General features: G+C 35.0%; 53 protein-coding genes, 7 tRNA genes, 5 rRNA genes and 1 pseudogene (2 of these 66 only partly in view). 28 read left to right on the plus strand and 38 right to left on the minus strand.

Going from position 1 to position 57,671, the window contains the following annotated elements:
• From ACXX80_RS09845 to ACXX80_RS09865, 5 genes are all read left to right on the plus strand, one after another.
• Nucleotides 1-424, plus strand: the 3' portion of a protein-coding gene (locus tag ACXX80_RS09845) for a GFO_1088 family ECF-type sigma factor (protein ID WP_458553049.1). 86 nt of this gene lie to the left of the window's left edge; only the last 424 of its 510 coding nucleotides appear in the window; its start codon lies off the left edge, out of view; the stop codon is at nt 422-424.
• Nucleotides 411-896 carry a PG0215 family putative anti-sigma factor gene (locus tag ACXX80_RS09850; RefSeq protein ID WP_458553050.1) on the plus strand — a complete coding sequence of 162 codons (486 nt, stop codon included), beginning with the start codon at nt 411-413 and terminating at the stop codon, nt 894-896. Before ACXX80_RS09845 ends, ACXX80_RS09850 begins: the two co-directional genes overlap by 14 nt.
• A 55-nt stretch (nt 897-951) precedes the next feature.
• A complete protein-coding gene (locus ACXX80_RS09855) occupies nt 952-1,527 on the plus strand; it encodes a GFO_1090 family protein (protein WP_458553051.1) in 576 nt (191 codons plus the stop codon).
• Between the two features lies 1 nt (nt 1,528).
• Nucleotides 1,529-2,062 carry a GFO_1091 family lipoprotein gene (locus ACXX80_RS09860; protein ID WP_458553052.1) on the plus strand — a complete coding sequence of 178 codons (534 nt, stop codon included), beginning with the start codon at nt 1,529-1,531 and terminating at the stop codon, nt 2,060-2,062.
• A gap of 183 nt (nt 2,063-2,245) precedes the next feature.
• A complete protein-coding gene (locus ACXX80_RS09865) occupies nt 2,246-2,455 on the plus strand; it encodes a hypothetical protein (RefSeq protein WP_458553053.1) in 210 nt (69 codons plus the stop codon).
• 207 nt (nt 2,456-2,662) lie between these two features.
• Here ACXX80_RS09865 and ACXX80_RS09870 read toward each other — a convergent pair.
• The 3 genes from ACXX80_RS09870 to ACXX80_RS09880 form a co-directional block, all read right to left on the minus strand.
• Nucleotides 2,663-2,745 (minus strand) — tRNA-Leu (locus ACXX80_RS09870).
• 42 nt (nt 2,746-2,787) lie between these two features.
• Nucleotides 2,788-2,860, minus strand: a tRNA-Lys gene (locus ACXX80_RS09875).
• 39 nt (nt 2,861-2,899) lie between these two features.
• Nucleotides 2,900-2,972, minus strand: a tRNA-Lys gene (locus ACXX80_RS09880).
• Nucleotides 2,973-3,098: 126 nt separating this feature from the next.
• Between ACXX80_RS09880 and ACXX80_RS09885 the strand changes: the two genes are divergently transcribed.
• Nucleotides 3,099-3,617, plus strand: coding sequence for a shikimate kinase (locus ACXX80_RS09885; RefSeq protein WP_458553054.1), 519 nt, complete (start codon nt 3,099-3,101; stop codon nt 3,615-3,617).
• Here ACXX80_RS09885 and ACXX80_RS09890 read toward each other — a convergent pair.
• Together ACXX80_RS09890 and ACXX80_RS09895 are read right to left on the minus strand one after the other, a co-directional pair.
• Nucleotides 3,609-4,109, minus strand: a complete 501-nt coding sequence (locus ACXX80_RS09890) for a phosphoribosyltransferase family protein (protein WP_315211662.1) — start codon at nt 4,107-4,109, stop codon at nt 3,609-3,611. The genes ACXX80_RS09885 and ACXX80_RS09890 overlap by 9 nt on opposite strands.
• Before the next feature lie 81 nt (nt 4,110-4,190).
• Nucleotides 4,191-4,580 carry an RNA-binding S4 domain-containing protein gene (locus ACXX80_RS09895; RefSeq protein WP_458553055.1) on the minus strand — a complete coding sequence of 130 codons (390 nt, stop codon included), beginning with the start codon at nt 4,578-4,580 and terminating at the stop codon, nt 4,191-4,193.
• 79 nt (nt 4,581-4,659) lie between these two features.
• Here ACXX80_RS09895 and bamM point away from each other — a divergent pair, with 79 nt between their 5' ends.
• Nucleotides 4,660-5,637: a BamM family beta-barrel-assembly machinery protein gene (bamM, locus tag ACXX80_RS09900; RefSeq protein ID WP_458553056.1), complete on the plus strand. Its 978-nt coding sequence runs from the start codon at nt 4,660-4,662 to the stop codon at nt 5,635-5,637.
• A 65-nt stretch (nt 5,638-5,702) separates the two neighbouring features.
• On the opposite strand, the gene ACXX80_RS09905 is transcribed toward bamM, so the two are convergent.
• From ACXX80_RS09905 to ACXX80_RS09990, 18 genes are all read right to left on the minus strand, one after another.
• The gene (locus ACXX80_RS09905) at nt 5,703-6,656 is read right to left on the minus strand and encodes a transketolase family protein (protein WP_458553057.1); all 954 of its coding nucleotides are present in this window, start codon (nt 6,654-6,656) and stop codon (nt 5,703-5,705) included.
• Between the two features lie 4 nt (nt 6,657-6,660).
• Nucleotides 6,661-7,302 carry a hypothetical protein gene (locus tag ACXX80_RS09910; RefSeq protein ID WP_458553058.1) on the minus strand — a complete coding sequence of 214 codons (642 nt, stop codon included), beginning with the start codon at nt 7,300-7,302 and terminating at the stop codon, nt 6,661-6,663.
• A gap of 62 nt (nt 7,303-7,364) precedes the next feature.
• Nucleotides 7,365-8,216 (minus strand): transketolase, encoded by an 852-nt coding sequence (locus ACXX80_RS09915; RefSeq protein ID WP_282733502.1) that lies wholly within the window; start codon nt 8,214-8,216, stop codon nt 7,365-7,367.
• A gap of 216 nt (nt 8,217-8,432) precedes the next feature.
• Complete coding sequence (locus ACXX80_RS09920; RefSeq protein WP_458553059.1) at nt 8,433-8,996, minus strand: YciE/YciF ferroxidase family protein; 564 nt, start codon at nt 8,994-8,996, stop codon at nt 8,433-8,435.
• Between the two features lie 202 nt (nt 8,997-9,198).
• Nucleotides 9,199-9,483, minus strand: coding sequence for a rhodanese-like domain-containing protein (locus tag ACXX80_RS09925; protein ID WP_458553060.1), 285 nt, complete (start codon nt 9,481-9,483; stop codon nt 9,199-9,201).
• 19 nt (nt 9,484-9,502) lie between these two features.
• On the minus strand, nt 9,503-10,009 hold the full coding sequence (locus tag ACXX80_RS09930) for a MepB family protein (protein WP_458553061.1): 507 nt from the start codon (nt 10,007-10,009) through the stop codon (nt 9,503-9,505).
• 37 nt (nt 10,010-10,046) lie between these two features.
• Nucleotides 10,047-10,757, minus strand: a complete 711-nt coding sequence (locus ACXX80_RS09935; protein WP_458553062.1) for a DUF4328 domain-containing protein — start codon at nt 10,755-10,757, stop codon at nt 10,047-10,049.
• Nucleotides 10,758-10,856: 99 nt separating this feature from the next.
• On the minus strand, nt 10,857-11,264 hold the full coding sequence (locus tag ACXX80_RS09940; RefSeq protein WP_458553063.1) for a hypothetical protein: 408 nt from the start codon (nt 11,262-11,264) through the stop codon (nt 10,857-10,859).
• A 223-nt stretch (nt 11,265-11,487) separates the two neighbouring features.
• Nucleotides 11,488-11,910: a DoxX family protein gene (locus ACXX80_RS09945; protein WP_417992015.1), complete on the minus strand. Its 423-nt coding sequence runs from the start codon at nt 11,908-11,910 to the stop codon at nt 11,488-11,490.
• Nucleotides 11,911-12,018: 108 nt separating this feature from the next.
• On the minus strand, nt 12,019-12,396 hold the full coding sequence (locus ACXX80_RS09950) for a ribosomal maturation YjgA family protein (protein ID WP_458553064.1): 378 nt from the start codon (nt 12,394-12,396) through the stop codon (nt 12,019-12,021).
• A gap of 32 nt (nt 12,397-12,428) precedes the next feature.
• Nucleotides 12,429-12,986, minus strand: coding sequence for a YdeI/OmpD-associated family protein (locus ACXX80_RS09955; RefSeq protein WP_458553065.1), 558 nt, complete (start codon nt 12,984-12,986; stop codon nt 12,429-12,431).
• Nucleotides 12,987-13,229: 243 nt separating this feature from the next.
• A complete protein-coding gene (gene uraH / locus ACXX80_RS09960; RefSeq protein WP_458553066.1) occupies nt 13,230-13,637 on the minus strand; it encodes a hydroxyisourate hydrolase in 408 nt (135 codons plus the stop codon).
• Nucleotides 13,638-13,655: 18 nt separating this feature from the next.
• Entirely contained in the window at nt 13,656-14,198 is a 543-nt protein-coding gene (locus tag ACXX80_RS09965; RefSeq protein WP_458553067.1) for a heme-binding protein, read from the minus strand.
• A 62-nt stretch (nt 14,199-14,260) separates the two neighbouring features.
• Nucleotides 14,261-14,830, minus strand: coding sequence for a Crp/Fnr family transcriptional regulator (locus ACXX80_RS09970; RefSeq protein ID WP_458553068.1), 570 nt, complete (start codon nt 14,828-14,830; stop codon nt 14,261-14,263).
• Nucleotides 14,831-15,012: 182 nt separating this feature from the next.
• The gene (locus ACXX80_RS09975; protein ID WP_458553069.1) at nt 15,013-16,152 is read right to left on the minus strand and encodes a pyridoxal phosphate-dependent aminotransferase; all 1,140 of its coding nucleotides are present in this window, start codon (nt 16,150-16,152) and stop codon (nt 15,013-15,015) included.
• A gap of 202 nt (nt 16,153-16,354) precedes the next feature.
• Complete coding sequence (locus ACXX80_RS09980) at nt 16,355-16,924, minus strand: hypothetical protein (RefSeq protein ID WP_458553070.1); 570 nt, start codon at nt 16,922-16,924, stop codon at nt 16,355-16,357.
• Between the two features lie 161 nt (nt 16,925-17,085).
• Nucleotides 17,086-18,210 carry a hypothetical protein gene (locus ACXX80_RS09985; RefSeq protein WP_458553071.1) on the minus strand — a complete coding sequence of 375 codons (1,125 nt, stop codon included), beginning with the start codon at nt 18,208-18,210 and terminating at the stop codon, nt 17,086-17,088.
• 361 nt (nt 18,211-18,571) lie between these two features.
• Nucleotides 18,572-19,090 carry a GNAT family N-acetyltransferase gene (locus tag ACXX80_RS09990; RefSeq protein WP_458553072.1) on the minus strand — a complete coding sequence of 173 codons (519 nt, stop codon included), beginning with the start codon at nt 19,088-19,090 and terminating at the stop codon, nt 18,572-18,574.
• Nucleotides 19,091-19,719: 629 nt separating this feature from the next.
• Between ACXX80_RS09990 and tgt the strand changes: the two genes are divergently transcribed.
• The 8 genes from tgt to ACXX80_RS10030 all read left to right on the plus strand — a co-directional run bounded on the left by tgt (nt 19,720) and on the right by ACXX80_RS10030 (nt 28,332).
• Nucleotides 19,720-20,850: a tRNA guanosine(34) transglycosylase Tgt gene (tgt, locus tag ACXX80_RS09995; RefSeq protein WP_458553073.1), complete on the plus strand. Its 1,131-nt coding sequence runs from the start codon at nt 19,720-19,722 to the stop codon at nt 20,848-20,850.
• Nucleotides 20,851-20,923: 73 nt separating this feature from the next.
• Nucleotides 20,924-22,012: an LptF/LptG family permease gene (locus tag ACXX80_RS10000; RefSeq protein WP_458553074.1), complete on the plus strand. Its 1,089-nt coding sequence runs from the start codon at nt 20,924-20,926 to the stop codon at nt 22,010-22,012.
• Nucleotides 21,999-22,886 carry a DMT family transporter gene (locus ACXX80_RS10005; RefSeq protein WP_458553075.1) on the plus strand — a complete coding sequence of 296 codons (888 nt, stop codon included), beginning with the start codon at nt 21,999-22,001 and terminating at the stop codon, nt 22,884-22,886. Before ACXX80_RS10000 ends, ACXX80_RS10005 begins: the two co-directional genes overlap by 14 nt.
• Nucleotides 22,887-23,001: 115 nt before the next feature.
• On the plus strand, nt 23,002-23,955 hold the full coding sequence (locus tag ACXX80_RS10010) for an acetyl-CoA carboxylase carboxyltransferase subunit alpha (RefSeq protein WP_315211696.1): 954 nt from the start codon (nt 23,002-23,004) through the stop codon (nt 23,953-23,955).
• A 152-nt stretch (nt 23,956-24,107) separates the two neighbouring features.
• Nucleotides 24,108-25,652 (plus strand): replicative DNA helicase, encoded by a 1,545-nt coding sequence (dnaB, locus tag ACXX80_RS10015; protein ID WP_114752849.1) that lies wholly within the window; start codon nt 24,108-24,110, stop codon nt 25,650-25,652.
• Nucleotides 25,653-25,832: 180 nt separating this feature from the next.
• A complete protein-coding gene (locus ACXX80_RS10020; protein ID WP_458553076.1) occupies nt 25,833-26,225 on the plus strand; it encodes a hypothetical protein in 393 nt (130 codons plus the stop codon).
• Between the two features lie 643 nt (nt 26,226-26,868).
• Nucleotides 26,869-27,660, plus strand: a complete 792-nt coding sequence (locus tag ACXX80_RS10025) for a sensor histidine kinase (RefSeq protein ID WP_458553077.1) — start codon at nt 26,869-26,871, stop codon at nt 27,658-27,660.
• Nucleotides 27,661-27,663: 3 nt separating this feature from the next.
• The gene (locus ACXX80_RS10030) at nt 27,664-28,332 is read left to right on the plus strand and encodes a response regulator transcription factor (RefSeq protein ID WP_458553078.1); all 669 of its coding nucleotides are present in this window, start codon (nt 27,664-27,666) and stop codon (nt 28,330-28,332) included.
• Nucleotides 28,333-28,372: 40 nt separating this feature from the next.
• Here ACXX80_RS10030 and ACXX80_RS10035 read toward each other — a convergent pair whose 3' ends face one another.
• The gene (locus ACXX80_RS10035; RefSeq protein WP_458553079.1) at nt 28,373-29,053 is read right to left on the minus strand and encodes a DUF547 domain-containing protein; all 681 of its coding nucleotides are present in this window, start codon (nt 29,051-29,053) and stop codon (nt 28,373-28,375) included.
• Nucleotides 29,054-29,401: 348 nt separating this feature from the next.
• Between ACXX80_RS10035 and ACXX80_RS10040 the strand changes: the two genes are divergently transcribed.
• On the plus strand, nt 29,402-30,661 hold the full coding sequence (locus tag ACXX80_RS10040; protein WP_417982734.1) for an asparagine synthetase B: 1,260 nt from the start codon (nt 29,402-29,404) through the stop codon (nt 30,659-30,661).
• 32 nt (nt 30,662-30,693) lie between these two features.
• Nucleotides 30,694-31,605, plus strand: coding sequence for a glutaminase (locus ACXX80_RS10045; RefSeq protein WP_458553080.1), 912 nt, complete (start codon nt 30,694-30,696; stop codon nt 31,603-31,605).
• A gap of 190 nt (nt 31,606-31,795) precedes the next feature.
• Here the strand turns inward: ACXX80_RS10045 and cphA are convergent, their stop codons facing one another.
• Nucleotides 31,796-34,420: a cyanophycin synthetase gene (gene cphA / locus ACXX80_RS10050; protein ID WP_458553081.1), complete on the minus strand. Its 2,625-nt coding sequence runs from the start codon at nt 34,418-34,420 to the stop codon at nt 31,796-31,798.
• A 260-nt stretch (nt 34,421-34,680) separates the two neighbouring features.
• On the opposite strand from cphA, the gene ACXX80_RS10055 reads away from it, so the two are divergent.
• Nucleotides 34,681-35,553 carry a cyanophycinase gene (locus ACXX80_RS10055; protein ID WP_458553082.1) on the plus strand — a complete coding sequence of 291 codons (873 nt, stop codon included), beginning with the start codon at nt 34,681-34,683 and terminating at the stop codon, nt 35,551-35,553.
• A gap of 61 nt (nt 35,554-35,614) precedes the next feature.
• On the plus strand, nt 35,615-36,457 hold the full coding sequence (locus ACXX80_RS10060) for an isoaspartyl peptidase/L-asparaginase (protein ID WP_458553083.1): 843 nt from the start codon (nt 35,615-35,617) through the stop codon (nt 36,455-36,457).
• A gap of 1 nt (nt 36,458) precedes the next feature.
• On the opposite strand, the gene ACXX80_RS10065 is transcribed toward ACXX80_RS10060, so the two are convergent.
• The 11 genes from ACXX80_RS10065 to thrS all read right to left on the minus strand — a co-directional run bounded on the left by ACXX80_RS10065 (nt 36,459) and on the right by thrS (nt 45,701).
• Nucleotides 36,459-37,262, minus strand: coding sequence for an endonuclease/exonuclease/phosphatase family protein (locus ACXX80_RS10065; protein WP_458553084.1), 804 nt, complete (start codon nt 37,260-37,262; stop codon nt 36,459-36,461).
• Nucleotides 37,263-37,453: 191 nt separating this feature from the next.
• The gene (locus ACXX80_RS10070) at nt 37,454-37,879 is read right to left on the minus strand and encodes a hypothetical protein (protein WP_458553085.1); all 426 of its coding nucleotides are present in this window, start codon (nt 37,877-37,879) and stop codon (nt 37,454-37,456) included.
• Between the two features lie 305 nt (nt 37,880-38,184).
• Nucleotides 38,185-38,463, minus strand: coding sequence for a hypothetical protein (locus ACXX80_RS10075; RefSeq protein WP_458553086.1), 279 nt, complete (start codon nt 38,461-38,463; stop codon nt 38,185-38,187).
• 18 nt (nt 38,464-38,481) lie between these two features.
• Nucleotides 38,482-38,787, minus strand: coding sequence for a hypothetical protein (locus ACXX80_RS10080; RefSeq protein WP_458553087.1), 306 nt, complete (start codon nt 38,785-38,787; stop codon nt 38,482-38,484).
• Nucleotides 38,788-38,972: 185 nt separating this feature from the next.
• Nucleotides 38,973-39,260 carry a hypothetical protein gene (locus ACXX80_RS10085; RefSeq protein ID WP_315211723.1) on the minus strand — a complete coding sequence of 96 codons (288 nt, stop codon included), beginning with the start codon at nt 39,258-39,260 and terminating at the stop codon, nt 38,973-38,975.
• Nucleotides 39,261-39,457: 197 nt separating this feature from the next.
• A complete protein-coding gene (locus ACXX80_RS10090; protein ID WP_458553088.1) occupies nt 39,458-40,126 on the minus strand; it encodes a DNA-binding transcriptional response regulator in 669 nt (222 codons plus the stop codon).
• An 11-nt stretch (nt 40,127-40,137) separates the two neighbouring features.
• Nucleotides 40,138-41,862, minus strand: a complete 1,725-nt coding sequence (locus ACXX80_RS10095; protein WP_458553089.1) for a tetratricopeptide repeat-containing sensor histidine kinase — start codon at nt 41,860-41,862, stop codon at nt 40,138-40,140.
• A gap of 489 nt (nt 41,863-42,351) precedes the next feature.
• Nucleotides 42,352-42,696: a 50S ribosomal protein L20 gene (rplT, locus tag ACXX80_RS10100; RefSeq protein WP_099716008.1), complete on the minus strand. Its 345-nt coding sequence runs from the start codon at nt 42,694-42,696 to the stop codon at nt 42,352-42,354.
• Nucleotides 42,697-42,865: 169 nt separating this feature from the next.
• A complete protein-coding gene (gene rpmI, locus ACXX80_RS10105; protein WP_022827375.1) occupies nt 42,866-43,063 on the minus strand; it encodes a 50S ribosomal protein L35 in 198 nt (65 codons plus the stop codon).
• A 117-nt stretch (nt 43,064-43,180) separates the two neighbouring features.
• Nucleotides 43,181-43,738 carry a translation initiation factor IF-3 gene (infC, locus tag ACXX80_RS10110; protein WP_369800971.1) on the minus strand — a complete coding sequence of 186 codons (558 nt, stop codon included), beginning with the start codon at nt 43,736-43,738 and terminating at the stop codon, nt 43,181-43,183.
• A 16-nt stretch (nt 43,739-43,754) separates the two neighbouring features.
• Nucleotides 43,755-45,701 carry a threonine--tRNA ligase gene (gene thrS, locus ACXX80_RS10115; RefSeq protein WP_458553090.1) on the minus strand — a complete coding sequence of 649 codons (1,947 nt, stop codon included), beginning with the start codon at nt 45,699-45,701 and terminating at the stop codon, nt 43,755-43,757.
• 945 nt (nt 45,702-46,646) lie between these two features.
• On the opposite strand from thrS, the gene ACXX80_RS10120 reads away from it, so the two are divergent.
• The 5 genes from ACXX80_RS10120 (at nt 46,647) to rrf (ending at nt 51,793) form a co-directional block, all read left to right on the plus strand.
• A 16S ribosomal RNA gene (locus ACXX80_RS10120) occupies nt 46,647-48,160 on the plus strand.
• A gap of 124 nt (nt 48,161-48,284) precedes the next feature.
• A tRNA-Ile gene (locus tag ACXX80_RS10125) sits at nt 48,285-48,358 on the plus strand.
• 92 nt (nt 48,359-48,450) lie between these two features.
• A tRNA-Ala gene (locus tag ACXX80_RS10130) sits at nt 48,451-48,524 on the plus strand.
• A 130-nt stretch (nt 48,525-48,654) separates the two neighbouring features.
• Nucleotides 48,655-51,538: ribosomal RNA gene (locus ACXX80_RS10135) — 23S ribosomal RNA — on the plus strand.
• Between the two features lie 145 nt (nt 51,539-51,683).
• Nucleotides 51,684-51,793, plus strand: a 5S ribosomal RNA gene (rrf, locus tag ACXX80_RS10140).
• Together the 16S, 23S and 5S rRNA genes with 2 tRNA genes alongside form the textbook arrangement of a ribosomal RNA operon.
• 171 nt (nt 51,794-51,964) lie before the next feature.
• Here the strand turns inward: rrf and ACXX80_RS10145 are convergent.
• Together ACXX80_RS10145 and ACXX80_RS10150 are read right to left on the minus strand one after the other, a co-directional pair.
• A pseudogene (locus tag ACXX80_RS10145) lies at nt 51,965-52,738 on the minus strand (ISAon1 family transposase).
• Nucleotides 52,739-52,928: 190 nt separating this feature from the next.
• Complete coding sequence (locus tag ACXX80_RS10150) at nt 52,929-53,114, minus strand: ISAon1 family transposase N-terminal region protein (RefSeq protein WP_458554091.1); 186 nt, start codon at nt 53,112-53,114, stop codon at nt 52,929-52,931.
• 1,799 nt (nt 53,115-54,913) lie between these two features.
• Here ACXX80_RS10150 and ACXX80_RS10155 point away from each other — a divergent pair.
• The 4 genes from ACXX80_RS10155 to ACXX80_RS10170 form a co-directional block, all read left to right on the plus strand.
• A 16S ribosomal RNA gene (locus tag ACXX80_RS10155) occupies nt 54,914-56,427 on the plus strand.
• 124 nt (nt 56,428-56,551) lie between these two features.
• Nucleotides 56,552-56,625, plus strand: a tRNA-Ile gene (locus ACXX80_RS10160).
• Between the two features lie 92 nt (nt 56,626-56,717).
• Nucleotides 56,718-56,791, plus strand: a tRNA-Ala gene (locus ACXX80_RS10165).
• 130 nt (nt 56,792-56,921) lie between these two features.
• Nucleotides 56,922-57,671, plus strand: a 23S ribosomal RNA gene (locus ACXX80_RS10170); it runs 2,134 nt beyond the window's last position.

Consider the following 57,671-nt stretch of genomic DNA (forward strand, 5'->3'; position numbering starts at 1 on the left):
GGAAGCAGAAGATGCTACTCAGGAAGTTTTGGTGAAATTATGGAGTAAAAACGGAAATTTAGTGGAGTACAGCAGCGTAGAAGCATTTGCAATGACAATGACTAAAAACTATTGTTTGGACCAGCTAAAATCGAAAAGAACAGGGAATCTCAAAATCGTTCATACAAATTATGTTGATAGAGAACCGGGTCTGGATAAGAAAATGGAAGACCAGGACAGTTTGAACTGGGTGGGAAAAATAATGGATAAATTACCCGTTCAACAAAGATTAATTATTCAAATGCGAGATATTGAACAATATGAATTTGAAGAAATCGCAAAAATATTGGACATGAATGAGAGCGCGATTCGGGTGGCGCTTTCAAGAGCAAGGAAAACGATACGGGATTATATGACAGAAACACACAATTATGGAATTAATTAAAATAGAAGATTTATTACAAAAATACTTTCAGGGAGAAACTAGTATTGCAGAAGAAAATGAAATACGTAATTATTTTTCTTCATCGAATGTTGCGCAGCATTTAGAACAATACAAACCTATATTTGGGTATTTCTCTCTTGCGGCAGCCCATCAGTTTTCGCCAGAAATTCCGCTACTCCCGAGGCCTCGGGATAAAAAACGTAATGTTGCGTGGATATCAATTGCGGCTTCGGTAGTTGTTTTGCTGGGAATAGGAACCTATGCTTATTACAGTGCTGATGTTGTAACTAAGAGTAAGGATTTAGGAACATATGACGATCCTGAAGAAGCTTTTAAAGCAACTCAAAAAGCATTATCATTATTATCAAATAATGTAAATGTTGGCATAGAAAGTGTACAGTATATTCAAGAGTATCAAACCACGAAGGACAAAATATTCATTAATTCAAAAAAACAGTCCGGTGGTTCTTAATTGCCTTGAGTAAACCGTAAAAAAAAATAATTTTAAACCATAACAATTTAAAAAAATGAAATCAACAATCAATAATAACAAAATGAACAATAATTTCAACAAGAGTAAAAAGATTATACTCACATTAGTATTTGCATTAGTTTCAAGTACATTTTTTGCGCAAGCGGCTTTTGATAAATTTGATGGGCAGGAAGGTGTAACATCAATCATTGTCAATAAAAAAATGTTTGATTTGATGAGCAAAGTAAAAATGGATGCTTCTGATAAAGAAACGCAACAATACTTGAGCTTGATAAAAAAACTGGATGATTTGAAAGTGTTTACCACTAAAAGTACCAGAATAGAAGGCGAAATGAAAGTTGTAGCTGATAAGTACATAAAAACAGCAGGATTAGAAGAACTGATGCGTGTGAATGAGAATGGCAGAAGTATTAAAATTTTAGTAAAATCAGGAGCAAGTGATTCTCAAATAAGAGAATTGTTTATGTTCATTGAAGGTGCTAAAAATGACGATACGGTTTTAATGTCTTTGAAAGGTAATTTCGATTTAGACGAACTGTCCGTTCTAACTAATAAGATGAAAATTCCTGGTGGGGAAGATTTGAAGAAAGCAACTAAAGGGAAAAAATAAGATGAAAACAGTTTATGGATTAGCGCTGCTATTGAGTTTGTTTCTCGTGAGCTGTAACTCGGAACCGACCTTGCAAAAGTATTTTGTGGAAAATACCCAAAACAAGAATTTTATCGCCCTTGATGTGTCACCTAATATTCTGAATGTTGATAAAACAAAATTATCAATTGCGCAGAGTGATGCTTTGAAGTCCTTTGACAAGATGAATGTTTTGGCTTTCAAATTGAATGATAAAAATAAAGCAGAATTTGAAACTGAACGTGCTAAGGTTAATTTGATTTTAAAAGACAAAAAATACCAACAGCTTATGAAGTTTGGCTCAGGTAAAGAAGGTGCTTCAGTGAGCTTCGTAGGTACAGATGAGCATATTGAAGAGTTTGTGTTCTTTGCCAATAAAAAGGAAAGCGGTTTTGCTGTTGTTCGAATTTTGGGCAAGGATATGAATCCCACTAATATTATGACTATGATGAGCGTTCTACAGCAGTCTAATATTGATTTAGAGCAGTTGAAGCCTTTGCAGCAGTTAATGAAATAAACGTATTCCTAAATAATAATGAAGCGTCTAGATATTTTGTCAAGACGCTTTTTTTATTGGTATAAAAACAGTCGCTTTTAGTAAGCTAATAATTAATTAAATGAAAATATCACTATAAGTTGGTATTGTGAAAGTAGTGTAATCCGTGTTTCTTTGTTATAAAAACAGACATCAATTATAGTTATGTCTAAAGAATTTAATAGAGCACTAAAAGTAATGGCTAGGATTGAACAAGTAGAGCAAAAGAATAAACGGATTAAAGTAGGGAATAATAATAGTAATAATAATAAAGTGTTTCTTTATGTAGGCACCTTCTTTATTATGGCGGCGAGTTTATCGATAGGGATTTTAATTGTAATGTATTTTTTAATTAAACTTGATGGTTCTTTTTAAAACTACAGTAAGTCAAAAATGAGCTGAGAGTTGTATTTCGTAACGGGGTTGACTAAATGTTGACTAAAAGAGTTTTAACTTAATGGGATAGCTTAAAATGACAGTGTTGACTTCGTTTTTCCAACTAAGCGCTGCTTTGAAAATAAAAATGCTTCAAAAATAATCAAGTTTACTTGAAATTATTTTTGAAGCATTTTTATTTATTCGTGACCACGGCGGGATTTGAACCCGCACGCCCTTGCGAGCACCAGCCCCTCAAGCTGGCAAGTCTACCGTTTCTCCACGTGGCCTAAAAAAAGAAAAGGTCAAGTAATAAATTACTCGACCTTTTGTGACCCGACTGGGGCTCGAACCCAGGACCCCATCATTAAAAGTGATGTGCTCTACCAACTGAGCTATCGAGTCAATGCTTTCAAGAAAATTATGTGTTGATCACTAAAATTGTGACCCGACTGGGGCTCGAACCCAGGACCCCATCATTAAAAGTGATGTGCTCTACCAACTGAGCTATCGAGTCATATTCTTTCCTTGAATGCGGGTGCAAATATAAGGACTTTATTTGGAGTTTTGCAAGCAATTTTATTATAAATTTGTCTTTTTTTAACAATAAATCTTAACGCCTTAATTTATAAGGTTTTATTCCATGAGAAAAATTATATTATTAGGCTATATGGGTTGTGGGAAGTCGACTATTGCCAAAACGCTATCAAGAATCATCAGAATGCCGTTTGTAGATTTGGATGAATATATAGAAGAAAAAGTAAATTTGTCCATAAATGCTATTTTTGAAAAGCACGGAGAAATTTATTTTAGAAAGTTAGAGCACGAAGTTTTTATCGAATTATTGAATTCGCCGGAGCAATTAATTATAGGTTTGGGCGGAGGTACTCCTTGTTATGCAAATAATCATGAGTTGTTAAAAGGCGATAATGTAGTATCTGTTTATCTTAAAGCTTCAATAGATACTTTATTCAACAGATTGAGTCATAATAAAAGTAAGCGCCCTCTTATTGCCGATAAAAGTGACGAAGAGATGAAAGAGTTTATTGCAAAACATCTCTTCGACAGAAGTTTTTATTACAATCAAGCACAATATAAGGTGATTGTTGATGATAAGTCAATCGATCAGACTGTACTTGATATCGTTGCTATTTTAGCTTAGATAAGCATAATTATCATCGTTTTCATCAAAAACCACTTGAACGTGTTCTAATAAAGATGTTGAAAGTGAGATGCCTTTAAAATCAGCTTTTACAGGGTATTTTTTGTGATTTCGGTCCACAAGTACTGCAGTTTTAAACTTTTTCAAAGGAACGTCTATAAAATGCCTTACTGCATAGATTAATGTGGTACCTGAATTTAGTACATCATCAACAAGAACTAATCCTTTATTTGCATACTGTTCTTTTGATAAGGAGGTATGGATTGGTAATTCGGGATTTTGCTTATTAATTTGTACTTCACAAAGTGAAACTTTAAGAGGAGAAATGGTTTCTAAGGTTACAGCTATTTTTTTTGCAAATGTAAAACCGTTAGTAGCAATTCCTGCAATTACAATTTCTTCTTCATCTACAAATGTTTCATAGATTTGGTATGCAATTCTTTTTATTTTATGCTCGATTTCTTGATTTGTTAAGATGATATTTTTGCTCATTGTTTTAGTTTGTTATTTAACGGTTTGATGTTTAAAATTGAAAGAATCATTTTGGTAACTTAAAAAAGTAAAACTGTAGTTTTACTCATCATCTTCATCGGTGATTATTTCATTCCCAAATTCATCGATATCTCTTCTATCTTTTTTGGTAGGCCTTCCTGTGCCATTTTTACGGTAATGTTCTTTGGATAATTTCAGTAGTTCTAAATGTTGGTAGGCTTCTGCCGGAGTATCATTTCGTCTATAGGTATCGACTAATTTAGCTCCAACACGGTTCTCCGGTACATCCAGAACGGTGATGATTTGGGTAATTTGGTCTTTCCGGAACGTAATTTTGTCAGTAGGAAAAACCTCTTTTGATGGCTTGGCAACAAGACCATTTACAGTCACATGATTCTTTTTACAGGCTTCAGTAACCATATTTCTGGTTTTGTAATACCGCATGCACCATAAATATTTATCTATTCTCATAAATTTTCTAAAATCGGAGTTAAATAGTTTACAAAAATCAATCAATATTGTATCTTGCGCACTTAAAAATTTAGCTATAATGAACAAATTTAAGTATTATTTTATTCTATTAATTACAACAGTCTCTTTATTTTCATGTTCAAAGGATGATGCTGCTGAAATTGAACCACCTAGAGATTATGCAGAACAATTAGCTACTGATTTAACTGATATTGAAGAATATTTAAAAACCTATTCTATAACTGTTCTTAATCATCCTGGTTTTGCAGATGATCAAGATGTTACTTTTACAAAAATTCCAACAGGTGGAACTACACCGTCTATTTATTCGTATTTGAATAGCACCACTTTTCCTAAACTTTTGATCAAAGAGGTGAAACTTCATGATATAACATATAAGTTGTATTATTTAGTGTTAAGAGAGGGAGTAGGAGAGCGACCGTCAAATGTAGATGGAGTTTTGTCTGCATATAAAGGCGATTATTTATCTCGTCAAAAAGTTGCTGAAGTAGAAACTTTTACAGCAACTCAATTTGAAGAAGTTAGGAATCCACAACAATTCTTAAGTTTATTTAGTACTGTAACTGGATGGGGTGAAACTTTCCCTGAGTTTAAATCAGGAACATATGTCTCTAATACTGACGGTACGGTTTCTTATAATGATTTTGGAGCAGGAGTGATGTTTCTTCCTTCAGGGTTAGGTTATTATACAGGAAGCGCCAGTATTCCAGCTTATGCACCTTTAGTTTTTAGTTTTAAATTATTCGCAATAAGCAGACTTGATTCTGATGGAGATGGAATTATGAATTTTCAAGAAGATATCAACGGTGATAATTACATGAGAGTTTTGGCTACAGGTGTTGTTAATCCTGATGATACAGATGGAGATGGTATACCTAACTTTTTAGACACTGATGATGATGCAGATGGAATTAGTACAAAAACAGAAATTACAGGTGCTAATGGAGTTTTAATTCCTTTTGCTGATATACCGAGTTGTGATGGAAATACTATTGATCCAGCCAGAATAAAAAGACATTTGGTAAAGTGTAATTAAAAAATACGATTCAAAAAAAATCCAGTTCAATTGAACTGGATTTTTTTTGGTGTAAAAGGAAAAGATTATTTTCTTTTCATTACTCTTTCTACAGCTTCAACAATCGCTTGATTGTTCAATTTGTATTTTTCCATTAATTGTTCTGGTGTTCCAGATTCTCCAAAGCTGTCATTAACCGCTACAAACTCTTGTGGAGCAGGACTGTTTAATGATAATACTCTGGAAACGCTTTCGCCAAGACCACCAAGAATATTATGCTCTTCAGCAGTAACGATACATTTTGTTTTTGCCAATGATTTCAAAATCGCTTCTTCATCTAATGGTTTTATGGTGTGAATATTGATTACTTCAGCAGAAATACCTTTAGCTTCTAATGCTTCAGCAGCAATTAGCGCTTCCCAAACTAAATGTCCAGTAGCAATAATTGTTACATCAGAACCTTCGCTTAAAACAATCGCTTTTCCTATTACGAAAGGCTCATCAGCTGGCATGAAATTAGGAACAACCGGACGGCCAAAACGCAAGTAAGCAGGACCATGGTGATCTGCTAATGCTAGAGTAGCCGCTTTAGTTTGATTGTAATCACAAGTATTGATTACAGTCATTCCCGGTAACATTTTCATTAATCCAATATCTTCCAATATTTGGTGTGTTGCACCATCTTCACCTAATGTTAATCCAGCGTGTGAAGCACAAATTTTTACGTTTTTCTCAGAATAAGCAACTGATTGACGAATTTGGTCATACACTCTTCCTGTAGAAAAGTTAGCGAAAGTTCCTGTAAAAGGAATTTTACCACCAACTGTTAAACCAGCTGCAATTCCAATCATATTTGCTTCAGCTATTCCAATTTGGAAAAAACGCTCCGGGTGATTTTTCTTGAAATCGTCAAATTTTAGAGAACCAATTAAATCCGCACAAAGTGCAACCACATTTTCATTATTTTGACCTAATTCAGTCATTCCCGCTCCAAAACCCGAACGAGTATCTTTACTTCCTGTATTTGTATATTTTTTCATTTTCTTAATTTCTTAATTTAATATCTTTCTTATTTAAAGATAAAAGAACATTAACTTCTTTATTTTGAATCAATTCGTTTTTGGTCTTAATCTTGTTGAAATAATCGATTTCAACAATAGCAGGCAAATAATTTTCAGGGAAATCTATTTTCTGACAATAAATAAAATGACCAAAAAAAGGTTTCATTATCAGTGAAAACACTGGAATTACAGATTTGATAGCTTTTATATTAGAACTTTGAATTATTTTTCTCTTTTTGCTATTCTTGAATTTTAAAACGGTAAAATTAGTGGTTAAACTATCTATTGGTGTTTTTGTTACTTCAATCACATTGTATTTGTCGTAACAAGGAACCTTATTTTCTGTTTCAATAGAAGAATTTAAATATTCAAATTTTACTGCGTTTTTTATATTTGCTACTGAATAGCTATGTCTTACTTTGTTCTTCAAATCAAAAACACTACCCGTAATTTCGTTAGTAAAACCACCCCCAAAAAAATAATAGCTCTCATTTTTAGAATTTATCATAAAAATTGAGGTTTCACCTGAATTGTCTTGGTATTCAATAAATCTATCGAATGTAAATGATTGACAAAATACATTTTGACAAAAAAGGATTACTACTATTAAAATACTTTTTTTCATCTTCTAATTTAGATTTTTAGCAGTATTCTACTAATCACTAATTACTGAGCTCTGAACACTTTCTAGTAGTCGCTTTCGGCTTCAGTATAGTTTTGACCTAAAGCAATTTCAAGTTGCGTATCATTTGGCGCTTTACCATGCCAAGCATGACTGTACATCATAAAATCTACACCATTACCCATTTCAGTATGTAGCAACACACAAACTGGTTTTCCTTTTCCAGTTCTTGATTTTGCATCATTCATCCCGGCAATAATAGCTTCAATGTCATTTCCTTTTTCAATTTCTAAAACATCCCAATCAAAAGCTTCAAATTTAGCACGGATGCTTCCCATTGCCAAAACTTCGTCAGTTGTTCCGTCAATTTGTTTTCCGTTTAAATCGATTGTAGCGATAAGATTGTCCACTTTTTTTGCAGAAGCATACATAATTGCTTCCCAGTTTTGACCTTCTTGTAACTCACCATCTCCGTGAAGCGTGTAAATAATATGATTGTCACCATTTAATTTTTTAGCTTGAGCAGCACCAATTCCTACTGATAATCCTTGTCCAAGAGAACCTGACGCAATTCTTACTCCAGGTAAGCCATCATGAGTAGTTGGGTGACCTTGTAATCTTGAATTGATCAAACGGAAAGTTGCTAATTCCGATACTGGGAAATAACCGCTTCTCGCAAGAACGCTGTAAAAAACAGGAGAAATATGTCCGTTTGAAAGGAAGAAAAGATCTTCTCCAATACCGTCCATATCAAAACCTTCTTTGCGTTCCATTATGTTTTGGTATAAGGTTACCAGAAATTCAGTACAACCTAGAGAACCACCTGGGTGACCTGAATTGACAGCGTGTACCATTCGAAGAATATCTCTTCTGACTTGGATCGTTAAATCGTTTAATTGTTGTGTGTTAGGCTTCATTTTGTGTGTAAAAGTTAAACTGTTGCAAATGTAATTTTTATTTAGGGTTACCGCAAAAGTTTTTAGGAATATTTAATGTAAGATTCCATTAGAATTTTAGTTGAATAAAATTACCGACATAAGTTTGCATAATTCACAAAAAAGCCCGCATTTAGCGGGCTTTTTTGTGAATGGAGAAATACAGAATAATTGTAAATTCTCCAATTACAATTGTAATTAAGTGTTCGTAATTGCATTAGCTCTGTGCGCTTGATTATTGATTGCAGCTAAAGCAATTCCGGTTAATACAGCATCTGTTTTTTTCTCCTCATCAAGACTCATTGCTAATAGATTTGCTGCTTTGTCTTCTCCTAAAGTTTTAGCAAAAGCATGCAGGGTTCCATAAGTTGCAATTTCATAATGTTTTACCTTTTGATCTGCTGCAATAATTCCGGCATCTCGAACTACGCCAATATCAGTTTGTCTTATCAAGCTGTTGGTTTCTTTTAATATGCCTCCCATTGCTTCGCATTTTTTGGCAGTAGCTTCAACACCAGTTGCTTCAAATATTTTTTCCAACCGTGAAACGTGTTCTTGCGTCTCATTCAATTGGTTTTTTAAAGAGTTAACTAATTCTGGTGATGATGCGTTTTTCATCATTTTTGGCAATGTTTTAGTTAACACTTTCTCTGCCCAATAAATATCTTTCAATCCAACTTCAAATAAATCTCTCAATCCATGCGCTGCATTTGCTTGTACAGCTCCTTTACTATTTTCGTTTTTACTCATTTCAGTTCTCATAACAGTAGTTTTTAAGGTTAATTTTTTATGAGGAATTCTAAACGTGATATTCTCTCAAACAAACTCATTACTTAATTTTTAAGTAAGGTAAAATTAAACATATTAAAATGTAATAAACTGTTAATTAACTAATTGTAAATACGAAATGTATGATTTTTAAAGAAATTAAACTTCTTTTTTTTGAATCTCTGCTAGATTTTTTTTAAGATGTTTGAGATTGATGGTAATTCACATCCAGCCAAGAACCGCCGTTATAGCATTCAATTCCGTGTGCCGTTAGAAATACTTGTGCCTGTCCACTTCTATTTCCCGATGCGCAACATAGAATTAGTGGAGCTCTAAGTTCTTGTATCTCCTGCATTCTATGTGGAATCTCATTCAAAGGAATATTTATTGAGCCAGCAACGTGACCGCCCATGAACTCATCATAAGAGCGAACATCAACTATAGTTCCCAGTTTTTCTTTAATTATTTTTGCTACTTCCATTTTGTTATATTTAAGATTATTACTCTATTAAAGCATAAAGCTGTTTGGCTCTATCTAAATTTACGGATTTATTCAAAGGAATTTCTAAAAAATATTCCAGTTGCCATTTTTGTGTTTTTTGTGCTTGTTTGCTGATTGTAAAATCCCAAGGTGGATACACTCGTATTCCTCGTTTTCCTTCTTTTAAGTTGGTACTGATAATCCCTTGCTGACTAAGCACGGATTTTGGAAATATAAATTGACCAAATTGATTGTCACTTTTAGTATTTATAATAAAAAAATCAATTTCGTCTGAAACAGCATAAGGTTCGATTGGCCCTTTTTCACTTCTCTTCCAAAAAGTCACAAATTGCCCAATTTTAGTAGGGGTAATTTTCGCCACACGAAAGAGTATTTTAACGGTGTTAAGGTCAAATTTACAGGCGCTATATTCGGTGCTTTCTTTTTCTATTTCAAGATTTCGGAGTTCAAAACCACATTGGTCAAATACAAGCTCTTTAGTCTCAAGTAGGTTTTCAGGAATCATTATTAATGTTGTTTTTTTGGCTTTTTAATTTGAAATACTAGTTTTCTATAGTCTGTAAGTCAGTATCAGGTATGATTTTTTCTTTTTCTTCCTCATCGATTAATTCATAAAGTAAAGGTTCAATTTCAGAATAATCTTTAATGACTTTTACAGTAATTATAGCTAGCGGTATACCAATTAGTGAAGCAATAATACTTGCAATTGTACTTGTAGTCAACTCTTCAATTGTCTCCGCCTTCAAGGAGTATCTAAAAACGAATTGCCCTAAAAATGAAGAAATAATCCATAAAGCCCACCACCATCCAATGGAGTGGGTAGTTAGATTTTTAGTATAATTTTCATCCTTTTTGGATAGTAAACGTTGTGTTTCCTGATACAGCTCTTTCATGATTTGGTTGGGTCTATAAAGCGATATGATTGGTACAAACCAGCAGCCGGCGGCCCAACCTTCGGTAAATGATAAAGTTTCTGCTTTTAGATTAAGATTGTAATAAGCCCTCCTGAACCATTGTATAAAAGTAATGCCCGAAATTACATATACGGTCAGATAAATCATGGCTATAATTTTTTGTCTCAAATCATTATCTGTGGCTGATTCAGTTGTGATTTGTCCGCCATTTGCCACTGTTTGCAATAAGTCATATTGTAAATAATCAGAAAGGAGTGAAATTATTTCGACTGTAAGCACAATCCATATTAGCATAATAGCAATTTTTGCTCTTTGTCCGTTGGGTCTTAAATTTTCCATTTTTAATTTCTTATTTTTTTGTCAATTTGAATGCTCCACCACCTTGCTTTAAAATCATTTGTTTTTCATTGGGCTTAAATTCTAGTTTTATTCCAGCGGCTAAAAACTCAAATTTATCTTTTTCAGTAGCTTCAAGCGGAAAAGCTGATTGTCCAGTTGCTGTGCAAAAAGTTTTAAATTATCTTTTGTAATCGTAATCTTCATGGGAAACCCAGCATCTGAGTATTCACCTAAATAAGGATCTAAGTCTTCGGTTTTGAGTTCGATCTTTTTAAAAGTAGGAATTACGAACGGCTTGTTGAAGTAAATGCTTAAAGCAGCGATAATGATGTTATTATTGTCGTATGTTTTTCCGTTTGAAGTTAATGCAACGGCTATTTTGTCCTCTGGGAAATAATACAATACGGATCTAAATTCATCAATTCCTCCAGTATGACCAAATCCTTTTTTATCATAAAACGGAATTTGGAAAATCCCCATCCCATAGTTGTCTTGTAAAGTGATCATTTGTTTTAAACTACTGTTGTTGATTATTTTGTTTGCGAATATCCAGTTCCAAATAACAAACTGAAAAGCATTGTAATTAAATTCTTTTTGTATCGTAATTGTTTCAATTATATAGTTTTATAAAATCCTATGAAATCCCAGTTCATTTTGAAAAGGTGAAAAGAATAGGATTCTAGCAATTTTCAAGTAAATATATACGATTAAACTGATATAAAATTATTTTTTAAATTGCTTTTCTTTTTAAAACTGCATCCATTGAAAAGGTACCGCTTCCTAATAAAAACAGCGCAAAATAGCACAGTAAATACATTAACGCAGATTCCATAGTTCCCAGATCATCATTGATATGAACAATAAACACAGCAACCGCCATTGTAATAATAAGCGGAATCAATGCTAGTCTGGTCCATAAACCTATTACAATTAGTAGGGAGCATAAAACTTCGGCAAAAACGGTCAAAGTCAATGATGCCGGAACACCAATGCCTATTGGGTCACCAAATTCCATTGTGCCATTCAATAACTTCATTAGTTTTGGTATACCATGACTTAGCATCAATAAACCAAGTGTTAATCGTAAAATAAGCGAAGCCCAATCTGTTGCATTTGCAGACCAAGAAGACGGAGAGAACAGTTTTTGAATCATAATTTCAAGTTTTTAGTATAGTGTTCTTACAAATATAAGATTTTTTAACAAGAATTATACTGTATTAAATAACTTATTTTAAGGATGGCTCGAATTTGTTACTGTATTTTATTCTCTCGTTCTAAAGTAAATTTTTTCAATGCTGATTACAGTCAAAATTCCAAGAATATAGGCAAGTAAATCCATCCAAGCAAATGAATTTCCAAGAACAACTTTAGCAACTTTGTAATGCTGTAATCCAAGTTTTTCAACCATATTAAAATATTGTGCGATTTCGATAGCAAATGAAAAGAGCAACACAAGACAAGCAGCAACCCAAACGGATACGTTTACAAAGGATTTTACAAAACAATAGAGTAGAATAACCACTAAAAAATCTCCAAAATACGGTCGTATAAAGTTATCATGAAGATACAAAGCGATAGCAGTTTCTATGAGAAAAAGTAAAATTGTAAGTATAAAATAGTTGCGATTGAATTGAAACATTTTGGTTGTTTAATTATTTAGGATTTTACTTTTTACAGCATTCGTTTTTGTTCTTCACTGATTTGTATTGTTTTTTCAAGCCTTGATATTCTGGTTTTTTCCTGTTTTGCAGTCATTATCCAATGTATCACTACCTTTTTGTAAGAAGGCGCTTGTGCATTAAAAAAGTCCCATGCTACTGGGTTCATTCTAAATTGACTTTCATAATTTGAATCAAGAATAGCGGGTTCTTTTTCGTGAGAATAAATTCGGGATTTGCTTACTGTGCGTAAATCAAATGCTTTTTGTCCTTCTTGAGTCAGTAGCCCGGCTTTACTGAGTTCCTCCATTTTCTGAATGTTGATGGCACTCCAAATACTGCTGCTTCTTCGTGGTGTAAAACGAATGCTGTAACTTTCAGCATCAATTGATTTTCGCACACCGTCAATCCATCCAAAACATAGCGCCTGATCCACGGATTGCGACCAAGTCATGGATAGTTTATCGCTACTCACTTTATAGAAACCTACGAGTAGTTCCATTTCCTTTTTGTGGTGCTTTTCTAACCATGCTCTAAATTCGGCTTGTGTTGCAAAAAAGGTTGCTGCCATTGCAAAATTAAGTTTGTTAAATAACGCAGAAAAATACAAAAAAAATAGGATAATAAATCAGATTACCCTTTTTAACACAAACGTTAGCGCAGTTTTGCAAACTATACTAACAATTCTAGCATACCATCGCGGTCGGGATTAAAGTATACGAAAAAACCTCATTCATCCAAAAAAAACTAAAGGAGAAATGAGGCTTTTTAGAACAAAGTCATTCAAGATTTAAAATAAATGGGGCAAACTAAATTAATTCCCTCTATAGGTAGCATATCCATAGTTGGAAAGCGTTATGGGAACATGATAATGATTGGTATCCTTAATTTGGAAAACAACTTCTATAAAAGGATAAAAACTCTCGGTCTTTTTACTTTTAAAATAGTCAGCTATCAGGAATCGCAGTTTGTAAATTCCATTTTTTGCGTCTTTATAATTCATAAAATCGGTGACACGTCCATTCTTATCAGTTGTTTTTTTATCAACAAAAGACCATATTTTAGTGGTTTCATCGAATTTTTCCAATATAACCGGCACGCCACTTGCAGGAGCTCCGCTTGTTATATCTAAGATATGGCTGGACAATTGGTAGGTATTGTTCTGAGAATAGGATGCAGTTGTTACAGCAGTAAAAAGTAGGCTTAAAAGTAAATGTTTCATTTTTATTTGTTTTTTATATTAATGAGTTGTGATTTGTGCGTCAATAATTGCACCTGATTTAGCGATTAAATCATCATTTTCAGGACTGCCACCTCCAGCGATGCCAATACCACCAATAAGTTTCCCCTTGTAATAAAGCGGATAACCACCAGCTAATAGCAAGAGTTCCGGCAGCGAGGCTAAATTTTGAGTGTCTGGATTTAATCTGGCATTTCTCGATAAAAGTAGAGTGGGCGTTTTAGTGGACAATGCGGTGTAGGCTTTTCTTCTTGCTGCCTCCGTATTGTGTGGGCCGACTTCTTCGCCACGAGTGATAATGATAATTTGCCCCGATGCATCTAATACTGCAACGGTTACATTTTTTCCTAATGCAGTGGCGGTTGAGCGTGCTTGTTCTGTTATTTGAAATGCAGTTTTAAGTGTCAATTGAACGGATTGTTTGATGTAATTTTGTTCTTTTTTTGCATTAGAATTAATGAGAACTATACTTTTTTGAGTACTTATTTGTGCCAATGAAAAAAGCGGAATAAACAGTGTTAACAGATAAGAGTTGACTTTCATGATTAATTTTTCACAAAATTAAAAATGATCGAGGGCAAAAAGTTTGTCCTATGTCAACGTTTTTAGAGTTTAGATTTTATTCTGCTTAAGGTCGAAGGAGAAATTCCTAAGTAAGAAGCTGCCATTTTATTAGAAACGCGTAATAAAAAATGAGGTTGATGGTTAATAATCCATTTGACTTTCTCCAAAGCGTCAAAGCCTTGAAAACCGTAAATGCGTTTTTGGGCTGTTATAAAACCCAGCTCTAGAATCTCTCTGTATATCATTGCAAATTCTGGCATTGTTGCTACAAGATGATAAAAATCAGTTCTGGAAATTACTAATAAATCAGATTTTTCTATTGTTTGTAGGTATTCAAAAGTGGGTTGCTGATCAATAAAACTTGGTAGTGCTGTTCCAAAATTACCTTCAAAGGCAAAAAACCGGGAAGTTTCTGTTCCTTCTTTATTGATTGTAAAAAGTCTGATACAACCTTTGTTTATAAAATAATACTGCTGACATATTTCTTCATAACGCACTAAAATTTCATTCCGTTTTGTTCGTACAGGTTTAAAATAGGAACAAATCAAATTAATTTCCTCGTCATTAATTTGTATTCTGCTATTGATATACTTTTTTAGCAATTCGTACATCTTATCTTAATTTAGGCGGTTTTTTTGAAAGTAAATGTACGAACAATTAATTTTGGTAAGTTAATTTAACGAAATCGATTTAAGCCTGCCAATCAGGTAATATAAAATCTTCCAATTACAAAACCATTTTCCCATTAAGCCAATTGCTCAAATTGTTTTTAGCGTGTGTTGGTGGCGGTTTTTTATTGTATTGCTTTAATAAATTTTTTCATTTCGTCCATTTTACCCACTGTAATCCTTGTCCATTTACCTTGTTCTTCATATATTCTTCCACCTTCAATATTATTGTTTTCTAATTGTTTGAAATAGTCCTTGTTGTATTTTGCAAGCGAAAAATAGATGAAATTTGTATTAGAAGAAATGCACTCACAATTTAATTTTTTGAGTTCGCTGATAGTATATTGTCTTACATTTTCATTTAGCAAGTAGCAATTTGAAACAAATTTGTCATCTTTCAACGAAGCTATAGCAGCAAGTTTTGATAATACACTAACGCTATTATTTGTATTGGATTGCAAATTTGCCAAATTATCAATTATTGTTTTGTTTGCAATTGCATACCCAATCCGTGCTCCAGCCAAACCATACATTTTGGAAAATGTTTTGGCGATAATAATATTTTTGTGGTCATTTACCATATTGCTAAGGGATTGCTGTTTAGTAAAGTCCAAATATGCCTCATCAATCAATACAATTGTATTTTGTGAAATCTTGGTTACAAATTCTACCAATGCTTCTCTTTCACAAATTGTTCCTGTTGGGTTGTTTGGATTACAGATATAAACAAGTTTTGTATCTTGGTTTACAGCTGCCAACATAGCTTGCAAATTAATTTTCTTGTCGGTTGTAAGCGGTACTTTATTTTTAGTTAAACCTAAATTATCTAATGTAACTGTCCAATAATCATAGCTTGGGTCTGCGATTACATAATTTGCGTTGCCAGTCACCTTCGGTTCGTGTCCTTTGTGTAGTGATACAAATTTTGCAACCAAATCTAAAATTTCAGTTGAACCAGCACCTAACAATATGTTTTCGTCTTTAACACTATTTCGTAATGCAAGGTCAGAAATCAGTTGTGTCGCAACATCCCAATTGTATCGGTTACTAATATTGGCATTGTCTAAAAATGCTTTCCTTGCTAATGGAGACGGACCGTAGGGGTTTTCATTTGAACGTAAAAAAATTAAGTTAGCATCATTTTCAAAACTATTAATTAAATTTTCTGATACAGGAGGAGACGCAAATGAATTGAAGTGTGTAAGTCCAATACCAGCTACTCCAATTCCAATTTTTTTCAGCCAAAGTCTTCGGTTCGTTTCCATACTGTCTTTTTCTTTAACAAGTCTTTAAAAAAAATAGTTTGTTACAACCGCGGAGTGTTAAAATTGCTTCCAACGTTCGTTTCGCCACTTTGAGATGGCTCGAAATTAGCAACCGCTCAGTTTTAGGATTTATGAAAACTTGATGAGAAACGATAATTCCAGTAAATTCCAGCTAGCTCAAAATGGCTGTTATGTACAGATTTTATTCTGCACAATGCAGATATTCTTTTAACGCAAAATTCCATGACTTTTGACTATCAAATTTTTCATTAAGTCCATTGCCTTCTTTTCCTGTGAAAGCTTGAATTCCATGTTGAATAATGTATTTTGGAAAATATAAGGGAAATCCAATTTTGTTGATTGCCTGACAAACTTCATTTAAACTATCTGAACCTTGCTCAAGCTCTTTATTAAGACTTTCAAATAAAGAATTTCTTTCACTTTCGTCAAGATTCATAATTATACTTTGTTGCAAAACTAATAAAGCCTGATGCGCACTTTTATCTATTACTCTGTAAGTATCAAATTTTCCATAAACACCAGCTATTGCGAATAATCTAACAGCATTTTTATAGTCTTTTAATTTTATACATTCTCTCATTCCATTTAAAATATCAGCAGGATTGTTTTCGTTGGTAACTTGCGATAAATCGACACATACTAATGGTTTTGGAGATTCTAAATTTCCGTTAGCTTCAATAGAAATAGTTTTTTGCGCAATAATTTGGCTAGTTCCAAATAAAAATAGTATAATAATAAAAAGGTTTTTCATGATTATAAGGGGTTAAATTTGCACACAATGTTTCCTTGCTAGAGCTCGTGGCGGCTTATGGAAAGTTTTTTTGCTTAACCACTGAGCGAAGTTATGAACAAGAAATGCACAATTTACCGAAAAACTAGCCATGAGTTTTAGCAAGTGTTAGCAGAAGGCATTTATTTTATTTCCAATGTTATATTACCATTTTTGGTGTTTTTGGCATTGTCTGGAACTGGTTGCCAATTTTCGCCATTTATTACAAACTTAAATTCGTTGTATTTTTCTTTTAGGTCTGCTTTTGGTATAATAAATTGATAAAAATCATTCACAATGCTAGTCATTTTGTAACTTAAATTTTTAGGATTCCAATCATTAAAACTACCTGCTATTGTAATGTATTCAATTTCTTTTTTTTCAACATTTTCAGGTATTTTAAACATAAATACAATATTGTCTTTGTCAAATTTATAACCGTATTGAATTAGTTTAATTCCTTTTTTTATTTCTGCAACATTATCAAATTTAAAATTCTTAATAAACTTAATATCACTTTTAGAGACATAACCTGACTTAATCAAAAATTCTCTTGCTTTTTCATCTGAACTAACATCCATTTCAATGATGTCCTTAATTGCTTGTTTTTTGTCTGTTGTATTGTCGTAGTATGCCTTGCAGATTTTATATCCCATAAAGTAGCCTAAATCCTTTATTTGTGTGCCATTCAGATTTCTTCCTTTTATGCCATATAACCAATCAAAAAAAATACCTTTTTCATTTGAGACAATAAATTTTTTAAACTCTTTCCATACTGCTTTTTCATTTTTATAGCCAAAGTCAATATAGCCATTAGGATACATTTCTCTCAAACTCTTTTGATTTATCACTTCTGCAATAAAATCGCAAGCACCCTCATTTAAACAATGCGCTAAAAGTGCGTTATAAGATTGTTTTTGAAGTGTATGGACATATTCGTGAAGTACAATACTCACTGCCCAATCTGGTTTATCATTTGCCAGTACTTCACAACCAATAAATAGATTTGGACCTTCTTGTTCTGGCCTTCCTCCAAACATGCCTAAACCTATTACAAAATAAACGTTTCCATCTTTAAATTCAGGATATTGTTCTTTGAAGTATTTAAACTTTGGTTCTAATATTTTCATTTGAGAATTAAGATTTTCAAAATAAGGTCTAATTCTAAAAAGTTTTTCCTTTTCATTAAACATAAATTCAACCCAATGTTTTGCAGTGGCTATTTTGCCTCCTTCAACAGAGTGGTTTTTTGTATATTTTACACCCAAACTACCGTTATCTAAATATGTTTTTTGTACAATGTCAATTTGTTTTTCTTTGTTAGTTGTGGTTTGTACACTATCAAATGCTTGATAAAAGTTTTCGATGTCTTTTGTATGAAAAACTGTTTGTGCTCTAATTGTTGTTGCACAAAGAAAAGTCAAGGAGTAAATTAAATATTTTATTTTCATTGTGTTTCAGGTATTTTTTTATATGCTTACTCCTAATGTTCCCGCGCTAAAGGCAGTTTGGAACTAAATTAGGCCCATTATTCGGATTTGCCAAATCTTCCAAATACAAAATCAACTTCAAATTAAGCCAAATACCCAAATTGCTTGTAGTGGCTGTTGTGTGTAGAGCTTTGTGCAATCAATTTGTTTTCGTATAAATATCAACGCTTATTGATTTTCCATTTTTTATTTCGAAATCTTTTATTGTTCCTTCGTTTTTGAAATCAAGTTTAGACATTGCATTTTTACAATTTAAATTTTCAGTTTCAACAAATCCTTCAATTCGATTTAGTTTAAGGTTTTTAAATCCGTAGTCAGAGATTAAAGGTAAAACTTCTTTCATAATTCCATTACCCCAAAAATCTGGAAGTAGCCAAAGTCCAATTTCTGCTTTGTTTTCTTTGTCGTTAATATCATTTAGTCCGCCTGCTCCGTAAAAAGTTTTATTATCAAGAGAGCAAATTGCCCACCATATTTGTTTCTTATCTGCAAACCAAATCATTTGTTCTTTTGTTTTTTCCAAACTATCGAAACTAATTCCATAATATTGAATAACATTAGGATTTGAAAGTCCATTGAAGATATTTTCAAGGTCTAAACCCGTAATTTCTCGTAACAAGATTCGGTCAGTTTTTATGATTGGAAATGCGCTTTTCATTGCTTAATGTTTTATTTGTTCGGTTTTTCCGCTTACACAAAACTAGTATATAGGCGCCACAAAGTAGCGCTTATACCTCTCATTTTGGGTGGATAGTCGCTACTGAGTACCGTATTACTCTCAAATATACACTTTATTTATTATCGTACAAATCATCAAAAGGACTTTTAATTTGTTTAATACTTTTTTGAATTACATGAGACTAATTTAGTTGTTATTACGACTTGTTTTGCTTGAGGGATTGCTTCACTTTTTGATATTTTTCATAGGAGCACAGTGAACTTCGTTTGCACTGGAAATCCTTTTATGAAGCGCAGCGGAATAAAAGATTACTTCACAATGTTTTTAATTTTTAGCGGAGTTCAGTGAACTTCGTTTATAACGTATAGCCCCAGCTCAGTAATGGAAATGAAAGTGTGGGCACGCCCAAAACCAGATGCTAAAGGATACGTGTGTTTTTGAATGCTATATTTGTCTCATTTTTTCCTTAAAAAGCTGGTGTATTTTAGTTATTATCCTAATAGCTTTTGAGACACTTTTTTACTTTATGGGATGAAAAACATTTTTTTGATGTAGATTTCAAATTAACCTATCTTTGCCAGCCGAACAATCGGGTGAAATACGTTACTATGAAGTTTGATTTATTAAAAAAAGATCCGCAGTCGAAAGCCAGAGCGGGAAGTATTACTACTGATCACGGTGTGATTGAAACTCCAATTTTTATGCCTGTAGGAACCGTAGGTTCTGTAAAAGGGGTACATCAACGCGAATTGAAAGACGATATCAACCCAGATATTATCTTGGGAAATACCTACCATTTATACTTGCGTCCACAAACCGAAATCCTGGAGAAAGCCGGTGGTTTGCATAAATTCATGAACTGGGACCGTAATATTTTGACGGATTCTGGTGGCTACCAAGTGTATTCACTTTCGGCCAATAGAAAAATTAAGGAAGAAGGAGTGAAGTTCAAATCGCATATTGACGGTTCGTACCACTTTTTTACGCCAGAGAATGTGATGGAAATTCAACGTACCATTGGTGCTGATATTATCATGGCTTTTGATGAGTGTACGCCATATCCTTGTGATTACAACTACGCGAAACGCTCCATGAAAATGACCCACCGTTGGTTAGACCGTTGCATCAATCATTTAGATACGCAGCCTTTTAAATACGGGTACGAACAAACGTTTTTTCCAATTGTTCAAGGGAGTTGTTATAAAGATTTACGCCAACAATCAGCAGAATATATTGCAAATTCAAACCAACAAGGAAATGCGATTGGTGGACTTTCAGTAGGGGAACCTGCGGAGGAAATGTATGCCATGACCGAAGTGGTTTGTGAAATTTTACCGGAAGACAAACCGCGTTACCTGATGGGAGTGGGAACTCCAATAAACATTTTGGAAAATATTGCCCTTGGAATCGACATGTTTGACTGTGTGATGCCTACGCGTAACGCCAGAAACGGAATGTTATTTACTGCAAATGGTACTATAAATATCAAAAACAAAAAGTGGGAAGATGATTTTTCGCCAATTGACGAAATGGCAATCACTTACGTGGACACTGAATACACGAAAGCGTATTTGCGCCACCTTTTTGCTGCCAATGAATACTTGGGGAAACAAATTGCTACTATACACAATCTTGGTTTTTATATGTGGTTGGTTCGTGAAGCCAGAAAACATATCTTAGCTGGCGATTTCAGACCTTGGAAAGAAATGATGGTGAAAAATATGAGCCAACGTTTATAAAATAATTATGAATTATAAATTATGAGTTAGCTTGTAGTTCATAATTCATAACTCATAACTCATAATTTAAAACATGTTAACAATAATAGACAAATACATCCTGAAAAGATATTTAGCCACATTTGCGGTGATGCTGTTGTTGTTTATCCCTATAGGAATTGTTGTTGACGTATCCGAGAAGATCAATAAAATGCTGGAGAATAAAATCCCGTTTTTAGAGATTGCACTGTACTATTACAACTTTACTATTTATTTTGCAAATTCTCTTTTTCCAATATTTTTGTTTTTATCGGTGATTTGGTTTACGTCAAAACTGGCAAATGATACGGAGATTATCGCTATTTTAAGTTCGGGAATTTCATTCACGCGCTTTTTAAGACCTTATATAATTGGTGCTTCCATTGTTTCTGTTTTTGTATTGCTGATGGGTTTCTTTGTGGTTCCTGCAGCCAGTGAAGGATTCAATAATTTTAGGTATACATACTTGAAAGGTGGCGGAAAAGAGGCGATGCGTGGTGATGATACTGACGTTTACAGACAAATTAGTGATAATGAGTTTATCTATGTAAACAGTTTCAATACAGAGTCTAAAACTGCTTTTAATTTTTCGCTTGAAAAATTTAAAAACGAAAAATTAGTCCATAAAATAACGGCTTCCAGAATAAAATGGAACCCGAAGGACAGCACCTATACCATGTATGATTATACTAAAAGAACGGTGGGTGAACTGAATGATAAAATTGAAAAAGTACCTCAAAAAGAGGCTGTTTTCACCTTTGATTTAGAGGATTTAACGCCTGTGGTTTACATTGCGGAAACCTTGAGTCTAGGGAAATTAAATGCTTTTATTGCAAAAGAACGTGAGCGAGGTTCGTCTAATATCAATGTTTATTTAGTTGTATTGTATAAAAAATATAGTGTTCCGGTATCGGCATTTATTCTTACTATTATTGCCGTTGCGGTTTCTTCGATGAAGCGAAGAGGCGGAATGGGAACTAATTTAGCGATAGGAATTGCTTTGGCTTTTGCCTTTGTATTTTTTGATAAGATCTTTGGTGTATTGGCCGAAAAATCCAGTATTCCTCCCATGTTAGCCGTTTGGTTGCCTAATATTGCTTTTGGAATTTTAGCCATTTATTTGTTACGAAATGCAAAACGATAAATTAAAAAGTTACTTAAACCTTCATTTGATTGTTTTTATATGGGGTTTTACGGCTATTTTAGGAGCTTTAATCACCATTACCGCCGATGCTCTAGTTTGGTATCGCATGTTTTTTGCAGGGCTGTTTTTAGCTTTATTTATTGCATTCAAAAAGATATCATTTAAAATCCCTTTAAAATCCTTATTCAAATTGATTTTTGTGGGATTGCTGATTGCCTTGCATTGGATCTTTTTCTTCAAAGCCATCCATGTTTCTAATGTGTCCATTACACTATCCTTTTTTTCGCTTGGAGCGTTTTTTGCTTCAATATTAGAGCCTGTTTTTTATGGTCGAAAAGTATTGTGGTACGAAGTGTTTTTTGGTCTTATTATTATTGCTGGTTTAGCATTGATTATGAAAGTCGAAATTAACTATTTGGATGGAATGCTATACGCCTTGGCATCAATAATATTAGGTGTTTTGTTTACGCTAATGAACGGAAAATTGATTGAAAGACACGAACCTTCCGTAATTGCTTTTTACGAATTTCTGGCAGGTGTTTTCTTTATTACGATTTACTTTTTATTCCAGCAAAAATTCACTGCTGATTTCTTTATATTGACAGCTAATAATTGGGTTTTAATTCTGGTTTTAGCATCAATTTGTACTGCGTATGCCTTTACAGCTTCGGTAAAAGTGATGCGAAAACTGACACCGTATACCGTAATGCTGACTACAAATTTAGAACCGGTTTACGGGATTATTTTGGCCTATTTTATCCTTGGCGGAAAAGAGAAAATGAGCTTTGAGTTTTACATCGGGGCACTAATAATTGTAATCACCGTAATCCTAAATGGGGTTATAAAACACTATCAAAAGGACAAACAAGAATAACTTTCTCAAGGTTTTGAGAAGCAAACTTTTACACATAAATATAAAATTTACCTTTTTGAACGATTTAAAATTTTATATTTGCGGTTCCAAATAAAAACAAAAACGCAAAAATCCTATGGAATATTTAGATTTTGAGCTTCCAATAAAAGAACTAGAAGAACAGTTAGACAAATGTCTTATTATTGGTCAAGAATCGGATGTTGATGTAACGAATACTTGCAAACAAATCAACAAAAAGTTAGAAGAGACTAAAAGGCATATTTATAAAAACTTGACTGCTTGGCAACGTGTCCAACTATCTCGTCACCCTAATAGACCTTATGTGCTAGAGCATATTACTAATCTTACTAAAGGTACATTTCTTGAACTTTTTGGAGATAGATCATTTAAGGATGATAAAGCCATGATTGGTGGTTTAGGACAAATTAATGGACAATCATTCATGTTTGTCGGCCAACAAAAAGGGATCAATACTAAAATGCGTCAGTTTCGTAATTTTGGGATGGCAAACCCTGAAGGTTATAGAAAAGCGTTGCGCTTGATGAAAATGGCTGAAAAATTTGGTATTCCAGTGGTCACTCTTATTGACACTCCGGGAGCTTATCCAGGATTAGAAGCAGAGGAACGTGGACAAGGTGAAGCTATTGCCAGAAACATATTTGAAATGATTCGTTTAAAAGTGCCTATTATCACAGTAATTGTTGGTGAAGGAGCTTCTGGAGGAGCATTAGGAATAGGAGTTGGTGATAAAGTTTACATGATGGAAAACACTTGGTATTCTGTTATTTCACCAGAATCGTGTTCTTCTATTTTATGGAAAAGCTGGGAGTACAAAGAACAAGCTGCCGAAGCATTAAAATTGACTTCTGCAGACATGAAAAAACAAAAATTAGTGGATGATATCATTCCGGAACCTTTAGGTGGAGCACACTATGATAAAGAGACTACTTTCAAAACGGTAGAGCAATATATCATGAAAGGTTTTAATGAATTGAAAGACTTATCAACAGAAGAATTAATAGCCCAAAGAATGGACAAATACAGTAAAATGGGCGAGTATAAAGAGTAAAATCTTACAAATTTATCTTTAATCCGTCTCGTGCTAAAAACCTAGAACGAGACGGATTTTTTTTGGGTTATAAACAAAAAATAGTTACTTATGAACAATTATTTGTAACAACTCAATGACAATATTTTTTTAATTTTTGCTACTTTCGCTCTATGGAAAACTTCAGAAATATAAACCCTGTAAAGGTGGATAAAACAACAATTATAAGCTTAGAAAAAGGGAAGTTGCCTCCTCAGGTTCTCGATTTAGAAGAGGCGGTGCTGGGTGCCATGATGATTGATAAAAAAGGTGTAGATGATGTGATTGACATTTTACAGCCTGATGCTTTTTACAAAGATGCACACAAACATATTTTTGAAGCTATTGTACAACTGTTTACAGAAACACAGCCTATTGACTTATTAACCGTTTCTGCCCAACTTAAAAAAAATGCAAAATTAGAGTTGGCAGGCGGTGATTTTTATTTAATTCAGCTTACGCAAAAGATTTCCTCTTCGGCACACATTGAATTTCACTCCAGAATCATTTTACAAAAATTTATTCAGCGTAGTTTGATTCGAATATCTTCTGAAATCATTGAAGAATCCTATGATGAAACAACAGATGTTTTTGATTTATTGGATAGAGCCGAATCCAAATTATACGAAGTAACACAAGGGAACATAAAACGTAGTTCCGAAACAGCACAGAGTTTAGTGTTACAGGCCAAGAAAAGAATCGAGGAAATTGCCGGTCAAGAAGGACTGAGTGGTGTTGCAACAGGTTTTGATAAATTAGATAAGATTACCTCAGGTTGGCAACCAAGTGATTTAATTATTATAGCGGCTAGACCAGCAATGGGTAAGACCGCATTTGTATTATCGATGGCTAGAAATATGGCAATTGATTTTGGGATGCCAGTTGCCTTATTTTCTTTGGAGATGGCATCGGTTCAGTTAATTACCCGTTTGATTTCTTCTGAGACAGGTTTGTCGTCGGAAAAATTACGTACCGGAAAACTGGAAAAGCACGAATGGGAACAATTGAGTACCAAAGTTAAGAATTTAGAAAAAGCACCTTTGTTTATTGATGATACGCCTTCATTGTCTATTTTCGATTTAAGGGCTAAAGCAAGACGTTTGGTTTCACAGCATGGTATCCGAATTATTATTGTCGATTACTTGCAATTGATGACAGCAGGAGGAAACGGAAAAGGAGGCGGAAATAGAGAGCAGGAGATTTCTACGATTTCCCGAAACTTAAAAGCATTGGCCAAGGAATTAAATGTTCCGGTTATTGCACTTTCGCAATTGTCGCGTGCGGTAGAAACGCGTGGGTCAAGTAAAAGACCTTTACTGTCGGATTTACGTGAATCGGGAGCGATTGAGCAAGATGCCGATATTGTATCGTTTTTATACCGTCCTGAATATTACAAAATTGATGAGTGGGATGATGATGAAGCTTCACCAACGACTGGTCAGGCAGAAATAATGATTGCTAAACACCGTAATGGTAGTATTGAAAACGTTCGATTGAAGTTTATTGGACATCTAGGAAAGTTTGACAATCTGGAAGATTTTAGTGGAGGATATGATGATTTACCTTCAAGTATGAATCAAGACGATAATCCTTTTATCACTAAAAATCTCCCTTCGGCTAATGAAGCTTTTGGAAGTAATTTGAATGATTTAGATGATGACAGCGACGTTCCGTTTTAGAAAATTAAACAAGTCAAATATTGTTTTTAGAATATAAACATTAAAAGCCTAAATCATCCATTTGATTTAGGCTTTTTAATGTTGTAATACATAGGATGTATTTTGTTAAAACAATAAAAAGTAGTAGTTTAGCTATCGATTTTTAATTTTAAAAATATAGTTTACCAAAACCTATCGCTTATGTTACAAGAAACTACTTCTGAAAACCATAAAGAAACCAAAACTGTAAATGCAATCCCTTTAAAAACTGCACAGAAATGGGCCAAGCGTTGGTCTAAAAAAGAAGGAGATTACAATAAACACCATCATGTCAATGCATTTTTGATTCCGAAAGTAGATTTACTAGAAGTTTTATCAGAAGGAGTAGATGCCGTGAGAGCTTATATTGGAGTGGATGATGCAGGCGTTGAAAAATTAATGATTGTAGGTACAAAATTCAATCCGGAAACAGGAATTTATGTCGATATGATTTCTGACACTTTTGGAAATTCAGCAGGAGGCCAAGATAATATATACGATTTTACAGAGCCTTGCCCGCCGGCGAGTGATCCTGAAAGTCCTCTAAATTCCTAATTGTTATGTGGATTTTATTTGCAAATATTGGGTATTTAATTTTATTTCTTAATCTGATTTTATTTATTAAAGGCTACCGTAATCACGGGAAAGCTTACTCACTTTTTACATGGTATCTTGGTGTGATTTTTTTAGTCCAAATGACTTCAATGACCTTGAAAAAATTCAATATTAGTAACTTATATCTCTCGCATTTTTATTTTATCGGTCAGTTTATATTTCTGAGCCTTTTTTACGTGAATATTTTAAAACAAGAATTGCAAAAAAGAATAGTGAAATTTTGTTTAATCACAACCCTATTAGCATTAGCTATACAATATGCATTTGACTTTTCTTTGTTTTTTAAATTTAATCTTTTCGAAATATTAATGACTTCCATATTATTGATTTTGTATGCCACTTTTCATTTTTACAATATGTTGAATGAAAAAAAAGAGTTCTATTTAATAAATATGGGTATTTTATTCTATTTGTTCGGAAGTACAATTTTGTTTCTGGTAGGGAATCTTACAATTGTTTTAAGTCCAAAAATGAATAAAATTACGTGGATTTTGAATAGCATATTGTATGTTTTGTATCAGATTTTTATATTGGTAGAATGGAAAAAAAGTTTTTCTAAAAAAAGAGAATTTAAAACAATTTTATGAAAGTCAATACACTGCAGGAAAGTGAAATAATTGAAATCATAGTGTATAGTTTTATCGCTTTCCTTCTGATGGGATTGGTTTTAATATTGTTTTTTTATTTTTCGAGAAAGAAAATTATTCAAAAGGAATTTGAAAAAAAGGATTTAGAAATCCAGTATCAAAAAGAACTTTTAAGCTCTGTAATTATTACTCAGGAAGAGGAACGCAAGCGTATTGCACAAGATTTGCATGACGATATTAGTTCTAAACTCAATATAGTTTCTTTAAACAGTCATTTGCTTACCACGCCTAATTTAACCGAGACTGAGGTAGTAGAAATTACGAACAACATTATTAATCTTACGGCCAAAGCACTAGATAATTCAAGGAAAATTGCACATGGTTTATTGCCTCCCGTTTTAGATAAATTTGGACTTCATGCAGGTGTAGAGGAATTGTGTTTGGAATTCAGTAGTTCCAAAGCCGTAAAGGTAAATTATGAAAATAAAACTGTATTTGATATTATAGACAATGATAAACATTTGCATGTATTTAGAATTTTACAAGAGCTGATGAATAATTCGTTGCGTCATGGAAAAGCATCTATGATCTCGATTATTTTTGAAAAAAAGAATGAAATGCATTGGTGTTTTTATACGGATGACGGGATTGGTTTTGAAATAAAAAATAATGAAAATCAGAAAGGTCTGGGGATGAAAAATATAGAAAGTAGAATTGCTTTTTTAAACGGTAAGATGACCTTGGATTCAGCAATAAATAAAGGAATTTCAGTAGTTTTTAATTTTTAAAAAATGAGCAAAACTATACAAATAATATTAGTCGATGATGAGATTCTTTTTAGAAAAGGTATCTCTTTTTTATTGGATCGCGAACCAAATATTGAGATTGTTTTTGAAGCTTCTAATGGAGATGAACTAATTTCTTTCCTTCAAAACAATAAAAATAGTCATCCAGATATTATTATCATGGATTTGAAAATGCCAATAATAAATGGAGTTGAGGCAACTAAGATTATTCGAAAAGAATTTCCTGAAATCAAAATTATTGCCCTGACCAGTTATGATTCAAAAACTTTTGTTGCTAATATGATTGATGTAGGAGCTGTTTCGTATTTAATAAAAAATACAACACCACAAGAATTATTGACAACAATAAATGAAGTCGCCTCAAAGGGATTTTATTATACGGATTATGTTATGAAAATCATTCAGGCCGATGTATTGACAAATAAAAAGACCAAGAGTAATTTTGACAACAACTTTCTTAGTCCACGTGAGATTGAAGTGCTTAAACTGATTTGTAACCAAAAAAGTACGTTGGAAATTGCAGAACTGCTTTTTATAAGTCCAAGAACAGTAGAAGGGCATAGAAATAATTTGTTGTTGAAAACCGAATCCAGAAATATTGCAGGTTTAGTGGTTTATGCCGTTCAGAATGAATTTATATTGCTGAACGATTAATATTATTCAAATTAATTGATTTTTTTTTTGAATGTTTACGTTAAGAAACCTGGAGTAATTTTTCTGTTCTTTTGTAGGTTTTAAATCGGAGTTTATATTCCTTTAAATCTCTTTCAAAAATTGTTTCCAATAAATTTTTTACGTTTTTTTTGCCTCTAAAATCCCTTAAATAAGACAATAAAAAAGCGGAAACTCTAATTGTTTTTGACTCGTGGTCAAATTCAGTTTCCAAACGAATAAAATCGTTGGTAACTTCAGTAAGTTGTTTTTCTATTTCTTCACAATTGAAAAAGTCAATAGTGTTTTTCTCCAATTCAAGGCTTCTTAATGCAAAATGGATTCTGTAGTCGACTTTGCTTACCGCTAATTTTTTTATAAAATCAGAGTAGAATGGATTCGTAATATATCCATAACCAATTCTAAATTTATACTTCCTTAAAATACCGTGTTCAATGTCATTTAATGAAAATACTGCACGTGCAATTTTGATTCTTTTCAGATTGAAAATTTCTTTTCCTAGTTTTTTTTCTTTTAAATTGATAAGGTAAAAAGCATTGTAAATATTTATCCAAAAAGTCTTTTTCAAATCATCCGTGTTTAAACTTTTTTCAAGTTTAGCTTGTCTGATATAAAAAAGTTGTCTCCTTAAGGTGACAGTATCTTTCCCTGATTTTGCAACAGAAAGAATTTCTTCTGATAAAGTTGTGTAATAGTTTTTCACAATAAAGGAGTATTGTATTTATAGTACTTAAAATGTATGTTAATTGAAAATAAACTGGTAACACAAGACATAGAAAGTAATGATGAGTATTATTAATATGACTATTACAACATTTGTCATAAGATTCTTAATACTGACAGGTTTGTTTTTTTTAGTTGAATTCATTATTAAATTTATCATCTTCATTGATTTATGGATATCTGCGAATTTAGGAATAGGAAATTGTTTGGCTATGAGTGTTTTTACGTGTTTTACCTCTAAACTTATTTTAGGAATCGATTTAATAGTTAAATTTCATGTATTTGAATTGCTTACTTTCTATCTTTGAGGTATAAAAATTAAAAATCGATGTCGAAGCCATTTCTATATATTCTTATTTTTTTGCTGACAATTACGGCAAAAGCTTCTTTTATTTTGTTGCCAATGGATGAAACGAGCCAACAGAATCATCTTAAAGCATACGGAATCACCTATTGGTGCTTAGATAAAAATTATAAAGCCAGTTGGTTACTTAACTATCGTGGAGGTTCTTTTTTATTGCCTGATGCTGAAGAAATTCGCAAAGAATGCCAAATTAGAGGAGTGAGTTTTGAGGTTATTTCAGATGGAGATCAATTGGCAATCTTGAACGAAATATCCAGTCCTTCCCAAAATATGGAATCAGTTGTACTGGAAAAAGCACCAAAAATTGCTGTTTATACCCCAAAAGGGAAACAACCTTGGGATGATGCGGTGACTATGGTATTGACTTATGCCGAAATTCCTTTTACACCAATTTATGATGAAGAAGTTTTAAGTGAACAATTGTTATTGTATGATTGGTTGCACTTGCATCATGAGGATTTTACGGGGCAATATGGCAAATTTTATGGAGCTTACAAAAATGCACCTTGGTATATCGAGCAAAAGAAAGATGCTGAGACACTGGCAAATAAATTAGGATTTCCTAAAGTATCTCAAGAAAAAGGAGCAGTTGCTAAGAAAATTAGGGATTTTGTCATAGGTGGAGGATTTATGTTTGCCATGTGTTCTGCAACGGATAGTTTTGATATTGCTTTGGCTGCAGATGGTGTTGATATTTGTGAAGCAATGTTTGATGGGGACCCGAGTGAAGGAAATTACCAATCAAAAATGAATTACACCAATTCATTTGCTTTCAAAGATTTTACTTTAGAAAGAAGACCGGAACAATATGAATTTTCAGATATTGATATGACTTCAAAACGAAGAGTTCCTATGGAGAAAGATTATTTTACATTAATGGAATTTTCGGCAAAATGGGATCCAATTCCTAGTATGCTTTGTCAAAATCATACGCAATTAGTAAAAGGATTCATGGGACAAACCACCGCATTTGATATTCCTTTAATTAAATCGAATATTTTGGTGATGGGCACTTGTGAGGTCAATGGTGAAGCACGTTACATTCATGGTCAAAAAGGGAAGGGAATGTTCACGTTTTATGGAGGTCATGACCCAGAAGATTTTCAGCACCAAGTAGGGGATCCACCAACGGTTCTGGATTTGCATCCTAATTCGCCAGGATATCGTCTGATTTTGAATAATGTATTATTTCCTGCAGCTAGAAAGAAAAAACTGAAAACGTAATCGTATCATTTTAAATATATCAAATTCTTTACATGAATTACAAAGTTATTTTACAAGAAATATATAATGAATCTGAAAAACTTACAACATTAGGGAAGGTTACTTCTTCCATTCCCGAATTAGCTAAGGTAAATCCTGATAAATTTGGAATACATTTAACGACAATTTCCGGCGAGGACTTTGCAATAGGTGATAGTGGGGAGAAATTTTCTATTCAAAGTATTTCTAAAGCACTGACTGTTGCATTAGCATTTTCTTTTTTGGATGAAAAAATATGGGAACGAGTAGGAGTCGAGCCATCAGGAAGTGCTTTTAATTCCTTAGTACAATTAGAATATGAAAAAGGAATTCCCCGAAATCCTTTTATCAATGCAGGAGCAATTGTTATTGCTGATATGCTTGTAACTCATTTAGAAAACCCAAAACAAGATTTTCTGGATTTTATAAGAATGATTTCTGGGAGTTCTGCAATTGAGTATAATTTAAAAGTAGCGCAATCTGAAAAAGATACTCGTTTCAGGAATGCTGCTTTAGCTAATTTTTTAAAATCTTTTGGAAATATAAATAACGATGTTGACGAAGTGCTGGATTTTTATTTTAATCAGTGTTCTATAGAAATGACATGTAAAGAATTAGCCCATTCCTTTTTCTTTCTTGCCAATGAAGGAAAAACTAAAGCTGGAATACCAATTTTAACGAAAAGTCAGGTAAAGAGACTCAATGCTTTGATGCAAACATGTGGCTTTTATGACGAGTCAGGCGAGTTTACTTATAAAGTGGGATTGCCGGGTAAAAGCGGAATTGGAGGAGGAATTGCGGCTTTGTACCCTAAGAATTTTGTAGTTGCCACTTGGAGTCCTCGACTTAATGAAAAAGGAAATTCAGAGTTAGGGATGAATGCTTTGGAATTATTGACTACTAAAACGGAAATGTCAATTTTCTAAAAATATAGTTGTTTAAAACGGTATGGTTTATAGCCCTGATAAAGCCGATATCCTTTGGAGAGGAACGAACAAAGATAAAGGCGAAAGCAGGAAATAGCTCCTGAATATTTATAATGTAATAAAATGCAGTTATCATTTATCTAAAAAAAAGCTACTTGTTACAGTAGCTTTTGTCATTTATTGAAAAAAATTAAACGATACCATGTTCATTTTCTTTGTCTAAATATTCTTGTACAATATCGATGGCATTAGTAACAACGTCGCTTAATGCGGTGATGAAACTTCCTTCTTCGGCACAATTTATGGCATGTCTAATAGCTTCAGTTTCTTTAGGGATAATCTCATAAGTTACCATTTTTTCAGAATTTTTGATTCCTTCGAGAATTAAATTAATAATTTCATCTTCGGTTCTTCCTCTTAGGTATTTTTCTTGTCGAATGATAATATGGTCAAACATTCGGGCAGCAATAGTTGCACAATCTTTGATATCTTCGTCGCGACGGTCTCCAACACCGGCAATAATTCCAATTTTTTTAGTAGCCTCAACACTTTGTAAATATTCTTCGACACCTTTATAACCGGAAGCATTGTGTGCAAAGTCAATCAATACTTTGAATTTTTTAAACTCAAAAATGTTCATACGGCCTGGTGTTTGGGCGGCACTTGGAATGAAAGTTTGTAATGACAAGCTGATATCTTCGGTTTTAAATCCCCATAAATAACTTGCTAAAGTGGCAGCAAGCACATTAGCAATCATGAATTTTGCTTTCCCGCCTAATGTTAGTGGGACATGAGTGGCACGTTCGATACGGATTTTCCATTCTCCTTTTTTGATGGTAATGTATCCGTTTTCATATACGGCAACTGTTTTTCCTTCGGCACAAAGTTTTTTGATAAAATCACTGTCTTCGCTTAAACTAAAATAAGCGACATTGCAATTCAAATCTTTGCCTATTTTTACACAATGTTCGTCATCTCCATTCAAAACTGCCCAACCATTTTTCTTGATGCTTTTGACAACCGTAGCTTTTACTCTGGCCAAATCGTCTAAAGTGTGAATGTCACTTAAACCTAGATGATCTTCCTGAATATTGGTAATGATTCCAATATCACAAAGGCTAAAACCTAAACCTGAACGAAGGATTCCTCCACGAGCAGTTTCCAGAACAGCAAATTCTACCGTTGGATCTCTCAAAACATATTCTGCACTTAGTGGTCCGGTTGTATCGCCTTTTTCCATCATGTGATTTTGAATATAAATCCCATCTGATGTAGTGAATCCTACTTTGAATCCATTATTTTTTACAATATGAGCCAAAAGTCGGGTGGTAGTCGTTTTTCCATTGGTTCCTGTAACTGCAATTATAGGAATGCGACACGATTTCCCCGGAGGATACAACATGTCAATTACTGGCGAGGCGACATTTCTTGGCAATCCTTCGGAAGGAGCAAGGTGCATTCTAAACCCTGGAGCCGCATTGACTTCCAGAATTACACCACCATTTTCTTTTAACGGTTGTGTTAAATTCTCGGCCATGATATCAACTCCACACACATCGAGTCCAATTACTCTTGAAATTCTTTCGGCAAGAAAGATGTTTTCTGGGTGCATCATATCAGTTACATCCACAGAAGTTCCACCAGTGCTTAAGTTTGCAGTAGATTTTAGGAATACAATTTCACCAATTTTAGGGATTGTTTCTAATGTGTAGCCTAGTTTTTCTAATAGATCTTCAGTATCTCTATCGACATCAATTTGAGTTAGCACATTTTCATGGCCATATCCTCTTCTTGGATCTAGATTTGTTGTTTCAATTAATTCTTGAATAGTATCTTTTCCGTTTCCAATTACATGTGCAGGAACTCGTTTTGCAGCAGCAACTAATTTATTATCAATTACCAATATTCTAAAGTCGAATCCGGTAATAAATTTTTCTACAATGATTCGTTTGCTGTATTCTTTGGCGAAAGCCAAGCCTGAAACGGCATCTTCCCAATTAGTAACATTGATTGAAGCACCTTTTCCGTGATTTCCATCCAATGGTTTTAACACGATAGGATAGCCAATTTTTTTTATGGTCTCTGCCAAATCGTCTTCGTCTACACAAATACTTCCGCTGGCAACAGGAATTGATGCCATATCCAACATTTTTTTTGTAAGCTCTTTATTGCAAGCAATATCAACCGCAATACTGCTTGTTTTGCAAGTGATTGTTGCCTGAAAACGCATTTGATTGATTCCATATCCTAATTGAACCAAAGAATTAGTTCCTAATCTTATCCAGGGAATATTTCTGGAAACGGCTTCTTCTACAATACTTCCGGTACTTGGTCCAAGTCGTACACGTTCACGTATTTCCCGCATTTTCTGTAAGTCGGCATTTAAATCATAATCTGTTCCGGCAATTAAAGCTTCTGCAATGGCAACAGAAGATTCTGCTGCAAAAAGACCCACATTTTCTTCGGTATAACTAAAGACGACATTATAAGTTCCAGGAGTTTTAGTTTCTCGAGTTCTTCCAAATCCAGTTTCCATGCCTGCTAAAGACTGAATTTCAAGAGCAATATGTTCAATCACATGGCCCATCCAGGTACCACGTTCTACTCTGGAAAAAAATCCACCGCGACAGCCTTCAGAACAACGATGTTCAATCATCGTAGGAAACATAGCTTCAATACGTTCTTTAAATCCTTCAATTTTATTAGTTGGAAACTGTTCCATTTCTTCCAAATCCAATCGCATTTGGATTAATTTTTTTCTTTGTATGCTCCATATATTGGGACCGCGTAGGGCTTGTACTTTGATTATTTTCATAAAAAGGGGTATTATTTTTTGGAATAGGATTAATAGGTAATGGTTTGTTTTAAAATTAATATGGTCTGTTTCTTTTTAAAAGAAGACGATAATGTGTTTTTGTTTTTGAAAATGCATAGAACTAAATTAAAAGTAGCTTTTTATAAAAAGGAATCAAAATTTATTTTCTTAAAAATAAACAATTAATATTGAGTTTGTGATAATTAAAAAAAAAAGCATAGTTCAATAGCTCCTTTTATCTTTTTGGTTATTTTTGCCAAATGAATATACTAGGAAAACTAATAATAATAGGAGGTGCTGTAGATAAAGGAAGTTTTACTGAAACCGATTTGGATAAAAATGCAACTAGCAATTTAAACTTTTTTGAAACTGGCATTTTAAAAAGGATACTAAACGAATCAAAACACAAAGAAAATTCACGAATCGAAGTCATTACAACCGCTTCAATCATTCCACGCGAAATAGGCCCTGAATATGTTAAGGCTTTTGAATATTTGAATGCTAAAAATGTAGATATACTTACTATTGAAAGACGGGAACAAGCTGCAGATGAAGAAGTTTTGGCCCGATTAAAAGCAGCGGATATTGTTATGTTTACCGGAGGCGATCAATTGCGATTGACTTCCATTCTTGGAGGAACACTATTTCATGATATTTTATTGGATAAATACCATAATGAAGAATTTATTTATGCCGGAACTTCAGCAGGAGCAGCAGCGGCATCTAATACTATGATTTATCAAGGCAGTAGCTCCGAAGCTTTATTGAAAGGTGAAGTAAAAATTTCAAGTGGATTAGGTTTAATTGATGGAGTTATTATCGATACCCATTTTGTACAGCGCGGGCGAATTGGCAGACTTTTTCAAGCTGTTGTAGGTAATCCTAGAGTACTGGGAATAGGACTTGGTGAAGATACGGGTTTGTTGATTACCAATAATACCCAAATGGAAGCCATAGGTTCCGGGTTGGTTATTTTGGTTGATGGTCGTGAAATAAAAGACACTAATTTGACGAAAGTAGAATTAGGCCAACCAATATCAATCTCACATTTGGTAACACATGTTATGAGTAAATTCGATACTTATAATCTTGAAACACATAAAATGCATATTCAATCGTCACACTACGTATAAATAAGATAGCAATTTAGTATTTAGAGAACTGTCTAAATCTAGAATCTGCACCCCATACATTATGAAACTAATCATACACGGAGGTTTTTTTTCGGAATCATCCACCAATCACGAAACAAAAGTTGCTAAACAAAATGCATTAGAGCGAATTGTAAAAGATGCGTATGATTTTTTAAAAACACATTCTGCATTGGAAACGGTTGTTTATGCAGTTTCACTTTTGGAAGATGATGAATTGTTTAATGCGGGAATAGGTTCCCAAATTCAAAGTGACGGAAAAATCAGAATGAGCGCTGCAGTTATGGATGGTGAAAACCAGAAAATGAGCGGTGTTATCAATATAGAAGAAGTGAAAAATCCGGTTCAGGTGGCTCAAATATTGATGCAGTATGACGATAGGGTTTTAGGAGGAAGTGGAGCGACTAATTTTGCAAGAGAGAATGGTTTTGAAGCTTTTTCAACTGAGATTCCACAACGTCGAGCGGAATATGAAGCAAAGCTAAAATCTATAGGAACCGGAACTGTGGGTTGCGTAGCTTTAGATACAAATGGAAAAATTGCTGTAGCGACTTCCACAGGAGGAAAAGGATTTGAAATTCCCGGACGCATTTCAGATTCGGCTACTGTAGCGGGTAATTATGCCAATGCTTTTTGCGGTGTGAGTTTAACAGGAGTAGGTGAGGACATTGTAAGTAATGGCACCGCTACAAAAATTGTGACTCGTGTTACTGATGGTTTTACATTGCCAGAAGCCTTTACTAAAACGTTCAACGAGCTAAAACCTTATGATGGTTTTGCAGGCGCAATTGCTATCGATAATAAAGGAAATATGTTTCATCAGGACTCGCATCCCAGTATGGTTTTTGCTAGTTTTGACGGAGATAATTTTGAAGTTTTTGACTAATTTAATTCAAAGAAAATTCAAACCAAATAGGAATATGATCTGATATTATTCGGGCTTCTTTTAATGAATTAAAGTTTTTATAAAAAGGAATAATTCCAGAATTTATAGTTTTGATTTTTGAAGTTTTATAGTACATATTGTCAAATTCGGATGCTAGACATTTACCATTTTTGCATTCTTGTTTCAAAGAGGTTTTCTGATTAACCAAAATCGATTGATACCCCATTTTTTTTAAAGGATTAAAAACTGTGTGAGATTGCGGACAATTAAAATCTCCAGCAAATATTAAATTCAAGTTGGGATATTCATCTGGTAGAAATTTAAAATATTTAATTTCGGTTTCAGGTTGCCTATTTTTAGTAATAGCATGAAAATTAACGACAGTGAATTGCTTGTTTTCATATTGGAACGTACAAAAATAAGGTTCTCGATCAATCTCTAGATGGTATTTTTTTTCGAGCCAAGCGTTACCAATCTTTTTTAATTTGCTGGTTTTCCAAATAAACGCATAGCGTTCCGTTTTGTAAGCACTGCTGCTTGTTGGGTCACTAATTACATAATCCCATTTAGCTCCCTTGCGATTGAGTTCATCCGCTAATCTGGCTACTGCTTGAGCACCACCATAACCAGCTATAACTTCTTGAATAGCAATAATGTCATAGTCACGAAGTGTATTAGCGATATAGTTTATCGTTTTGTCTGATTTAGATTTTCCAAGATTTTCTATGTTCCAAGAAAGGAGCTTAGTTTGTGAGAAACAAAAGGTTGAAATAAGAAAAAGTAGCAGGGAAAAGAGGGGTTTCATAAATTTTAATTAGCGAATATTGCTACTTTCTCCTTTATGTAAACTAAGCAATTTAAAGTTAGGATAGTTAATGGGAGTTTTTTAATGTTTTGATCTTTTTAGGCGTAATCTTTTACAGCAATTTAGAAACGAAAGTTAAATCATTTAATTAAGAATAAGTTCTTTTTTAAAGTATCTATTCATACTAAAAATTAAAGTTCGGTTTCATTACTCTTTTTTGTTTTATAATTGTAAATCTCTTTTTGAACACAATTAACAAGATTAATTGTTTCATATCTTGATTTTGTAGATGCCTTTTTTTCATAAGTCTCACTATTTTTTAAACGTATGATTAAACCGTAATTTTTAAAATTATTCATTTTAAAAAAAATTGCAATAATGCTCAAGAAAACTAAAAGCGGGATTATGTCAATTTTCAGAAACAAATATGAAAATAGTGCCAGACAAATTGCTGAGAAACTAATTAAAAGCGTGTAAACTGGTTTTATTTTATTTTTTGTAATGTAAATCTTATCTAATTCAGAAAATAATATTTCTTTATTTGTTTTTGATTTATATTTCAAAATTACTCCATTTTCAACTATAGTTATTTCCTCGAATTTAGCATTATTAATCATGTTTTTATTCCTAATCTGTTAATTAATTTTTTGTATTTTAGAATCGATAGAATGATGTCTTGCCCATGATTTTTTTCAGTGGTTTTGATACATGTTTTTTATCTCCTTTTCCAGATTTTATATACTAAATAAATGAGGCATAGAGAACCGAAAAGAATTATTGTTATATGCGCGGCGTATAATAGATTAGATTTTAAAACAATTAATGACTTCATTGGTTTATTTTTTTATTGGAACAAAACTACATGCTTAAAAAGATATTATTTTACGGTTTTCCTCATTTGAAACAAAAAATAAAAAGTGTTTTATTCCAAAACAAAAGTATGAGTTTTTGAGTAGACAATTTTTCCTTTTCGATGTCTTGAAGAATGTTTTACTGGGAGTTGTTTATTAGAAATGTTTAGGGTGTTATTTATTGGCTCATCAAATTTATATGATGAATGATTATTTCTATTGATCATTAGTTGCTTTTCATTCACATCATATTTATTTTGTGGATCTCTTTTTTTTTCGGGTTGTTTTTTTGAAATATAAGCGAATGATGCTATAAATATCAAGAGTCCTACAACTATGATTTTTTTCATTTATTCTTAAATAGTATATTAATTACAACATGCATTCACTATTTTTTCTCGAATTTTAAAAACCTTTGTAAGTTGCTTTTTTGTTAATAGCTCTTTCTCAATTCCTCTATTCAGTTTTTTACTCAAGCTCTCGGATTTTACTTTCAAATAGGGATATTTTGATAATGAAATGCTATTGCCTTTAAGAGATTTTTTATAATGTATGAGATATTCTTTGACGTAATTATTATAGTCATTGAGTTTTTTATCCCATTTATTAAGTATTATTTCTTCTTTGTTGTTTTCTAGTACGTTCTGAATGGATATATTTTCGTTTTTCTTCATGACCTAAATTGTTTTTTTGAAAATGGCTTAAATTTTTTTAAACATCAAAAGTAACTTTGATAAAAGAGAATTCGTTACGGGAATCCGTAAACCATTAAAAAATTAAATACCAGAATACTATATAGGTTCTCGCAGCTTATTAAATATTCTAAAATTGGGAATTAGTGCATTGAAATGAAAAACTATTATATTTTTATCCAATTGCTTGCAATCCAGTCTAATAATTGAGATCTGTAGATTTCGTTTTCCAAAGAGGGATGTTGTAAAAAGCTTTCTGCTTTTTGAAAACTTGCTTTGGTTTTAGGAACTTTATATTTCTTTAGAAACTGATTACAGAAATGAATTACTTCAAACTCTTCTGTTTTATCAACATAAATCCTATCAATAACTTCGATAGTTTTAGGATAATCATTAGCATCTATTGTTTGTGAATATCCAGTAAATGCTAAGTCTTCTTTCGTGAAATCTGCCATTTTGTATGATTTAAAGTTTTATTGGTCAAACCTAATATCTTTAGAAACCATTTCTTTACGGAAAACCGTAAAAGGGGTAAATTATTTTAAAAAAAAAAATAATAGATTCAATTTCTAGGATTTGAAATTATTATTTTTCTTAAAATGACTTTTATTTATTTTTCATGCCCTTTTTTATAAGAGAGGGAAAAATTAGTTTAAACTAAACCTAAATCTTTGGTAATAGCAATAAGATGTACATTATTACTGGCTTTGAAATATATTTTTAATTTGTTGATTCGTTTTTCAAGACTGCTGCTACCATTTGGAATAATTCCGGAGTCTTTAAATTCGGATGAAATATCCTCAAGAGTTAAGCCTTTGGACAATGATTTCAAAAGTGAAATGTCATAGGATTCAATTTCAAAAAGTGATTTATCTCTTAAAGCATGAGATATTTCCGCTGATGGTTTTATTTCCTCATTGTTATATATGTGTTGAATCGATTTTTTTAGTTCAGGAATACTATCTCTTCCTTTAGATACATAGGCATTAATTCCCAAGTTATTGAATAATGATTTTATTCTAAAAGATTTGTCTTCTATTGAGAATACTATAGTTTTGATGTTGGGTTGAACTTTTTTTACTGCCTCAATTAATTCTTCACCGGAGTTCAGCTTATTTTCTCTATGATCTGGTTTAAATGATAAATCACTAATTAATAAGTCATAGGGCTGATTGTCATGAAGTGCTTTTTTTATTTTTAAAAAAGCATCATCACAGTATTTGGCATGGTGAATTTCTAATATAGAAACTTCTTCCAGAGCTTTAACAACTGCTATGCTAATACTATCTAAATCTTCTGCTATTAAAACTTTGTGGAACATAGAATGGAGTATTATATTGGAATAATAAATTGTACTTTAAATCCTTTATTTGATTTAGTTTCAAAAGTAATTATTCCTTTTATAGCCTGAATACGGTTTTCCACATTTTGAAGACCATTTTTTGAATTTAATTGTTTTATTGTTGCTCCAACTCCGTTATCGGTATAATCTATCTGTAATTTTTTTTCATTTTGTTTGAAAGTCAGAACAACTAAACTGCATTGACTGTGCTTTTTCATGTTGATAAGCAATTCTTGAATCACACGATAAATGATGATTTTTTTGTTACTCTCTATAGCCAACCAATCAACCAAATCTATACCATTGGTTAAAACATTCACATTATCAGTATTGAATCCAGACATCATTTCTTTTAAATGAGACACAAATAATGCTCCTGTTTCTACTGTGCTGTTTTCACGGGATATATTTCGTGTTCGGGAATAAATAGTATCCAGATTAGTAAGTAATATTTCTTTATTCTGGCTGGTTGATAAATCTTGTGTTTCCGCAAAAGCCATAGTATGATAGACATCGTTCGCCAACTCATCATGAAGTTTCTTAGCAATTCGAGTTTCAGTATTGTAAGAGGTTTTTATTTTTTCTCTTTTATTTTTGGCTAGCAGATAATTATATACAAAAACACTTATCATAATTATAATTCCAACGGCTAAGTATAATATTAAATTTCTGTTTTTTTGTTGTTCTAACAGAAGTGCATTTTCGGTCTTTTGCGTTTTTAGACTTTGATTCTCTTCTCTCTCTTTTTTGGAATCGTATTTGATTTTGGCAAATTGATTTTTGGCCTTTTGTCTGACTTTATTTATGCTGTCATTGATGCGCAGGTGTAATATTGAGAATTCTTTCGATTCATTTCCCGAGCTATTCTCTATTAATAATGCTAATGATTTTAAGCGATCATCAACACTGTTTATTTTGGTTGCTTTCTCATAGGCTAAATGGGCATAATCATTGGATAGCTTGGATTTGTTTTTTTTATGAAATTCTGAAAGATGCATATAACTCGAGATCATACCAAAGTCATCTTTTATCTGTTTTCTTATTTTCAAAGATTGATTTAAATGGTCAAGACTTTTTGAATTACCTATTTTATAATAGGAATAGCCTAAATTATCGAGTACTCGGGCATAGTTTTCGGAGTTATTAAGAATTTCTTTTTTTAGAGTCAGAGGCATTAGGGTTTGTATGGCGCGCTGATAATCGTGCATGTCCATATATACAACTGCGACATTGTTTTGAAGAATTGCTTTTTGTAATTCATCTGTGGCTTCTTGATAAGCTAGGTTGTAGTTAATAATAGCATTGTCAAAGTCCAATAGGTTCTCATAATTGATCCCCAATATATTGTAAACAGCACACTTGTAATAGGGATTTGTGGTTTTTTGAAAAAAAGAAATGGCTTCAGTAGCCGTAGTTTCACTACTTGAATAATCGCCTTCATTTTGTTGAATAATGGACATTTTCAGTAATGAATAAATTAACTTTTCACTATCCGTTGTTAAATTATAAGCTAATTTTGATTTGTTGTAATAATAAAAGGCACTATCATTTTCTTGATTTACCAGATGTTTTTCTGCAAGAGTAAAATAGGCAGAAAAATTGGGATTTGCTTTAGGTTTGCTATTATTTGGTTGTTCCTTTTTACAGGAGGACAACGCAAAAAACATTGCCAGGAAAAGAATAATAATCGGGAAATGTAACTTTTTTTGTAGCATTTCCCGAAAATACAGAATTTAATTAGAATATGAAAACGATCTAATCAAACAATTTATATTATGGTTTTGGAGGAGGAATGGGAGTTTGCCCATTTTGTCCACCGATATCATTAGCCTGGACATCTGCAGCTATTAGTTGTTCATTATTGTTTGGAGTTGTTTCCATTTCATCATTGGTATAGGAAACTAAGGCAACGCTTACGATGATTTAACAAGATAGTAATATTATTCTTTTCATTTTTAGGACCTGCTATCTCTTTTTTGTTTCTCTTCCTATGTTTGTTTTTTTGCTTGACCGAATGTAGAACTTGTAATAGATAAAAACATAATAGATGGAAAGCGTGTGGATTTTAATTTAATCATTAATGATAATCGATAGTAATTATTGCTTATTTTTTTATTTAGAATAAATTTTAAAACAAAAAAACCCCAATCTTTCGATTGAGGTTTCTATATAAGTAAGTAATCTAAATTGAGTTTATAAAACGTTTATTTTACTTTGTTAAGTATTGCTTTGAAAGCATCTGGGTGATTCATTGCTAAATCGGCAAGAACTTTACGGTTCAATTCGATATTGTTAGCTTTCAATTTCCCGATGAATTGAGAATAAGACATTCCTTCCAATCTAGCTCCAGCGTTGATACGTTGAATCCATAAAGCACGGAAATTTCTTTTATTCACTTTTCTGTCACGGTAAGCGTAGCACATTGCTTTCTCTACCGCATTCTTAGCAACTGTCCAAACGTTTTTACGTCTACCAAAGAAACCTTTGGCTTGCTTCATTATTTTTTTTCTTCTTGCTCTTTTAGCAACTGAATTTACCGATCTTGGCATAATTTTACTGTTTTTTTGTAGCAGGCGGCTTGAATTTAATCAAAAGCACTTAATGGCCATACTCCAAGGTTATTTTAAATTGTTTTAACCTAAAGATTATTTAGTCAAAAATTTTAAAGTGGAATATCAAAAGTCTTTAAGACTTTTGACTTACAACTTTAAGACTTAATTAAATAATTCTTAATTGTTGTTTGATGCTTTTCATATCCGTTTTGTGAACTAACGCTGAGTGAGTCAAAGCTAATTTACGTTTTTTAGACTTTTTAGTCAAAATGTGACTTTTAAAAGCATGCTTTCTTTTAATCTTTCCAGAACCAGTAACTTTAAAACGTTTCTTGGCGCTAGATTTGGTTTTCATTTTAGGCATTTTTTCCTAGTGTTTTAATTTATTCTTACTTACTTATCTTCTTTTAGCCGGAAAGTTTGTAAAATCTTAAATTCGAAAGTTAAATACTTTAGACTTTAAGACTTTCGACTTTAAGACTTATTTCTTCTTCTTAGGAGCAATGAACATAATCATTCTCTTTCCTTCAAGAACGGGCATCGCTTCCACTTTACCAAATTCTTCAAGATCTGTAGCTAATCTTAACAATAAGATTTGACCTTGATCTTTATAGATAATCGAACGTCCTTTAAAGAAAACAAATGCTTTCAATTTTGCTCCTTCTTTCAAGAACTTCTCAGCATTCTTTCTCTTAAATTCGTAATCATGCTCATCTGTTTGAGGTCCAAAACGAATCTCCTTAACGACTACTTGTGTAGATTTCGCTTTCAGGATTTTATCACGTTTCTTTTGCTCGTAAACAAATTTCTTGTAATCCATGATTTTACAAACCGGTGGATCAGCATTTGGTGAAATCTCAACTAAATCCAATTCAAATTGGTCAGCTAATCTTAAAGCTTCCGAAAGTTTAAAAACTCCAGGCTCAATATTTTCACCTACAAGTCTTACTTCTTGTACACCACGAATAAGGCTGTTTATTCTGTGGGCATCTTTTTTTTCTACGCGAGGTTGGTAACCTCTGTTGCTTCTTATTGCTATGACTTTATAATTTAAGTTAAACTGTAAATACTTTTAATGTTTTATTGATCTCTTCGTTTACTATAGCAGCAAATTCTTCTATCGTAACGCTGATATTCCCTTTTCCTTCTTGTCCATGACGACGGATGGAAATAGTCCCATTTTTCTCTTCTTCCTCTCCTACAATCAACATAAACGGGGTTTTTTGCATTTCTGCATCCCTGATTTTCTTGCCGATTGTCTCGTTTCTGTTGTCAATGAGGGCGCGAATTTCGTGATTTTCTAGCAAATCTAAAACTTTTTTCGCATATATTTCATATTTCTCGCTCAAAGACAATATTATAGCCTGTTCAGGCATCAACCAAAGAGGGAAATTTCCTGCAGTATGCTCTAGTAAAATCGCAATAAATCTTTCCATTGAACCAAAAGGAGCTCTGTGAATCATTACGGGTCTATGCAATTCGTTATCAGATCCTTTGTATGTCAAATCAAAACGTTCGGGTAAGTTGTAATCTACCTGAATCGTTCCTAATTGCCATTGTCTTCCTAAGGCATCTTTTACCATGAAATCTAACTTTGGACCATAGAAAGCTGCTTCGCCGTATTCAACTACAGTATTCAATCCTTTATCTGCGGCAGCATTGATAATAGCATTTTCTGCTTTTTCCCAGTTTTCGTCTGTACCTATATACTTTTCTCTGTTTTCTTTGTCTCTCAATGAAATCTGAGCAGTAAAGTTTTCGAATCCTAAAGAACCAAACACATAAAGTACCAAGTCAATTACTTTCTTAAACTCTTCATCCAGTTGTTCTGGAGTACAAAAGATATGTGCATCATCTTGAGTAAAACCTCTTACACGAGTTAAACCATGTAGTTCACCACTTTGTTCGTATCTGTAAACAGTACCAAATTCAGCGTAACGCTTTGGTAAATCTTTATATGACCAAGGACGTACATTGTAAATTTCGCAGTGATGAGGACAGTTCATTGGTTTCAATAAAAACTCTTCTCCTTCAGCTGGTGTACTTATAGGTTGGAAACTATCGGCACCATATTTTGCATAATGCCCTGAAGTTACATACAATTCTTTTTGACCAATATGCGGAGTCACTACTTGCTCGTAACCACCTTTTTTCTGTGCTTTTTTCAAGAACTGCTCTAGTCTGTCTCTTAAGGCAGCCCCTTTAGGTAGCCATAATGGTAAACCTGCACCTACTTTTTGTGAAAAAGCAAACAGTTCCAGTTCTTTTCCTAGTTTTCTGTGGTCACGACGTTTCGCTTCTTCCAGTAGTTCTAGATATTCAGTTAAATCCTTTTGTTTTGGGAACGAAGTTCCGTAAACACGAGTCAATTGTTTGTTTTTTTCGTCACCACGCCAGTAAGCACCTGCAACGCTCATAATTTTCATCGCTTTGATAATTCCTGTATTGGGAATGTGGCCACCGCGACATAAATCAGTGAAAGTGTCATGATCACAAAACGTAATGGTTCCATCCTCAAGATTGGTAATCAATTCTGTTTTGTAAACGTTATCCTTATATAGTTCTAAAGCTTCGGCTTTAGAAACAGGTCGCAGTTTGAATTCGTGCTTCCCTCTTGATATTTCAAGAACACGATCTTCAATTTTTTTGAAATCAGCATCAGTAATTTTTTGATCTTCAAAGTCCACATCATAATAAAATCCGTTGGATATGGCTGGTCCAAGTGTTAGTTTGATACCAGGATACATTTCCTCAAGAACCTGTGCCATTACGTGTGAAGTCGAATGCCAAAAAGCTTTTTTTCCGCCTTCGTCATTCCAGGTATATAATATAAGACTGCCGTCCGTCGTCAAAGGAGTTGTAGTTTCCACAGTTGTACCATCAAAAGAAGCCGAAATAACATTTCTGGCAAATCCTTCACTAATGCTCTTGGCAACATCCATAGGAGTAATCCCAGGAGCAAACTCTTTAATTGACCCGTCGGGCAAAGTAATCTTAATCATCGTTTGTTATTTTAAGAATGCAAATATAGACCATTACAAAAATACATACAATATATATGTAAGGTTTGTTACTTCAATTAAGTTTAAAAACAAAATTGGCACTCATTATATATAGGTAAAGGGTAAAAGGTTTCATCAGGAGCTGTTTCCCGCTATTCGTTTTAATCTTTTCTCTCGTGAAAGAAACGAGAGAAAAGGATTTTCACTGCTATCGGGGCTAGGAGAGTAGTTGGATAATGCGCAATTCGTTTAAAATAGTAATAACTCCAGTCTTTATTAGGTATTCAATAGGTAGAGAAAGTTACGACAAGGTTACTTGTGTATATAGTCTACCGCTGTTTTAGGAGAAAAAGCCACTCTTTGCTTATTATAGGGTATTAGAGTTCAAAAAACTTTTACTTTCAAAATTCACGGTTTCAGTAAGTTAAAGCAAAAGTTAAGAAAAGGTCAAAAAAAGAGTTTAAAAAAGCTTGTAAAAGCGAATAAACGGTGTAGTTTTGCATCCGCAATGACGCAGACGTTCTTTTAAATACTGACAAGTAAAGTTAATCAAATTAGAAAATTTATTTTCAAAAAAAGATTAAAAAAGCTTGTGAGATTAGAAAACGGATGTTACCTTTGCACCCCGCAAAACGCGCAAAGTTCCTTGAAAGATTGATGAGAAAATAAGAATTAAACGGAGATAAAAATTTCCTAAAAAAACTTCAAAATTTTCTTGCCAGTTAAAAAGAAAGTTGTACTTTTGCACCCGCTTCGAGAAACACTATAACAAGTGTTAACGGAGCTGAAAAAAAGAGATAAGAACACGTTCCTAGACATATTGAATTGACAGCCGTTCCGATGAAAATCGGAACAAAAGAATAAGAGTAATAGAATCGAGAGATTTGAAAAAACCACTAGAATTTTGTCGAATAACAATAGCTTGAGCAATCAAGCAAATAATATACGATGAAGAGTTTGATCCTGGCTCAGGATGAACGCTAGCGGCAGGCTTAACACATGCAAGTCGAGGGGTATAGGTTTTCGGATCTAGAGACCGGCGCACGGGTGCGTAACGCGTATGCAATCTACCTTTCACAGAGGGATAGCCCAGAGAAATTTGGATTAATACCTCATAGTATTATATAGTGGCATCACTTTATAATTAAAGTCACAACGGTGAAAGATGAGCATGCGTCCCATTAGCTAGTTGGTAAGGTAACGGCTTACCAAGGCAACGATGGGTAGGGGTCCTGAGAGGGAGATCCCCCACACTGGTACTGAGACACGGACCAGACTCCTACGGGAGGCAGCAGTGAGGAATATTGGACAATGGGCGCAAGCCTGATCCAGCCATGCCGCGTGCAGGATGACGGTCCTATGGATTGTAAACTGCTTTTGCACAGGAAGAAACAACGCTACGTGTAGCGTCTTGACGGTACTGTGAGAATAAGGATCGGCTAACTCCGTGCCAGCAGCCGCGGTAATACGGAGGATCCAAGCGTTATCCGGAATCATTGGGTTTAAAGGGTCCGTAGGCGGTTTAGTAAGTCAGTGGTGAAAGCCCATCGCTCAACGGTGGAACGGCCATTGATACTGCTAAACTTGAATTATTAGGAAGTAACTAGAATATGTAGTGTAGCGGTGAAATGCTTAGAGATTACATGGAATACCAATTGCGAAGGCAGGTTACTACTAATGGATTGACGCTGATGGACGAAAGCGTGGGTAGCGAACAGGATTAGATACCCTGGTAGTCCACGCCGTAAACGATGGATACTAGCTGTTGGGAGCAATCTCAGTGGCTAAGCGAAAGTGATAAGTATCCCACCTGGGGAGTACGTTCGCAAGAATGAAACTCAAAGGAATTGACGGGGGCCCGCACAAGCGGTGGAGCATGTGGTTTAATTCGATGATACGCGAGGAACCTTACCAAGGCTTAAATGTAGATTGACCGGTTTGGAAACAGACTTTTCGCAAGACAATTTACAAGGTGCTGCATGGTTGTCGTCAGCTCGTGCCGTGAGGTGTCAGGTTAAGTCCTATAACGAGCGCAACCCCTGTTGTTAGTTGCCAGCGAGTCATGTCGGGAACTCTAACGAGACTGCCAGTGCAAACTGAGAGGAAGGTGGGGATGACGTCAAATCATCACGGCCCTTACGCCTTGGGCTACACACGTGCTACAATGGCCGGTACAGAGAGCAGCCACTGGGTGACCAGGAGCGAATCTACAAAACCGGTCACAGTTCGGATCGGAGTCTGCAACTCGACTCCGTGAAGCTGGAATCGCTAGTAATCGGATATCAGCCATGATCCGGTGAATACGTTCCCGGGCCTTGTACACACCGCCCGTCAAGCCATGGAAGCTGGGGGTGCCTGAAGTCGGTGACCGCAAGGAGCTGCCTAGGGTAAAACTGGTAACTAGGGCTAAGTCGTAACAAGGTAGCCGTACCGGAAGGTGCGGCTGGAACACCTCCTTTCTAGAGCCTTAGTGTTAGTATTAATACACGCTAGGGAAAGAAGACGAAAGTTCGAGTTGGAAACAAGTTTCAACATTATATTACTCTTGCTGTTAGTTCAAATAATACCATTTAAGAATAAGAGTGTCTCGTAGCTCAGCTGGTTAGAGTACTACACTGATAATGTAGGGGTCGACAGTTCGAGTCTGTCCGAGACAACTATTTTAGACTTAAAAAAAGAAGAAATTCTAGAGTTGAGGAGTTATGAAGTATAAATTCATAATTCATAATTCACAATTCATAATTAGATTGGGGGATTAGCTCAGCTGGCTAGAGCGCCTGCCTTGCACGCAGGAGGTCAACGGTTCGACTCCGTTATTCTCCACAAATCCGAAAGGATACAAGTTCATTGACATATTGAGATAAGAAAATAATAAAAAGTAGAAAGCATTTTTTGCTTGTTTATCATTAGACAAGTAAAAGAAACGGTCTTGTTTTAACTAACGAGATTGGTACAATAAGCAAAATAAGGGCGTATGGGGGATGCCTTGGCTCTCAGAGGCGATGAAAGGCGTGATAAGCTGCGAAAAGTTACGGGGATTGGCACACACGATATGATCCGTAAATACCTGAATGGGGCAACCCACTATGTTGAAGACATAGTACACCGATAGGTGGGCAAACCCGCTGAACTGAAACATCTAAGTAGGCGGAGGAGAAGAAAACAAAAGTGATTCCGTAAGTAGTGGCGAGCGAACGCGGATTAGCCCAAACCAATGTTGTTACGGCAATATTGGGGTTGTAGGACCACGACATTTGTTGCGGATAGAATTAGAATTTACTGGAAAGTAAAGCCAAAGAAGGTGATAGCCCTGTATAAGTAATAGAAGATAACGATAGTGGTATCCTGAGTAGGGCGGGACACGAGAAATCCTGTCTGAATTTGGCGGGACCATCCGCTAAGGCTAAATACTCCTGAGAGACCGATAGTGAACCAGTACCGTGAGGGAAAGGTGAAAAGAACCGTGAATAACGGAGTGAAATAGATCCTGAAACCATACGCTTACAAGCGGTCGGAGCCCTTTCGTGGGGTGACGGCGTGCCTTTTGCATAATGAGCCTACGAGTTAACGTTGCTGGCAAGGATAAGTGGTTAAGCCACGGATCCGTAGCGAAAGCGAGTCTGAATAGGGCGCTTTAGTCAGTAGTGTTAGACGCGAAACCGTGTGATCTACCCATGGGCAGGATGAAGCGCTGGTAACACAGTGTGGAGGTCCGAACCGGTTGACGTTGAAAAGTCTTCGGATGACCTGTGGGTAGGGGTGAAAGGCCAATCAAACTCGGAAATAGCTCGTACTCCCCGAAATGCATTTAGGTGCAGCGTTATGCGTAAAGTTATATAGAGGTAGAGCTACTGATTGGATGCGGGGGCTTCACCGCCTACCAATTCCTGACAAACTCCGAATGCTATATAATGTTTCATAACAGTGAGGGCTTGGGTGCTAAGGTCCAAGTCCGAGAGGGAAAGAACCCAGACCATCAGCTAAGGTCCCCAAATATATACTAAGTTGAAAGAACGAGGTTTGTCTGCCCAGACAGCTAGGATGTTGGCTTGGAAGCAGCCATTCATTTAAAGAGTGCGTAACAGCTCACTAGTCGAGCGGACGAGCATGGATAATAATCGGGCATAAGTATATTACCGAAGCTATGGATTTAGAGTTTACTCTAAGTGGTAGGGGAGCATTCTAACAGGGTAGAAGGTGTTTCGTAAGGGATGCTGGACTGGTTAGAAAAGAAAATGTAGGCATAAGTAACGATAATGCGGGCGAGAAACCCGCACACCGAAAGACTAAGGTTTCCACAGCTATGCTAATCAGCTGTGGGTTAGTCGGGACCTAAGGCGAACCCGAAAGGGACAGTCGATGGACAACGGGTTAATATTCCCGTACTAGTTATTACTGTGATGGGGTGACGGAGTGATGAAAGCGCCGCGAACTGACGGAATAGTTCGTTGAAGTACCTACCTATAAGCTGCGCAGGCAAATCCACGCGGCTTGGGGAAATACGATAGTACTCGGAGTCTTCGGACAAAGAGATAGTGCGCCTAAGGGCTTCCAAGAAAAACCTCTAAACTTCAGGTAATAAGTACCCGTACCGCAAACCGACACAGGTAGTCGAGGAGAGAATCCTAAGGTGCTCGAGAGATTCATGGCTAAGGAATTAGGCAAAATAGACCCGTAACTTCGGGAGAAGGGTCGCCAGCAGCAATGCTGGCCGCAGTGAAGAGGTCCAGGCGACTGTTTATCAAAAACACAGGGCTCTGCAAAATCGTAAGATGAAGTATAGGGCCTGACACCTGCCCGGTGCTGGAAGGTTAAGAGGAGATGTTATCTTCGGAGAAGCATTGAATTGAAGCCCCAGTAAACGGCGGCCGTAACTATAACGGTCCTAAGGTAGCGAAATTCCTTGTCGGGTAAGTTCCGACCTGCACGAATGGTGTAACGATCTGGACACTGTCTCAGCCATGAGCTCGGTGAAATTGTAGTAGCGGTGAAGATGCCGCTTACCCGCAGTGGGACGAAAAGACCCTGTGCACCTTTACTATAGCTTAGTATTGACCTTGGATAAATGATGTGTAGGATAGGTTGGAGACTGTGAAGTGGCGTCGCTAGGCGTTGTGGAGTCATTGTTGAAATACAACCCTTTGTTTATCTGAGGCCTAACCCCGTAATACGGGGGACATTGCTTGGTGGGTAGTTTGACTGGGGTGGTCGCCTCCAAAAGAGTAACGGAGGCTTCTAAAGGTTCCCTCAGTACGCTTGGTAACCGTGCGTAGAGTGCAATGGCATAAGGGAGCTTGACTGAGAGACATACAGGTCGATCAGGTACGAAAGTAGAGCATAGTGATCCGGTGGTTCCGCATGGAAGGGCCATCGCTCAAAGGATAAAAGGTACGCCGGGGATAACAGGCTGATCTCCCCCAAGAGCTCATATCGACGGGGGGGTTTGGCACCTCGATGTCGGCTCGTCACATCCTGGGGCTGGAGAAGGTCCCAAGGGTTGGGCTGTTCGCCCATTAAAGTGGCACGCGAGCTGGGTTCAGAACGTCGTGAGACAGTTCGGTCTCTATCTACTGTGGGCGCAAGAAATTTGAGTGGATCTGATTCTAGTACGAGAGGACCGAATTGGACAAACCTCTAGTGTATCTGTTGTCACGCCAGTGGCATCGCAGAGTAGCTACGTTTGGAAGGGATAAGCGCTGAAAGCATATAAGCGCGAAACCCACCACAAGATGAGATTTCTTTTAAGGGTCGTGGGAGATGACCACGTTGATAGGCTATAGATGTAAAGGCAGTAATGTCATAGTCGAGTAGTACTAATAACCCGTAAGCTTATGTACGCTTTTCCCCCGATGCAAGTCGGGGGGAGAAACTTTCTAATAAAAAAAACTTTTCTTTATCTCAGTATGTTAAGATATTATGTGATTGATGTTTATTATACAATAAACAACATTACAATAATTGCCCAAAGCAATTATAACCTCTTAAGGTGGTTATTGCGGCGGGGCTCACCTCTTCCCATCCCGAACAGAGTAGTTAAGCCCGCCTGCGCAGATGGTACTGCAGTTATGTGGGAGAGTATGTCGTCGCCTTTCTTTGAAAAACCCTATTCCTATCGGAATGGGGTTTTTTGTTTTACAGTGGAACCAGCGTTTGGCTAATGCCTAGATGGGGCTACTTTCTTTAAACTTAGCTCGTTCTGGATTCTATTATAATCCTCATCATGTATTTAATGGATCAATCCGAAAATCTGTGGAGAGACAAAATTAAGCATAAATATTAGTTAGCGTAAAAAGGAAGAATTCTATATTTCTTACTCCTCTGAATTGTGCTCTAAAAGCTTTTATTTTAGCATTGAATGATTCAGCGGAAGTATTAGTACTTCTGTTTTCAAAATAATTCAATATGGTTTGGTAATGATTGATTATTGTTCTTGATATTATATTGAATGACTTGAATCCAGAGTGATTTACTTTTTCGTGCCATTTGGCTAGTTTGGCAAAACCTATTATTTAATCGGTTGTTTTCTCAAAGATGTTTCGTAAGTCTTGGGTTAGATTGTATGCTTTTTGAATATCTGGATACAATTCAAACAATAAATTGGCACGTTCTATTTGGTTTTGTGACCATTTTGATTTGTTTTTGTACAAGAAATAGCGACTTCTGGCTAGTAATTGTTTCAGAGTATCTCTATTAGTCAAGACTTTGGGTTCGAAACTTTTCTTGTTTTTCTTGGATTTTTCTATAGCCTCATTTTCCTGGTCTATGGCTTGCCAAAGGTATTTGATTCTGATTTCTTGTAAAGTTTCTGTGGCTAGTTTTTGAACGCGAAAACGATCTGTAACACGAGTTGCATTTTGGAAACATTTCTTGGCAATGTGTCCCATATATCCTGGCATATCTAAGGTGAGTTCCCTGACTAGGTTTCGTTGTTTAAGAGGGATTTTTTCAATGACTACAATTACCGTTGTGGCTTTGGCTCCTGTAACCATAGCTATTATAGTTCCTTTTCTACCTTTTCCTGCTTTGTTTGTTAAAATTGTGTAGAGTTCACCATTGGATCAAGAGGTTTCATCTATTGATAAACGTTTTCCAATGTTTTTGGGAAAAAGCAGCCATTTTTTTGCGTGTTTTATTTGATCCCAAATTTTAAAATCGCTTAAAAACCCCTTGTATTGATATTGTAAATTTTTACTGCGAACACCATAGAACGTAGCGATAGCATTGCAATCATTTGGCTTGGAATCTATTGATTTCTTTTAAAAAAGACGCAAACTCTTGTGTTACCCGAGTTCCCTCTGCCACTAAATTCCAATCCCTGAAAACTACTTTTCCATTGTCTTCATTGAGCCATCTTCTGAGAGTGATATGAAGATATACTTGGTGTCCGCGAATGGGTAAATCCTGTACGGTTATTTTATCGAAGAATCCTTTTGAACTTAATTTACATTGCCGTTATTCATTAGGAATCGAGTTAATCTCTCTTAAATAAAGATGCAGTATTTCTTCTCCTTTTTCATATGAGGTCAGTTCAAAATAGTCTACAATAATTTCTGGCAACAATAACTTAATAGGTTCTCCAAATGAATCTTACATTTAGATATATTTCTAAAATACAAATATAGAAATTTAATATTTCCCCACAGCTTTTAGACTTGATGCCTAATGCCTAGATTGGTCAACTTTCTTTAAGCTGACTTGATCTGAAAAGATAGAGGAACAATTCGAAAACCTGTGGAGTGATAGAATAAAGGATTAATATTAGTTGGTCTAAAAAGGAAGAATTATACGTTTCTAACAGCCTTCAATTACAATTTAGAAGCTAGTGTTGTAGAATTAAAAGATTACTCATTTCTATTATTATTATTATTATTATTATTATTATTATTATTATTATTATTATTATTATTGGATCAAGTATGAAACTTGGTGATTAGACAATGAGAAAGATGCAATACTTTGTATTCTATAAGCTGTAAAATGTAATTAAATTTAGGAAACTATATAAAATAGTAAGAAAATTTGTTTTTGTTTTGTAAAAAAAAAAAGATACGGTTAGTGTCTTACTTTGGTTGAATTTATTCTCTACCAAATAAAAGAGGAATCTAAATGAAATGCCGCTACTCAATTATGACAAGGAATACCTGTGTGTGTTTTTATAGCAAAGAATTGAAGGCTTGTTTTTAAATTGTATGACCAGGATCAAATTTTTCCTAGACGAACCAAAAAAGAACGAATATTTTAGGAGTTTTATGCGGTTCTTCCGTGAACTTAAACGGAATGGGTGTTGTCTAAAATTGGTCAATCGATCCAATTTTTTTATTATCAAAAGGAATACTTTTAGGATATGTGCCATCTGAGCATTGAACTTTTGCGACAATGAAGCGCAGTTTAGTTATTGATTTGAGTCAGTTGCCTAAAATTTTTAGGATTATTTCCCCTTAAGAATCCACTGCTGGCAGTTTTCTATTATTTGATTGCAAATGAATTGGTTTTAAAGGACCTTTGTAGGATTTTGTCTTTTATAAAGGGTTTACGCGGCGATATCGGTGATAAAACGGAATTCTAATTTCGGAAGTGGCTACCCTGAAAGGCAGATAATGTTTGGGCGTAATGGGTATATTCTACTATATCGACAGGGAAAAGTCAGTACTTGGAAAAAACTTCGTTCTTCAAAATTCACGGTTTCAACGAGTTAAAGTTTAAGTTAAGAAAACATCAAAAAAAAGTGATTAAAAAGCTTGAATAACTCAATAAACGGTGTAGTTTTGCACCCGCAATGACGCAGACGTTCTTTTAAATGCTGGCAAGTAAAAGTAATCAAATTAGAAAATTTATTTTCAAAAAAAGATTAAAAAAGCTTGTGAGATTAGAAAACGGATGTTACCTTTGCACCCGCAAAACGCGCAAAGTTCCTTGAAAGATTGATGAGAAAATAAGAATTAAACGGAGATAAAAATTTCCTAAAAAAACTTCAAAATTTTCTTGCCAGTTAAAAAGAAAGTTGTACTTTTGCACCCGCTTCGAGAAACACTATAACAAGTGTTAACGGAGCTGAAAAAAAGAGATAAGAACACGTTCCTAGACATATTGAATTGACAGCCGTTCCGATGAAAATCGGAACAAAAGAATAAGAGTAATAGAATCGAGAGATTTGAAAAAACCACTAGAATTTTGTCGAATAACAATAGCTTGAGCAATCAAGCAAATAATATACGATGAAGAGTTTGATCCTGGCTCAGGATGAACGCTAGCGGCAGGCTTAACACATGCAAGTCGAGGGGTATAGGTTTTCGGATCTAGAGACCGGCGCACGGGTGCGTAACGCGTATGCAATCTACCTTTCACAGAGGGATAGCCCAGAGAAATTTGGATTAATACCTCATAGTATTATATAGTGGCATCACTTTATAATTAAAGTCACAACGGTGAAAGATGAGCATGCGTCCCATTAGCTAGTTGGTAAGGTAACGGCTTACCAAGGCAACGATGGGTAGGGGTCCTGAGAGGGAGATCCCCCACACTGGTACTGAGACACGGACCAGACTCCTACGGGAGGCAGCAGTGAGGAATATTGGACAATGGGCGCAAGCCTGATCCAGCCATGCCGCGTGCAGGATGACGGTCCTATGGATTGTAAACTGCTTTTGCACAGGAAGAAACAACGCTACGTGTAGCGTCTTGACGGTACTGTGAGAATAAGGATCGGCTAACTCCGTGCCAGCAGCCGCGGTAATACGGAGGATCCAAGCGTTATCCGGAATCATTGGGTTTAAAGGGTCCGTAGGCGGTTTAGTAAGTCAGTGGTGAAAGCCCATCGCTCAACGGTGGAACGGCCATTGATACTGCTAAACTTGAATTATTAGGAAGTAACTAGAATATGTAGTGTAGCGGTGAAATGCTTAGAGATTACATGGAATACCAATTGCGAAGGCAGGTTACTACTAATGGATTGACGCTGATGGACGAAAGCGTGGGTAGCGAACAGGATTAGATACCCTGGTAGTCCACGCCGTAAACGATGGATACTAGCTGTTGGGAGCAATCTCAGTGGCTAAGCGAAAGTGATAAGTATCCCACCTGGGGAGTACGTTCGCAAGAATGAAACTCAAAGGAATTGACGGGGGCCCGCACAAGCGGTGGAGCATGTGGTTTAATTCGATGATACGCGAGGAACCTTACCAAGGCTTAAATGTAGATTGACCGGTTTGGAAACAGACTTTTCGCAAGACAATTTACAAGGTGCTGCATGGTTGTCGTCAGCTCGTGCCGTGAGGTGTCAGGTTAAGTCCTATAACGAGCGCAACCCCTGTTGTTAGTTGCCAGCGAGTCATGTCGGGAACTCTAACGAGACTGCCAGTGCAAACTGAGAGGAAGGTGGGGATGACGTCAAATCATCACGGCCCTTACGCCTTGGGCTACACACGTGCTACAATGGCCGGTACAGAGAGCAGCCACTGGGTGACCAGGAGCGAATCTACAAAACCGGTCACAGTTCGGATCGGAGTCTGCAACTCGACTCCGTGAAGCTGGAATCGCTAGTAATCGGATATCAGCCATGATCCGGTGAATACGTTCCCGGGCCTTGTACACACCGCCCGTCAAGCCATGGAAGCTGGGGGTGCCTGAAGTCGGTGACCGCAAGGAGCTGCCTAGGGTAAAACTGGTAACTAGGGCTAAGTCGTAACAAGGTAGCCGTACCGGAAGGTGCGGCTGGAACACCTCCTTTCTAGAGCCTTAGTGTTAGTATTAATACACGCTAGGGAAAGAAGACGAAAGTTCGAGTTGGAAACAAGTTTCAACATTATATTACTCTTGCTGTTAGTTCAAATAATACCATTTAAGAATAAGAGTGTCTCGTAGCTCAGCTGGTTAGAGTACTACACTGATAATGTAGGGGTCGACAGTTCGAGTCTGTCCGAGACAACTATTTTAGACTTAAAAAAAGAAGAAATTCTAGAGTTGAGGAGTTATGAAGTATAAATTCATAATTCATAATTCACAATTCATAATTAGATTGGGGGATTAGCTCAGCTGGCTAGAGCGCCTGCCTTGCACGCAGGAGGTCAACGGTTCGACTCCGTTATTCTCCACAAATCCGAAAGGATACAAGTTCATTGACATATTGAGATAAGAAAATAATAAAAAGTAGAAAGCATTTTTTGCTTGTTTATCATTAGACAAGTAAAAGAAACGGTCTTGTTTTAACTAACGAGATTGGTACAATAAGCAAAATAAGGGCGTATGGGGGATGCCTTGGCTCTCAGAGGCGATGAAAGGCGTGATAAGCTGCGAAAAGTTACGGGGATTGGCACACACGATATGATCCGTAAATACCTGAATGGGGCAACCCACTATGTTGAAGACATAGTACACCGATAGGTGGGCAAACCCGCTGAACTGAAACATCTAAGTAGGCGGAGGAGAAGAAAACAAAAGTGATTCCGTAAGTAGTGGCGAGCGAACGCGGATTAGCCCAAACCAATGTTGTTACGGCAATATTGGGGTTGTAGGACCACGACATTTGTTGCGGATAGAATTAGAATTTACTGGAAAGTAAAGCCAAAGAAGGTGATAGCCCTGTATAAGTAATAGAAGATAACGATAGTGGTATCCTGAGTAGGGCGGGACACGAGAAATCCTGTCTGAATTTGGCGGGACCATCCGCTAAGGCTAAATACTCCTGAGAGACCGATAGTGAACCAGTACCGTGAGGGAAAGGTGAAAAGAACCGTGAATAACGGAGTGAAATAGATCCTGAAACCATACGCTTACAAGCGGTCGGAGCCCTTTCGTGGGGTGACGGCGTGCCTTTTGCATAATGAGCCTACGAGTTAACGTTGCTGGCAAGGATAAGTGGTTAAGCCACGGATCCGTAGCGAAAGCGAGTCTGAATAGGGCGCTTTAGTCAGTAGTGTTAGACGCGAAACCGTGTGATCTACCCATGGGCAGGATGAAGCGCTGGTAACACAG

It is taken from the genome of Flavobacterium sp. GNP002, assembly GCF_054343795.1.

What these genes read in the sequence shown, in the direction of transcription:
- ACXX80_RS09850 (WP_458553050.1), top strand. Translation starts at nt 411, where the DNA reads ATGGAATTAATTAAAATAGAAGATTTATTACAAAAATACTTTCAGGGA.
- ACXX80_RS09855 (WP_458553051.1), top strand. Translation starts at nt 952, where the DNA reads ATGAAATCAACAATCAATAATAACAAAATGAACAATAATTTCAACAAG.
- ACXX80_RS09860 (WP_458553052.1), top strand. Translation starts at nt 1,529, where the DNA reads ATGAAAACAGTTTATGGATTAGCGCTGCTATTGAGTTTGTTTCTCGTG.
- ACXX80_RS09865 (WP_458553053.1), top strand. Translation starts at nt 2,246, where the DNA reads ATGTCTAAAGAATTTAATAGAGCACTAAAAGTAATGGCTAGGATTGAA.
- ACXX80_RS09885 (WP_458553054.1), top strand. Translation starts at nt 3,099, where the DNA reads ATGAGAAAAATTATATTATTAGGCTATATGGGTTGTGGGAAGTCGACT.
- ACXX80_RS09890 (WP_315211662.1), bottom strand. Translation starts at nt 4,109, where the DNA reads ATGAGCAAAAATATCATCTTAACAAATCAAGAAATCGAGCATAAAATA.
- ACXX80_RS09895 (WP_458553055.1), bottom strand. Translation starts at nt 4,580, where the DNA reads ATGAGAATAGATAAATATTTATGGTGCATGCGGTATTACAAAACCAGA.
- bamM (WP_458553056.1), top strand. Translation starts at nt 4,660, where the DNA reads ATGAACAAATTTAAGTATTATTTTATTCTATTAATTACAACAGTCTCT.
- ACXX80_RS09905 (WP_458553057.1), bottom strand. Translation starts at nt 6,656, where the DNA reads ATGAAAAAATATACAAATACAGGAAGTAAAGATACTCGTTCGGGTTTT.
- ACXX80_RS09910 (WP_458553058.1), bottom strand. Translation starts at nt 7,302, where the DNA reads ATGAAAAAAAGTATTTTAATAGTAGTAATCCTTTTTTGTCAAAATGTA.
- ACXX80_RS09915 (WP_282733502.1), bottom strand. Translation starts at nt 8,216, where the DNA reads ATGAAGCCTAACACACAACAATTAAACGATTTAACGATCCAAGTCAGA.
- ACXX80_RS09920 (WP_458553059.1), bottom strand. Translation starts at nt 8,996, where the DNA reads ATGAGAACTGAAATGAGTAAAAACGAAAATAGTAAAGGAGCTGTACAA.
- ACXX80_RS09925 (WP_458553060.1), bottom strand. Translation starts at nt 9,483, where the DNA reads ATGGAAGTAGCAAAAATAATTAAAGAAAAACTGGGAACTATAGTTGAT.
- ACXX80_RS09930 (WP_458553061.1), bottom strand. Translation starts at nt 10,009, where the DNA reads ATGATTCCTGAAAACCTACTTGAGACTAAAGAGCTTGTATTTGACCAA.
- ACXX80_RS09935 (WP_458553062.1), bottom strand. Translation starts at nt 10,757, where the DNA reads ATGGAAAATTTAAGACCCAACGGACAAAGAGCAAAAATTGCTATTATG.
- ACXX80_RS09940 (WP_458553063.1), bottom strand. Translation starts at nt 11,264, where the DNA reads ATGATCACTTTACAAGACAACTATGGGATGGGGATTTTCCAAATTCCG.
- ACXX80_RS09945 (WP_417992015.1), bottom strand. Translation starts at nt 11,910, where the DNA reads ATGATTCAAAAACTGTTCTCTCCGTCTTCTTGGTCTGCAAATGCAACA.
- ACXX80_RS09950 (WP_458553064.1), bottom strand. Translation starts at nt 12,396, where the DNA reads ATGTTTCAATTCAATCGCAACTATTTTATACTTACAATTTTACTTTTT.
- ACXX80_RS09955 (WP_458553065.1), bottom strand. Translation starts at nt 12,986, where the DNA reads ATGGCAGCAACCTTTTTTGCAACACAAGCCGAATTTAGAGCATGGTTA.
- uraH (WP_458553066.1), bottom strand. Translation starts at nt 13,637, where the DNA reads ATGAAACATTTACTTTTAAGCCTACTTTTTACTGCTGTAACAACTGCA.
- ACXX80_RS09965 (WP_458553067.1), bottom strand. Translation starts at nt 14,198, where the DNA reads ATGAAAGTCAACTCTTATCTGTTAACACTGTTTATTCCGCTTTTTTCA.
- ACXX80_RS09970 (WP_458553068.1), bottom strand. Translation starts at nt 14,830, where the DNA reads ATGTACGAATTGCTAAAAAAGTATATCAATAGCAGAATACAAATTAAT.
- ACXX80_RS09975 (WP_458553069.1), bottom strand. Translation starts at nt 16,152, where the DNA reads ATGGAAACGAACCGAAGACTTTGGCTGAAAAAAATTGGAATTGGAGTA.
- ACXX80_RS09980 (WP_458553070.1), bottom strand. Translation starts at nt 16,924, where the DNA reads ATGAAAAACCTTTTTATTATTATACTATTTTTATTTGGAACTAGCCAA.
- ACXX80_RS09990 (WP_458553072.1), bottom strand. Translation starts at nt 19,090, where the DNA reads ATGAAAAGCGCATTTCCAATCATAAAAACTGACCGAATCTTGTTACGA.
- tgt (WP_458553073.1), top strand. Translation starts at nt 19,720, where the DNA reads ATGAAGTTTGATTTATTAAAAAAAGATCCGCAGTCGAAAGCCAGAGCG.
- ACXX80_RS10000 (WP_458553074.1), top strand. Translation starts at nt 20,924, where the DNA reads ATGTTAACAATAATAGACAAATACATCCTGAAAAGATATTTAGCCACA.
- ACXX80_RS10005 (WP_458553075.1), top strand. Translation starts at nt 21,999, where the DNA reads ATGCAAAACGATAAATTAAAAAGTTACTTAAACCTTCATTTGATTGTT.
- ACXX80_RS10010 (WP_315211696.1), top strand. Translation starts at nt 23,002, where the DNA reads ATGGAATATTTAGATTTTGAGCTTCCAATAAAAGAACTAGAAGAACAG.
- dnaB (WP_114752849.1), top strand. Translation starts at nt 24,108, where the DNA reads ATGGAAAACTTCAGAAATATAAACCCTGTAAAGGTGGATAAAACAACA.
- ACXX80_RS10020 (WP_458553076.1), top strand. Translation starts at nt 25,833, where the DNA reads ATGTTACAAGAAACTACTTCTGAAAACCATAAAGAAACCAAAACTGTA.
- ACXX80_RS10025 (WP_458553077.1), top strand. Translation starts at nt 26,869, where the DNA reads ATGAAAGTCAATACACTGCAGGAAAGTGAAATAATTGAAATCATAGTG.
- ACXX80_RS10030 (WP_458553078.1), top strand. Translation starts at nt 27,664, where the DNA reads ATGAGCAAAACTATACAAATAATATTAGTCGATGATGAGATTCTTTTT.
- ACXX80_RS10040 (WP_417982734.1), top strand. Translation starts at nt 29,402, where the DNA reads ATGTCGAAGCCATTTCTATATATTCTTATTTTTTTGCTGACAATTACG.
- ACXX80_RS10045 (WP_458553080.1), top strand. Translation starts at nt 30,694, where the DNA reads ATGAATTACAAAGTTATTTTACAAGAAATATATAATGAATCTGAAAAA.
- cphA (WP_458553081.1), bottom strand. Translation starts at nt 34,420, where the DNA reads ATGAAAATAATCAAAGTACAAGCCCTACGCGGTCCCAATATATGGAGC.
- ACXX80_RS10055 (WP_458553082.1), top strand. Translation starts at nt 34,681, where the DNA reads ATGAATATACTAGGAAAACTAATAATAATAGGAGGTGCTGTAGATAAA.
- ACXX80_RS10060 (WP_458553083.1), top strand. Translation starts at nt 35,615, where the DNA reads ATGAAACTAATCATACACGGAGGTTTTTTTTCGGAATCATCCACCAAT.
- ACXX80_RS10065 (WP_458553084.1), bottom strand. Translation starts at nt 37,262, where the DNA reads ATGAAACCCCTCTTTTCCCTGCTACTTTTTCTTATTTCAACCTTTTGT.
- ACXX80_RS10070 (WP_458553085.1), bottom strand. Translation starts at nt 37,879, where the DNA reads ATGATTAATAATGCTAAATTCGAGGAAATAACTATAGTTGAAAATGGA.
- ACXX80_RS10075 (WP_458553086.1), bottom strand. Translation starts at nt 38,463, where the DNA reads ATGAAAAAAATCATAGTTGTAGGACTCTTGATATTTATAGCATCATTC.
- ACXX80_RS10080 (WP_458553087.1), bottom strand. Translation starts at nt 38,787, where the DNA reads ATGAAGAAAAACGAAAATATATCCATTCAGAACGTACTAGAAAACAAC.
- ACXX80_RS10085 (WP_315211723.1), bottom strand. Translation starts at nt 39,260, where the DNA reads ATGGCAGATTTCACGAAAGAAGACTTAGCATTTACTGGATATTCACAA.
- ACXX80_RS10090 (WP_458553088.1), bottom strand. Translation starts at nt 40,126, where the DNA reads ATGTTCCACAAAGTTTTAATAGCAGAAGATTTAGATAGTATTAGCATA.
- ACXX80_RS10095 (WP_458553089.1), bottom strand. Translation starts at nt 41,862, where the DNA reads ATGCTACAAAAAAAGTTACATTTCCCGATTATTATTCTTTTCCTGGCA.
- rplT (WP_099716008.1), bottom strand. Translation starts at nt 42,696, where the DNA reads ATGCCAAGATCGGTAAATTCAGTTGCTAAAAGAGCAAGAAGAAAAAAA.
- rpmI (WP_022827375.1), bottom strand. Translation starts at nt 43,063, where the DNA reads ATGCCTAAAATGAAAACCAAATCTAGCGCCAAGAAACGTTTTAAAGTT.
- thrS (WP_458553090.1), bottom strand. Translation starts at nt 45,701, where the DNA reads ATGATTAAGATTACTTTGCCCGACGGGTCAATTAAAGAGTTTGCTCCT.